This is a genomic window from Streptomyces sp. NPDC002680, assembly GCF_042889145.1.
Taxonomy (GTDB): domain Bacteria; phylum Actinomycetota; class Actinomycetes; order Streptomycetales; family Streptomycetaceae; genus Streptomyces; species Streptomyces adonidis.
In genome coordinates this window covers 1,373,120-1,430,790 of the sequence record NZ_JBIAQP010000001.1, presented here as the reverse complement: position 1 = coordinate 1,430,790, position 57,671 = coordinate 1,373,120, and the positions used below count along the sequence as shown (strand labels likewise).

Here is a 57,671-nt window from a genome sequence, read left to right as displayed (position 1 = left end):
GGGTGCGTCGATGTGGGTGCCGGTGTGGGCGCCGATGCGCCAGCGGCTCACGTTGGACGGGTCACCGGCGGTGCGGGACTCCACGATCTCCATCTCGGGGCGGCGGCCCCAGTGCAGCATTCCGGGGTGGATCGGGACGGACACGTCGATGGCCTTGGCGAAATCCAGGATCATGTTCATGCTGTGCTCCTATTGGATGCGGATATCATGGAAGTGGATCCAATAAGTGATGGCTGTGGATGCCCTCGGGTGCATGGGAAACTGCTCCACCACCGCGCACCCTCCGACCGACCCCGAGAAGGGCTTGACCGACTCCGATGACGCCCCACACAGACGAGGGCCCCCTCGTCGACGACATCGCGGCCCGCATCCGCGCGCGGATCATGAACGGCGAACTGGCGATCGGCAAACCGCTGCGCCAAGCGGCACTGGCCGCCGAGTTCGGGGTCAGCCGCACTCCCGTGCGCGAGGCGCTGCGTCAGCTGCAGAACGGCGGCCTGATCGAGATGCAGCCCCACCGTGGCGCGGTGGTCCGGGTACCCGCGCCCTGGGAGGTGCGCCAGGCCTACGAGGTGCGCGCCGAGCTGGAGGGCCTGGCCGCCCGGCGTGCCGCCACCCGCATCACCGAGCGCCAGCTCGCCGAACTGCGCGAGCACAACGCCGTCCTGCACGAGGCCGCCGAGCGCGAGGCCGGTGGCAGCCCCGCCACCACCGCCGCCAACGACTGCTTCCACACCGTTGTCTGCGTGGCGGCCGACAACCCCTGGCTGAGCCGGATGATCGACCGCATAAACGAGAGCTTCCCGCGCAACGTCTCCTCGCTCGCCCTCGCCGGTGACGAACGCCACCGGCTGGAGAACATCCGCCAGCACGAGGCGATCATCGAAGCCCTGACCGTCCGCGACCCCGATCGTGCCGACGACGCCATGCGCGACCACATCGTCAGCTCGGGCGAGCATCTGACGGCCTGGTACGAGCGGCGCTCCCAGACCGTGTTCCACGGCTGAGACAACCGTGGGGCCCGTCATCGGGCCCCACCCGTCAACAGCCGTGCGGGGGCGAGGAATTCAAGGTCCGGACGGGCGGTCCCGCACACGAGGTCGGCCAGTGCCTCGCCGATCGCCGGCCCGAACTTGAACCCGTGCCCCGAGCAGGCCGACGCCACCAACACCTGCGGTACGCCCGGCACTTCGCCGACGAGGAAGCGACGGTCCGCCGTCATCGTGTAGAGGCAGGTCAGACTCTCGGTCACCGGTCCGGCCCCGGGCAGCACCTGCGCCACCGCCTCGGCGAGCAGGGCGAGTTCGTCCGCGCTCGCCGGAGGACGGGGTGCGTCCGGATCCCAGGCCGGTCCGCTGTCCAGTCCCGCCTTCAGGCCACGACCGTCCGCGGCGGGGAACCCGTACAGCAGGCCCTGCGGCAGATCCACCGAGAAGCTGCCCAGACCGGACCTGCCCAGTGGGCCCTCGGAGTCGGCCGCGAAGTAGGCGTTCACGATCCGAGTGACCGTCAGATGTGGGGCGAGGGAAGGGACTTGGGTTGCCGTCCAGGGTCCCGTGCAGAGCACCAGGCGGCGCGTGCGCAGTTCGCGGCTGTCGGCGGTGCGTACGACGACCTCGTCGCCGTCCGGCTCCCAGCCGAGGACCGGCGTACGGTCCAGCACCGTCGCGCCCGACCGTTCGGCCAGGGCGAGTTGGGCCCGCAGTGTCTCCCGTGCGTCGATGATTCCGGCCCTCGGGTCGTGCACCGCGCCGAATCCGGCGGGCAGTCGCAGCCCCGGGAAGATCCGCGCCGCCTCCTCGGAGCCGACCTGTCGACAGCCGGGGCCGCGCAGCGGATCGGGCCGGTCCAGCGGCGCCGCGTACAAACCCCCGGTGATGTCGAGGAGTTGGGTCTTCGCGGCCTCCTCCAGCTCCGCCCAGGCCTGGTAGGCGGTGTCCACCAGGCCGTCCCAGTCGGGGTGCGGATAGGCGCGCCGGATCATCCGGGTCGCGCCGTGCGAGGAACCCAGCTCGTGGCCCGACGCGTACTGCTCCAGGCCTAGGACGTCGAGCCCGCGCGCGGCCAGCCGGTGCAGGGCGGCGCTGCCGTGGACGCCGAGACCGACGACGATCGCGTCGTGGCAGCGGGGCATCGCTCGGGGTGTGGGGGCGGTAGTGACACTGGGCGCCAGCATCTCCGCGCCGGGCGTCTGCCCAGCCCGTACGTCCAGCGCGTGCCCGTGTACGACTTCCCGCATCTCCGCGTCGGGCGTCCGCCCGGCCTGTACGTCCACCCCATGCCCGTGTACGACATCCCGCATCTCCACGCCGGGCCTCCGCCCGGCCTGTACGTCCACCTCGTACCCCTGTACGACCTCCCGCGCCCCCGCATCAGGCCTCCGCCCGGGCCGTACGACTGCCCCGCGCCCCCGCGCGATCTCCCGTACCGCCTCCACCAGCGCGTCCAGGTCGGACTGGTCGTTGTAGACGTGCACCGAGGCCCGGACGACCTTGGTCAGACCCCGGGGGTCCATGTCCCAGCGACCGTGCCCGGCCGGTACCGCGATGAGATGGACCCGGCGTTCGGCGAGTTCGCGCTGTACGTCGGAGGCGTCCAGGCCGTCGACCACGAAGGTGACGATGGCGCCGCCGGCGGCCGGGGGGTCGGTGATGTGCACGCCGGGCAGTTCCGCGAGGCGCTCCCGCAGACCCGTGGCGAGCTTCGCCAGGTGTCCGGCGACGACGTCCACGCCCAGGGAGTCGAGGGCGGCCAGTGCGGCACCCAGACCCAGCCGCAGGGCGTGCGCGGCCTCCCACAGTTCGAACCGCTTGGCGTCCGGGACCAGTTCCCAGCTGCGCTCGGCGGTCCAGTGGGCGCCCCGGACGTCGGGGGCCTCGGGGGCGAGCCGTTCCAGGAGCGGGCGGCGGACCGCGAGCAGGCCCGTGCCGCGCGGGGCGCGCAGGAACTTGCGGCCGGTTCCGATGAGGAGGTCGCAGCCGATGGCGCCCATGTCCACGGGCAGTTGGCCGAGCGACTGGGTGGCGTCCAGGAGGAACGGCACGCCGTGGGCCCTCGCCAACGCGCCGATTTCAGCGGCGGGTTCGACCAGGCCCGAGGAGGTCGGCACATGGGCCGCGGTGACGAGTGCGGCGGGACCCGCGCGCAGTGCCGCCTCCAGAGACTCCAACTCCACTGCCCCGTCAGGGCTGTTGGGCAGCAGCTCGACCCGGACGCCGAGGTCGCGTTCGGCCGCCAGCAGGTGCAGGGCGCAACTGACGTAGCTGGAGCGGGCGGCGAGGACGCGGTCGCCGGGGCGCAGCCGCAGTGCCGACACCGCGCGCTGCCAGCCCGCCGTCGCGCTCTCGACGAGGGCGACCTCGTCCGGGCCGACGCCGAGGAGGCGGGCGGTGCGTGCGTAGACGGCGTCCAGGGCGGGGGCGGCGTGTTTGGCGGCCTCGTATCCGCCGGACAGGCTCTCGGCGCGGAGGTGGTCGATGACCGCGTCGACGGTGGCGTCGGCGAGGAGGGCCGCACCGGCGGCGTTGAAGTGGTGGCCGGTCGCGGAGCCGGGGGTCCGGGCGCGCTCGGCGGCGACGTCCGGTGTGCGGGTGGTCGGGGACGAGGGTGCGGCCGTGGTGCCGGTCGTCACGGGGGCGCTCACAGGGCGATCGTGATGCTCTTGAGCTCGGTGAACCCGTCGACTGCGGCGTCGCCGAGGTCCCTGCCGAGGCCGGACTGCTTCATCCCGCCGAAGGCCACGGCGGGGTCGAACTCGTTGTACGTGTTGACCCACACGGTGCCCGCCTCCAGTGCGGCGGCGGTGCGGTGGGCGCGCTGGAGACTGCCGGTCCACACGCCCGCGGCGAGCCCGTAGTCGCTGTCGTTGGCCAGCGCGATCGCCTCCTCCTCGGTGTCGAAGGGCATGACCGCGGCGACCGGGCCGAAGATCTCCTCGCGGGCGATCCGCATGTCGGGGGTGACGCTCGTAAACACCGTCGGCTTCACGAACCAGCCCGCGCCGGGCGCCGGTTCGCCGCCCACGGCCACCTCCGCGCCCTCCGCACGGCCCAGCTCGACATAGCCGGTGACACGGTCGTACTGCTCCTGCGACACCAGGGGACCGATGTTGATCCCGCCCGACAGCCCCGGACCGATCCGCAGGGCCTCCACCGCGGGCACCAGCAGGTCGAGGAACTCCTTGACGACCGTGCGCTCGACGAGGAGCCGGCTCCCGGCGGTGCACATCTGCCCGGAGTGCCCGAACACCGCACGCACGGCGGCCGGTACGGCGGCCTCCAGGTCGGCGTCCGCGAAGACGATGTTGGGCGACTTGCCGCCGAGTTCGAGGGTGAGCCGCTTCACCGTCGGCGCGGCGGCGGCCATGATCAGCCGCCCGACCTCGGTGGACCCGGTGAAGGAGACCTTGGCGACGTCCGGGTGGGCGACCAGCTCCGCCCCCGTACGGCCGTCACCCGTCACCACGTTGACCACCCCCTCGGGGACGCCCGCCTCCAGGCAGAGCGCGGCCAGTCGCAGCGCGGTGAGCGGGGTCTGCTCGGCCGGTTTGACCACGACCGTGCAGCCCGCCGCCAGCGCCGGGGCGATCTTCCAGGCGGCGATCATGAAGGGGAAGTTCCACGGCAACACGGCCGCGACCACGCCGACCGGTTCGCGCACGCTGTAGACGTGCCGGTCGGGCCCCGCCGCGTGCACGGTGCCGGTCAGCCGGGCCGGGGCGCCGGCGAAGTGCCGGATGGCCTGGAGACCGAGGTCCACGTCACCACGGGCACGCTCGATCGCCTTGCCGTTGTCGAGGGTGTCCAGGACCGCCAACTGTTCGGCGTCCCGTTCCACCAGGTCGGCGAGGCGCAGCAGCACGTCACGGCGCTGCCGGGGCGGGAGGCCACGCCAGCGCCGGTCGCGGTGCGCGGCGGACGCGGCGGCGACCGCTGCGGACACCTCGGCGGGGCCCGCCTGCGCGATGGTGGTGAGCTGCTCGCGGGTGGCGGGGTCGAGCACCGGGATCCGCTGCGGCGAGGTCCCCGTGGTCCAGTCGCCGCCGATGAGCATGGGCTCGCAGTCCGGCAGGTGGGGGAGGGTGGTGCTGGGGTCCAAGGTGTGCTCCTTCTGGGGCAAGGGGTCACGCAGGGGGCACGTCCGGGTCATGTACGGCTCTCACGTACCGCCCTCACGTACGTCCGCCGGGCCGGTGGGCCGGGTCGGGCCACGGCTCGCGCACCGCCGCCGACACGGCCCGGGCGGTGGTCAGGACGCAGCGGTCGAACTCCGCGGCCCCGTGCTTGGCGTCGGCGTCGGTCACGTCCCTGCCCCACACGCCGGTCTCGCTGACCTGGTCCATGCGGTAGTCCCAGAAGGAGTCGACGTCGACATGGGAGGTCGCCCGGTCCATCCGCACCAGTTCCGGGGCCAGATGCAACATGACCGAGGTCTCGAAGAAGTTGGCGTGCATCAGGGCTCGGCCGTAGGTGACGTGCCCGTCGACCTCGGGGCCTGGGTACATGGTCACGTACCCCAACGCCCGTACCCGGGCATCTCGATGACGGACCCTCAGTTTCTCGGCCGAGACGTCGAGCGCCCCGTTGTTCCAGATGTGCCCGTTCAGCAGGACGAACTGCCGTACCCCGGAGGCGTACAGCGAGTCGATGACGTCCTCGATGACGGCGATCATGGTCTCGGGACGCAGTGCCACCGTCCCGGCGAAGTCACCGTGGGACGCGGACACCCCGAAGCTCAGGGGCGGTAGGACAGGGACCCCCGTCAGGGCGGACACCCCGAGGGCGACGGCCTCGCAGATCCGGGTGTCCACGGCGAGGGGGAGGTGCGGGCCGTGCTGCTCGGTGGCGCCCACGGGGATGATGACGGCGTCCTGCGCGGCGGCGGTGGTCCCAGCTTCCGGCCAGGTCAGCTCCTCCCACAGCAAAGGGGCGCCGGTGCCGCCGAGTCGGTCGGCGAGGTCGGGGACGTCCAGTTCCGTTGGGACGGTCCGTCCGGACGGCCCGGTGATGAAGGTGGCCATGTCTCTCCTCAAGGTCATCAAGGTCATCAAGGTCGCCAAGGTCGTCGCGCGGTCGTGTTCACCACTGGCGCCGGCTCTTCTCGGGCAGCAGATCCAGCGCGCGCAGCGGAACCGGCTCGTCGCCGTCGACCGTGGTCACCCACACGGTGGCGTCCGGGCAGTAGTCGCTGATCAGCTCCCGGCACACCCCGCACGGCGCGATGATCCGGAACCGGCCCGCCGGTTTGATCTGCACCGACACCACAGCCGTGATGCCCAGCGGAACCCCGCCCGGCAGTGCGCCCCGCGCGGCCCCCATGGCCACTCCCTCGGCGCAGACCGAACTGCGCCGACAGGAACCCTCCATGTGCACGCCGGTATGGATACGGCCGTCTTCCGTCCGCAGCGCGGTCGCCACCTCGTGCCGCCCGTGCTGCCACACCCGAGCCAGCAACTCCTGTGCGGTGGAGAGGAGTTCGGCGTCGTCGACGCTCATCGACGCCGGGACGGAGACCGAGGCAACGCCGGCCGCGCTCATATCGACAGACCCAGCAGCCGGGCCATGTTCCCGCCCTCGATCAGCGCCCGGTCCTTCTCGTCCTCGATCGCCTTCGCGATCTTCATCCGCTCCAGGTCGAAGTCGGAGCCGGGCCATTCGCTGCCCATCAGGATCTTCTCCGGGCCCAGTCGCGCGTACGCCCGCCGCACGTCGCTCAGCAGCGTCGCGGAGGTCTCCAGGTACACGTGCGGCTGACGCTCGGCGACGATGATCGCCTCGGGTACGTTCCACACGGCGCCCATGTGGGCGATGATCGTGGGCACTTGGGGATGGTCGCGGGCGATCTCCTCGATCGCGAACGGCGCGCAGAACGCGTCGTCGAGCGCGTTGATGATCACCAGCAGCCCGCGCCGCGCACACGCCTCGAACACCGGGTCCAGCAGACCGTGGTCGGCGACGTGGTAGCCGTGCAGGCTCGGATGCAGCTTCAGTCCGACCAGGCCCGCGTCGGCCATCCGGTCGATCTCCTCGATCGCGTCGTCGGCCTGCGGCAGCACCTGCCCGAAGCCGAAGAAGCGGTCGGGGTACGAGGCGACCAGCGAGGCGATGAAGTCGTTCTCGATGCGCTGGGCGAGCGAGCACACCATCGCCATGTCCACCCCGGCGGCGTCCATCCGGTCGAGGATGCGCCGGGGATCGAAGGGCGTGTACGGCGGCGGGGCCTGGCCCTTGCGCGCGCCCGTGAGGTAGTCCGAGCGACCCCGGACGTCCTGCGTGGTGTTGTAGGCGTCGATGATCAAAGCGTTACGTCCTTAATCGCTGGGCTCGCGGAACCGCCGGAGTCGGCCAAGCCGAGGTCGCCGGAGATCAGGGGCAGATGACAGCGGACGCTTCTCCCCGGCGCGATCTCCCGCAGCTCGGGCATGCGTGTACGGCACTCCGCCGTGGCGATGGGGCACCGCGTCCGGAACAGACACCCCTCCGGCGGATTCGCCGGGTCGGGCAACTCGCCCTCCAGCACCTCCCGTTCGCGCGCCGGATCACCGCCGGGCCGCCGCAGCGCCGGTACGGAGGACAGCAGAGCCCGGCTGTAGGGGTGCGCGGGGCCGGTGAAGAAGGCGTCCCGGGAGGCGATCTCGATGATCTGGCCCAGGTACATGACGGCGATGCGGTCGGCGATGTGCCGTACGACGCCCAGGTCGTGCGAGATGAACAGCATCGTCAGTCCCCGGTCGCGGACCAGGTCCGACAGCAGGTTCAGCACCTGCGCCTGGATCGACACGTCCAGCGCCGACACCGCCTCGTCGGCCACCACGAACTGCGGCGAGGAGGCCAACGCCCGTGCGATGCCGATGCGTTGACGCTGGCCGCCGGAGAACTCGTGCGGCCTGCGCGCCCCGGCCTCCGCGCCCAGCCCGACCAGGTCGAGCAGCTCGGCCACCGCCATCGCAGCCTCTCCACGGGTCGCGCCACGCGCCCGCAGCAGCGGCTCGGCGACGATGTCGGCCACCTTGCGGCGCGGGTTGAGCGAGCCGAAGGGGTCCTGGAAGACCATCTGCAACTCGGCCCGGGTACGCCGAAGTTGACGCCCCCGCATACGGGTGAGGTCGGAGCCGGCGAACTCGATCCGGCCCGCCGAGGGTTCGATCACCCGCAGCAGTGCCCGGCCGAGCGTCGACTTCCCGCACCCCGACTCACCGACCAGGCCCAGCGTCTCGCCCTGGAGGATGTCGAGGTCGACGTCCCGCAGCGCCCTGACCCGGCCCCCTGCCCTTCCCGGGTACTCGACCCGCAGCCGACGGGCGGAGACGAGCGGCGCGCTCATTCGGCGCCCCCCTTGGTACGGGCCTCGGCGCGCTCGGCGCCGGGCAGTACGCAGGCATCCACATGCCCGTCCCCACCGTGCCGCCGCCGCAGTTCCGGACGTTCGGCGCAGGCGTCGTGCACGTACGGGCACCGGGGCGCGAAGGCGCAGCCGGACGGCCGCTCCACCCCGGTCAGCGGGCTCCCGGAGATCGCGGGCAGCCGTCGTAGCACCGGACCGTCGATCGGCGGAACGGAACCCAACAAGCCCATCGTGTAAGGGTGTTGAGGGCTGAACAGCACCTCGTCCCGCAGCCCCTGCTCCACGATCCGGCCCGCGTACATCACGGCCACCCGGTCGGCGACCTCGGCCACGACGCCCAGGTCGTGGGTGATGAGCAGCACAGAGGTGCCGTGGTCGCGCTGGACCCGCTTGAGGACCGACAGAACCTGGGCCTGGATGGTGACGTCCAGCGCGGTCGTGGGCTCATCGGCGATGAGTACGGCCGGGTCGTTCGCGAGGCCCATGGCGATCATCACGCGTTGGCGCATACCGCCGGACAGCTGGTGCGGGTAGGAGCGTGCCGCGCGGTCCGGGCCCGCGATGCCCACCTCGCCCAGCAGCTCCACCGCGCGGTCCCTCGCCTGTGCGCGCGGTACGTCACGGTGGGCGCGGATCATCTCGGAGACCTGGGCGCCCGCCCGGTGCAGCGGGTTGAGCGCGGCCAGCGCGTCCTGGAAGACGACCGCGATCTCCTTGCCCCGGACCGCGCGCAGTTCACGCTCCGAGGCGGTGACCAGGTCACGGCCGCCGAAGGACACCTCGCCGGTGATGTGGGTGCGCGGACCTCGGTTCAGGCCGACCAGGCTCATCGACAGGGCGGACTTGCCGGACCCCGACTCGCCCACCAGGGCCAGGACTTCACCCTGCCGGAGGGTCAGGTCGACGCCGTCCACCGCAGGGAGTCGCCCGGCCGGGACGTCGAACTGCACACGCAGGTCGCGGATTTCGAGTACGGGCTCGGACACGGCCTGGACCGGGGGGTGTTGGAGGGCGGCCGTCATGAGGCCGTGCCCACGGCCAGCGCGGCCGTGTGGATCATGTCGGCGACTCGCTGCGGCCACACGAGGGTCGTGTAGTGGCTGCCGGGCACGTGCTCGACCGTCGCCTTCATCCGCTCGGCCATGTCCCGCTGGATCTCGGGGCGCAGGGTGCGGTCGTCGTCGGCGACCATGTACCAGCTGGGCAGCGTGCGCCAGGCCGGGACGCCGGTCGCCTGCCTGAAGATCGCGTTCTCCGCCTTGCGCCCCTCCGCCTCGACGATGACCCGCTGCTCGGGGGAGAGGTCGGGCCCGATCTCGGCCCAGAACTCGGGGCTCGTCTCCGACTTCCACTCGCCGTTCGGGCCGCGCCGCATGTACTTGGAGATCTCGGCCTCCTCGTACCGTTCGACGATCTCGTTGACGGTCTCGCCCTCGTCGGGCCCGAACGCGCAGATGTACACCAGCCCCTTGACGCGTGGATCGCGGCCGACGTTGCTGATGACCGCGCCGCCGTAGGAGTGCCCGACGAGCAGTACGGGGCCCCAGGTGTCCGCCAGTACGGCGGAGGTGTGGGCGACGTCGTCCGCCAGCGAGGTCATCGGATTGGTGACGGTGAACAGCCGGTGGCCGAGGGCGGTGAGCAGGGGCTCCACCGCCGACCAGGTCGTCGGCCGTCCGCCGGCGCCGTGGACCAGCACGATGTCCATGCGGCTCATCCTTTCCGTATGCGGGGATCGAGGACCGTGTAGAGCAGGTCCACCGCGTGGTTGACGAGGGTGAAGAGGAGGGCGATGGCGAGCGCGGCGCCCTGAACGACGGGGTAGTCGCGCTGCAGGACGCCTTGCACGAGAAGGCGGCCGACACCGGCGTACGAGAAGACCGTCTCGGTGATCACCGAACCGCCAAGGAGCGAGCCGAACTGGAGTCCGAGGACGGTCACGATGGGCAGCCAGGCGTTGCGCAGCACATGGCGGCGGACCACCACGCCCTCGCCGAGGCCCTTCATCCGGGCCGTGCGTACGAAGTCGTCGTCGAGCACTTCCAGGACCGAGGCGCGCACGATGCGGGTGATGAACCCGGCCATCGACAGGGCCAGCGTCACGGCGGGCAGGATCAGATGCTGGATCCACGGCCACACCAGCTCGGGGCGGTTCTGGAGGATCGCGTCCAGCACTACGAAGTTGGTCGTGGGGTTGTAGTCGAGCGAGCTGGGAAGCCGCCCGAGTACCGGCAGCCAGCGCAGCCACACGCCGAACACGACGATGCCGAGCACCCCGAGCGCGAACCAGGGCAGCGAGAAGCTCACCGTGGCCACGACCCGCGTCGAGGTGTCGACCCAACTGCCCTTGCGCAGCGCGGCGATCACCCCGGTGACGACACCGAGCACGACCGCGATCGTCATCGCGGCGAGGGTCAGCTCGATCGTCGCCGGGAGGGCGTCCCCGAGCAGTCCGAGGACGCTGTTGGAGCCGAAGAAGGAGGTGCCCAGGCGCAGATGCACCAGGTCGTTGAGGAAGTGGCCGTACTGCGTGAGCAGCGGCTCGTCGAGGCCGAGCGCTTTGGTGACCCGCTCCTCGTTCGCCGACACCTCGACCGCGGACATGTCGCCCCGGCCCGCCGAGAGCGAGGTCGCGGGCGAGCCGGGCAGCAGACGGATCGCGAGGAACACCAGGCTGGCCAACGCGAACAGGACGACCGGGATGACCGCGAGCCGTCGTACGACCAACATGGCGGTCCCGGAAGCCCACTTGGGCAGGTGCACGCGAAGAGCGAGAGAAGGCGTGGACGCACTCATGCCGTCCCCCGGGGATCGAGGGCGTCACGCAGGTCGTCGCCGACGAAGTTGCAGGCGACGACGAACAGCAGGGTGAGCGTGGCCGGGAGGACGACCAGCCGGGGTGCGGAGTACAGGAACTCCTGTCCCGCCTGGACCATGTATCCCCAGTCGGGCTGCGGCGGTTGGATGCCGAGGCCGATGTACGACAGCCCGGCGGCGAAGCCCGCCGCGACCGACAGCGTCATGACGACCTGGGCGAGCATCGGGCCCGCGATGTTCGGCAGCAGTTCCCGTACGAGGATGCGCGGGGTGCTTGTGCCGCCGAGGCGGCAGGCGACGACGTAGTCGCGGGCCGCCTCGCGGGCCGTCAACGCCCGGGCCAGCCGGGCGAGTCCGGGCGCGAGCGAGACGCCGATGCCGACGATCAGGCTGACCGTGCCCGGCCCGGCCGCCGCCACCAGCAGGATGACGAGAAGGATGGAGGGGAAGGCGAGCGCGAGATCCACCAGGCGCATCAGGGCCTGTTCGACGACTCCGCCCGCGTACCCGGCGACGAGCCCGATCGCCGTGCCCACCACGGCGGCCAGCGCCGTTGCCGCGAACGACACCAGCAGCAGCGGGCGTGCCCCGTGCACCAGGCGGGCCAGTTCGTCGCGCCCCAGGTCGTCGGTGCCGAGCGGATGCCCGGCGGAGCCGAACGGCAGGAGCGCGGACGGGGTCTGGCGCAGTGGGTCGGCCTGGACGAGGAGCGGGCCGACGGCGGCGACGAGGAGTACGGCGGCCAGGACCAGCCACGACAGGACGGCCGGCCAGGACCGCGCGAGCCGACGCCCGCGCAGGGCGGCCACGACGGACGGCCTGCGCGTGACGGTGGCCACGGCCGCGTCAGACACTCGCTTTCTCCATGTAACACCGGTGGTTGGCGAGGGCGCTGGTGTTCATGTCCTTCACCTTCGAGCCGCTGACCACGAGGTTGGTGAAGCAGGCCAGCATCGACAGGACCATGTACTCCTCCGCCCAGCGCCGCTGGATCCTGCTGTAGGCGGCGGTGCGCTTCTTGCCGTCCGGGAGGTTCTTGGCCGCGAACAGGTCGTCGGCCAGGGAGTCGACGCCGTCGAGGGTGTCCATGCCGGTGATCTTGGAGCCGTAGATGCCGGTGGGGCTGGCCATGGCGCCGACCATGTCGTTGGCGTCGGGGACGTAGGTGTTGCGTTCCCAGATCATCAGGTCGTGGTACTCGTCGTCCGGGTCGAGGAGACGGCCGAAGTAGGTGGCCGGGTCGACGGAGGTGGTCTCGACCTTGAACCCGACGTCGGTGAGGTTCTGGGCGATGATCTGGGCGGCCTTCGGATGCCAGGAGTCGCTGGCCGCCATGATCCGGATCGTGCGGCCCCCGGCACCGGCCTCGGTGACGAGCCGCTTCGCCTGGGCGACGTTCTGGGTGCTCAGATCGGCGAGGGCGGTGTCGTAGCCGTTCTGGGCGGGCGGGATCGTGTAGCCCTTCGGCTCGCTGCCCATGCCGAAGAACGCCTGGCTGAGGATGGCCTTGCGGTCGACGGCGAGGTTGATCGCCTTGCGCACCTTGATCTCGGGGATGCGCCGGGCGTCGATCATCATGATCGCGTCGGCGCTGTGCGGGGTGTCGTAGACGGTGACCGAGTCGTCGCCGCGCAGCTGGTCGGCGGCCGAGTACGGGGTGAACTGGGTCGCCGACACATCGCCGCTGAGCAGCGAGCTGACGATGGCCGACGGGTCCTGGACCTGGCGCAGCACCAGCCGGTCGATGGGCGGTCTGCCGAGCCGGAAGCCGTCGAAGGCCTCCAGGGTGATTGCCTGGCCGGAGGTGGCGGAGGAGAAGGCGAAGGGGCCGGTGCCGACGAGGTGCTTGCCGATGTCGGCGCCGTACTTCTCCAGCGCGGCCTTGGAGATGATCCGGCCGCCGATGTCGGAGAGCCGGCCGAGCACCGTCCGGTCGGGCTGCTTGAGGACCATCTTCACGGTGAGGTCGTCCTCGGCGGTCAGCGAGGCGACGTTGGTGCCGAGGCTCGCCAGCGGCCGGGTGCCGCCCTTGGGGAGGGTCTTGTCGTTCTCGTCGAACTGCCGCCCAAGGCTGGCCAGTACGTCGGCCGAGGTCAGGGTGGTGCCGTCGTGGAACTTGACGCCCTCGCGCAGGGTGAAGGTGTACGTCAGCTGGTCGTCGGAGATCTTCCAGCTCTTGGCGAGGTCGGGCGTGGGCTCGTTGGTCTCGAACGAGATGAAGCTGAGCCCGCGACAGATGCAGTCGACGGCCATCCAGTCGCCCAACGAGGTGTAGAAGGCCGGGTCGTTGACGGCGCTCGTCGCGTCGATGGCGAGGGTCAGCGTGCCGCCCTTGCCGCTGCCCTCGGCGTCGTCGGCCGCCGCACCGCAGGCGCTCAGCAGGGCGGGGAGTCCGAAACCGACACCCACGCCGAGGAGGCCCGCACCCCTGAGCATGGTGCGGCGCGAGACCTCCGGCGTGGTGGAGCCGGGGGAGAGCGATCCATGTGAACGGTCCGGCATATGGGCCTCCTTGGGCACCGATCCTCGGAAACTGGATCTAATGTGTGCTGGATTGGATCCAAAATGAGCTTCACGGGTCACGAAATCCTCCTCGTGTCCCAGGTGTTAAAGGCGTGTGAACCGGCGCCGCATCAACTCCGGCCAGACGACGGGGTCGTGGCCGGGGATGAGCTCGTAGCCGCGCTCGGCGGCGATGCGCTTGAGCCGGCGGATCGGCTCCAGCGTCTGCTCCGGATCGACCCCGATGGAGGCGCCGATCGGACGCTCGTGCTCGATGTTCTCGGTGAGGTCGGCGGCGTCGAAGGCGAACACGAGCCCTCCGCCGTCCGCGAGGTCGACCACGAAACTCTGGTGGCCGGGTGTGTGCCCGGCGGTCAGTACGGCGGTCACCCCGGGGGCGATCTCGACATCGCCGTCGGCCTGCCGCCAGTCGATACGGGGATCGTCGAAGTCGACCCGGAAGATCGAGTGGCGCTCCACCTCGGGCCGCCCCGACAACCCGTAGGCCAGCTCGGCCCGCTGCACATGTACCGGCACCCGGCCCGCGAAGTGCTTCAGCCCGCCCGCGTGATCGGCGTGGAGATGGCTCACGGCCACCGCGTGGATCGCGTCCATCGCGATACCGGCCGCGTCCAGGGCCTCCTCCAGTGGTTCACCGGGGCCCGGCAGGATCGGACGGTAGTTGGGGGAGGAGTAGAAGCGGCGCCGGAGCGCGGGGTCGCGGATCAGGGCCGTGTTGAAGCCGGTGTCGAGCAGCAGCCAGCCGCCGTCGCACTCCAGCAGCACCGCGGGCACGGGCTCGCGCAGTCGCTCCTCGTACGGGGCGCCGTACACCGAGACCGACTTGGGGAGTTCCTCCCAGCCGAGCAGCAGCGGCACGATCCGCCGCACACCGTGTCGTGTCATGCTCGATCCGGGCCTCTCCGCCAGCCTGCAAGGATCCATACCATAGATATTTGGATCCAATGATGGGTTGCGGTGAAGTAAACAACCGGCAGGACCGGGCCCGTCGACAGTCGGCAGGCCGCCACCCGTCAATGGTCGGCAGGCCCGGACCCGTCAGTAGACGGACAGCCCGTAGGCGCTCAGTACTTCCTGGATGGGCTGGTAGTAGGTGCTCCCTCCCGTGGTGCAGTTCCCGGTGCCGCCGGAGAGGATGCCGATGACCTTGTCGCCGGCGTAGAGCGGGCCGCCGCTGTCGCCCGGCTCGGCGCAGATACTGGTCCGGATCAACCCGGAGACGATGGTGCCGCCCCCGTAGTTGACGGTCGCGTTCAGCGCGGTGACCACACCGCAGTGGACACCGGTGGTCGCTCCCCGACGGCAGACGCTCTGGCCGACATAGGCGGTCGCGGTTCCGGTGACGTCGACGGTTCCGATGGTGCCGGGGTGAGGTACGGCCTGGTTGGTGTACTGGACGACACCGAAGTCGTTGCCCGGGAAGCTGGTCCCCGTGGTGGGGCCGATCGCCGTGGTCATGGCGGAACTGGTGTACCAGGTGGACGCGCCCTCGGTGCAGTGGCCCGCGGTGACGAAGTAGTACGTGGAGCCGCTCTGCACGTTGACCCCTGCCGAGCAGCGCCAGCCGGAGGTGTAGATGGAGTCGCCGCCCGACAGGAGGGTGCGCAGTCGGCCGTCGAGCCGTTCGAGGGTCATGGCACCGGCGGAACGCGCGCTCGCCCGGCGGAGTCTGGCCAGGTCCGCGTCCGTGACCGTGGAGTCGGCGAACACCCGCAGCTTGCCGGTGCGCTCGTCGACGGCCCAGGTCGTTCCGGCGATTCCCAGGGACTCGACGGCCGAGGCGGTGGTTCGCGCGGGGCCGGGACCGGGTGCCGTGGCCGCGCTGGTGTCGGACACCGCGAGCGTGGTCACGACAAGCAGGCTCAACACCGAGGCGATCAGCCGCGGACGTCCGATGGTGGTACGGAGTGCTCTGATCACCGAGGTCTCCCCGAGGACGGTGGGCGGTGTGCGGTGACGAAGTGCAGTGTGCCCGGCCGCGCCCGGGGCGGGTAGGCGTCCTTCGGCCGAAGGGGTCGGCCGTAGGAGTCGGCTGGCGGGGACACACGGCCGACGGCTCGGTTCGGTGCGCGAAACGCGCGCGAAACGGACCTTTCCTAAGCTTCCGTATGTGCCTCTGACAGTTCTTGACGCCCCCACCGAGTGGAGCCGGTTCACCGACGGGTCCATCGAACGCCGGATGCTGCTCGCCCTCGAAGCCCGGCTCGGCATCGTGCTGCGCCCGAAGCCGCTCATGCTGCCCGACGGCAGTCGGGTCGAGGTCGAGGGGATCGACGCGGCCGGCCGGGTGCTCGTCCAGCTCGTCGGCAACCAGGGCGCCTACAAGCCCGCCTTCCGCAACAAGGTCATGGCGGACATGTTCAAGCTGCTCTGGCTGCGCGACTCGCTGCCGACCACCGAGCGGACCGTGCTCCTCGTCACCGAGGTGATCGTGCCGGCGCTCGGCGGATGGGTGGCGCGGGCCGCCGCCGATCTGGGGATCGAGGTCTATGTGTTCGGCGGCGACGAGGCCGTAACACCGCTCGGTGCCGCGTGACATCCAGGAAACAGAGCGGCGGGTCCTGACGAAACACAGGGCTTCTACCGTCGGGAGCACCTAAGCGGATTTCCGCGTGGCAGTTCTCGCACTCGCCACGCACGCTCTCCGACTTCCAGGATCGGGCTCTCGTGCCCGCGACATGGATGGGAGCGTGAAGGTGACTGGTACGCCAGCCCTCGAACTGCGGTCGGTGCACCGGACCTACGGGTTCGGACCAGCGGCGACGATCGCCCTCGACGATGTGGGGTTGACCGTCCCCGCGGGCCGTTTCGTCAGCCTCATCGGGCCCAGCGGCTGCGGCAAGTCGACGCTGCTCAGGATCGCCGCGGGCCTTGAGGAACCTGACCACGGCGAGGTCCGGGTGCACGGCGTCCCGCCGGCCCGGGCGTGCGCGGCGAAGATGATCGGGCTGGTACCCCAGAGCCCGGCCCTGCTGCCCTGGCTGTCGGTGCTGAAGAACGTCACCCTGCCGCACCGGATCAACAAGCGGGCGGCACGGCGGCGGGAGCGGATCACCGGCTCGGGCGAGCGGGCGACGAGCGCGCCCGACATGCGGGAACTCCTCGTCAAAGCCGGTCTCGGGGAGGCCATGGACAAGCTTCCCGCCGAGCTGTCCGGCGGAATGCGGCAGCGGGCCGCGATCGTCCGGGCCTTCGGTCTGCGACCCGACGTACTCGTGATGGACGAGCCCTTCTCGGCGCTGGACGAGTTCACCCGGGAGAGCCTCCAGGACCAACTCCTCGATCTCTGGGACGAGTTGAAGACGACCGTGCTGTTCGTCACCCACTCCGTGTCCGAGGCCGTACGGCTGTCCGACACCGTGGTCGTGATGGCCCCGAAGCCCGGCCGGATCGTCGACACCATCGAGATCGACCTCCCCCGGCCGCGCAAGGACCGGCTCTTCGCGGAGCGCCGCTTCCACGAGTACGAGGACCTGGTCCGCGACCGGCTGCACAGCGCGTGGCACCGGGAAGCGGCATGAGCGGGGTGGACGAGATGACGGTGGTCGAGGAACGCACCGGACGCACCGGGGACGGCCGGCCGCCCGTGGAACCGTCCCGCTTCAGCCTTCGCCATCCACGGTCCCGTATCGCGTGGGTCCGGCCCTCCGTATGGGCACCGTTCGTGCTGATGGTGGCGGTGCTCGCGGTCCTGTGGCACTGGGGCGCCGAGAAACTTCCCTATCTGCTGCCGCCGCTGTCCGACATCGGCCACTCGCTCAGCTCGGACCTCGGCTACTACACCGGGAACGCCATGGTCACCCTCGGGGAGGCAACGGCCGGTCTGGCGATGGGGTTCGCCGCCGCGTTCGTCCTCGCCGTGCTGACCAGTGAACTCCCGCCGCTGCGGCGGGCCGTGATGCCGATCGCGGTCGTCCTCAATGTGACCCCGCTGGTGGCCATCGCGCCCGCCCTGGTCGTGGCCTTCGGTTTCGGCCCGACGCCCAAGCTGGTCATCGCGGCGCTGATCTGCTTCTTCCCGATCTTCATCAACGTCTCGGCCGGACTGCGGTCCGTACCCCAGCAGGTGCTCCAGGTGTACCGGACGATCGACGCGAGCCGGCTGGAACTGCTCTGGCACGTCCGCGTTCCCAACGCGCTGCCCTATCTGTTCGCGGCGCTGCGGATCGTCTTCCCGCTGTCCATCGTCGGTGCGGTGGTGGCCGAGATGTCGGCCTCGGGCTCGGCGCGCGGCCTGGGCACCGCGATCAGCGTGGCCTCCTCGATGAACCAACTACCGGTCGTATACGCCTCGATCCTCGTCCTGGCGGTCATGGGCGTACTGCTCCTGCTCGTCGTGACCCTGGTCGAACGCCGCGTCCTGCACTGGCACGACAGCGCGCACGACTGACCGGTCCGCTCACCGCGTACACAGCTCACCGCGCACACGGCTGACGCACGCAGCCGACCGATTCCCACCACACCCTCACCCGGCGGCCACCGCCAGTCTGGAGTCACCCATGCCTTCCCGCCTCAGCATCAGAGCGTCCCTCGCCTGTGTCGCCGCCCTCGCCATGACCGCCGGGGTCGCCGGCTGCGGTTCCGGCTCCGACAGCGCTTCCTCGAAGGGCTCCGAGGGGTCCGCGATCTCCGCCGATCGCTGCGCCGAGAACAAGGCCGCCGGCAAGATCACCTACCTGTCGGGCTACCAGTACCAGTCGTCGGTGTCGATCCTGGAGTACATCGCCGCGAGCAAGCTCGGCTACTTCAAGGACCTCTGCCTCGATGTCACCCTCAAGCCCGGCACCGGCGACACCGCGCAGAACACCAAGCTCCTCGCCAGCGGCCAGGCGACCGTCAGCCCGATCTCCGAGCAGGACGTGATCCAGTCCCGGGCCAACGGGATCGACATCACCGGCATCTCCTCGTACTCGAACTCCGGCCTGGACATCCTGATGACCAACAAGGACATCACCAAGCTGACCCAGCTCGACGGCAAGGTCGTCGGCCACAAGGGCTACATGCCCGCCACCGTCCGGGCGATGCTGGTCAAGGCCGGGGTGAAGTACGACTCGCTGAAGCTGGTCAAGCAGGGTTACGACCCCTCCGTACTGCCCCGCAGGCAGGGCGGCCTCGCCGCGCTCACCGGGTTCGTCTCCAACGAGCCCAACCAGCTCAAGGCGGCGGGCAAGCCGGTCACCGTGTGGCAGCCGTCCGACCTCGGTGTCCCCGGCTCGCTCGGCGCGATGGCCGTCAGCCCGGCGTTCGCCAAGAAGCACCCGCACGCCGTCGAGGACATTCTGCGCGCCGCGCTGCACGCCTACGACTACTGCACGGCCGACGCCACGAAGACCGCCGAGTGTGTCGGCTACGCGGCCGACCTGTCCGGGCCGACGTACGACAAGAAGCTGAACACGACCATCTGGAACACCGAGACGCAGATCGTCAAGGACAGCCCGACCCCCGGGGTGCCGCGCGGCGGCATCGACACCGCCAACGTCAAGGGGATCGTGGAGATGCTGCGGCAGTTCGACATCGTCTCCGGCGAGGTGACCCCGGCCGGCGCCGAGGAATGGTTCGACGGGTCCTTCGTGAAGAACATCCACGACGGGGACAAGCTGGTCTGGCCCGCCCCGTAGCCGCCGTCGTCCCGCACCGCCCACGAAAGGCCCGCAACGTGCCCACGAAAGAGTACGGAATCTTCCTCCCCATCGGGAACGGTGGCTGGATGCTGTCCACGACCGCGCCCCACCCCGAGGCGAACTACGCCTGGAACAGGCGTGCCGCGGTGCACGCCGAGAACATCGGCCTCGACTTCGTCATGTCGATGGCGAAGTGGCGCGGCTTCGGCGGCAGCACCGACCACTGGGGGCGCTCCCTGGAGTCGATGACGATGATGGCGGCGCTCGCCGAGGCGACCAGCCGGGTCAAGATCTGGGCGACCCTGCACGCCAACGTCCACAACCCGGCCGTCGCGGCGAAGATGTTCGCCACCCTCCAGGACATCTCCGGCGGCCGGGCCGGACTGAACATCGTCAACGGCTCCTACGCGGAGGAGTTCGAGCAGTTCGGCGAGTGGGACCCGAAGCTCACCCACGCGGACCGCTACCGGATGACGGAACTGTGGACGGAGGCGGTCACCCGCCTGTGGACCCAGGACTCCGTCACCCTGCGCACCCCGTACTTCGACCTGGTCGACTGCGAGTCCCGGCCGCGCCCCCAGGTCCGCCCCACCGTCATCAGCGCCGGCCGCTCCGAGGACGCCCGCCGCTTCCAGGCCAAGTACGCCGACGGAGCGTTCCTGGCCGCCGAGAGCCTGGAGGAGATGCGCGAGCTCTCGGCGGACGTCCACGAGCGGGCGCGGGCGGCCGGGCGGGTCTGCAAGACCTACTCGATGCTCACGGTCGTCCAGGACGACACCGACGAACTCGCGGCGCAGAAGGTGCGGGAGTGGGGCGCGGGCCTGGACAGGGAGGCGCTGGTCCACATGCGGCGCGCCTGGGGCATCCCCGAGGAGCAGGCCCGCGCCTGGGCCGACGGGGCGGACGGCGAGGCGGCGTTCCAGACCCCGTACGTCGCAGGGTCGGCGCGCACGGTCACCGACCACATCGAGTACATCGTGCGGGAGGCGGACCTGGACGGGCTGATGCTGATCTTCCCCGAGTACGACGAGGACATGGTGCTGTTCGGCAAGACCGTACTGCCCGAACTGCGCGCCCGCGACGGGGTGACGGCCTGATGCCCGGCACCGACCTGCGGGCACGGCAGTTCGCCCACCTCTCCCGCCCCGGCAGCGCGCCCGCCCTGCTCGTGGTCGACGTACAACGCGACTTCGCCGATCCGGACCGGCTGACGGAGTACGGCCTGACGGACACCGCCCTGACCGCCCTCGACCAAGCTGTCACCCGCATCGGACACCTCGTGGACGCCGCACGCGCGGCCCAAGTGCCCGTAGTCTGGGTGGAGTTGGGGAGCGATCCGGCACGGCCCTGGCGGGCCAGCAACTGGCTGCGCGGCGGGGACTACGACGCCCCCATGAGCCCCGACGAGCCCTGCCGTATCGGCACGGACGGCGCCGAGTGGGTTCGGATGCGGCCCGCCGAGGGCGAGGAGCGCGTCGTGAAGAGGGGCTACAGCGGGTTCCTCGGCACCGGTCTCGACGCACGGCTGCGCGCCGCCGGCTGCGGCTGGCTGACCGTGGTGGGGCTGACCAGCGAGTGCTGTGTGTACGCCACCGCCCAGGACGCCGTACAGCTGGACTGGCCGGTCGTGGTCCCCACCGACGCCACGGCCGCGTACGACCTCGACGTCAACGCGGCGGCCCTCCAGCAGCTCGCGCTGAATGTGGCCGTGCTCGCCGACGCCGACGAGGTCACCGCACTGTGGGAGAGGAACTCGCGATGAGCGGCATGCACATAGGTTTCGACCTCTCCTTCACCCACACCGAGGGAGCCTGGGCCCGCCCGGGCTCCTGGGTGGGGCTGGACTTCCCCGACGTACGCATGTTCATGGAACTGGCGCGGACGGCCGAACGCGCCGGGGTGGGCCTGCTGTTCTTCGGTGACGGCAGCGGCATCCCGAGCACCTGGCGTGGCGGTATCGAGCCCGCTGTGGAGTGGGGCATCCAGTGGCCGCGCCACGACATGGCGCCCGTGATCGCGGCGATGGCCACGGTGACGGAGCGGATCGGCTTCGGGCTGACGTACTCCTCGACGTTCATGCACCCGTTCTACGTCGCCCGGCTGCTGAACTCCCTCGACCATGTCACCGGCGGGCGCATCGCGTTCAACGTGGTCGCCTCGACCCGGGGCGCGGACGCGGCGAACTACGGCTTCGGCGAGCTGATGGACCACGATCTGCGCTACGAGCGGATGGAGGAGTTCGTCGAGGTCTGCCGTGCGCTGTGGGACTCCGTGGCACCCGACGCCATCGTGCGCGACCGGGAGACGGGCCGTTTCGCCGATCCGGCCAAGGTGCACCCGATCGACCACAAGGGCCGCTTCTTCGACGTGAAAGGACCGCTCGCCTCCGTACCCGGCCCACAGATCCACCCGCTCATCGTCCAGGCGGGCAACTCGCCCCGTGGCATCGCCGCGTCGGCCCGCTTCGCCGACCTGATCTTCGGCTTCGGCGGCAACCTCGCCTCCCAGCTGCGGCACCGCCGACTCCTCGACGAGGCCCTCCTCGCCGAGCGACGGGACCCGGCCGACACGGGCATCCTCTGGGCCACCCAGGTCATCGTCGGCCGGACGGCCGCCGAGGCACGGGCGCGCCGCGACGAGGTGCACGCCTTCTGGAACGAGGAGACCGTCGCCATCCACCTCTCGCACAACATGGGCTACGACCTGTCGACGCTCCCGGAGACCTTCCGGCTGGGCGAGCTGCGCGACGAACTCGTCGCGGCCAACGCGTCCCCCGCGGGGCTCGTGGGCTCGCTCATCGCGGAGTTCGGGGAGGAGTCGACGATGAGCCGCGACGAGTTCTTCGACCACGGCCGGGGCCGGGCCACCGGCCTCGACCACAGCATCGTCGGGGACGCCGAGTCGGTCGCCGACGAACTGCAGGAGAACTTCGCGGCGACCGGGTCACGCGGCGGCTACATGCTCTCCAGCCCGCTCGCCATGCCCTCCGGTCTTGCCGACATCAGCGAACTGCTCCTGCCGGAACTGCGCCGCCGAGGCGCCCTCGCCTCCCCGGCCGCCGGCGCCACATTGCGCGAGAACCTGGCGGTGTGACATGACCGCTGGGAGCGAGCGACGGGACTGGCTCGCCCTCGCCAGCCTGTGCACGGGGTTCTTCATGCTGCTGCTCGACAGCACCGTCACCTCGGTCGCCCTGCCCGCGCTGATCGACGGGCTGCACACCGGCGAGGCCCGCGCGATGTGGGTCAACAGCGGGTATCTCATCGCCTACGCGGTCCCCCTGGTCATCGCGGGGCGGTTGGGCGACCGCTACGGGCATCGGCGCGTCCATCTCGTCGGACTGGCGGTCTTCACCCTCGGGTCGCTGCTGTGCGCCCTCGCCACGAGCATCGAGGGCCTCATCGTGTGGCGGGTCGCGCAGGGCGTCGGCGCCGCGCTGATGACCCCGCAGTGCCTCACCCTCATCAAGGCCCTGTTCAGGCCGCCGCGCCTGGCCGTCGCCCTCGGTGTCTGGGGCGCGGTCGGCGGGGCCGCGGTGGCCGCCGGGCCGTTGGTCGGCGGGTTCCTCGTCGCCGTCGGTGGCTGGCCCGCGGTGTTCTGGGTGAACGTCCCGGTCGGCGTCGCCGCGATGGCCGCCGTGTCGGTGTTCGTCCCCGCCCTGCCGCGCCAGGCGGCGGCCATCCCGGTCTGGGCGATCTGCGCCAACGCGGCCGGGGCCGGGGCACTCGTCCTCGGCGTCCAGGGCACCGACGCGACCGGCACGGACGTGTGGGGAGTGCCCCGCTGGCTGCTGGCCGGCGTCGGCGCGCTGACCGTCGCCGCCGTCGTGTGGCTGCAACGCGGCCAAGGGACACGGGCCCTGGTGCCGATCTCCCTTCTCCGCACCCGGGGGTTCGTCACCGCGACCTGGGGCGCAGCCGCCGCGGCCTTCTGCTCCGGGTCCGCCATGATCCCGGTGATGCTGTACCTCCAGCGGGAGCGCGGACTCTCGCCCGGCGAGGCGGCACTCACCCTGATCCCGATGGGCCTGGTGTGTGTGCTCGGCGCTCCGGTGTCGGCCCGCCTCAACAACGGCGTCGGGACCCGTGCCGTCGCGGTCGTCGGCGCGTGCGCGCTTGTCCTGTCCGTCGGCGCGTCCGCCGCGCTCGTCGCCGCCGATGCCCCGGTCGCCGCCCTGACCTCGGCCTTCGCGCTGTACGGGGTCGCCAACGCGTTCGTCTGGTCGCCCCTGTCCATCGCGGCGGTGACCACCGTCGCCCCGGACGAGGTGGGCGCGGCCTCGGGCGCCTTCAACGCCATGAAGCAACTCGGCGCGGTCCTGGGCAGCGCGGTCTGTGCCGTGCTGCTGACCGCGTACGGCTATGCCGCCGCCCTCTGCTCGCTCGCCGCCGTCGGGCTGCTCAGCCTGCTCTCCGCCCTGCTGCTGCGCGTCGACCCGCCCAAGGCGGCACCACCCGCACCGGACACGGCGGCCACCGCCGCGTCCGAACTACCCACAGGAGTCGCCTGATGAAGGCCATAGCCGTCGTCGGAAACCCCAAGGCCGCCTCGCGCACCCGTGACGCCGCCGAACGTCTGGCCGCCGCTCTCGGGTTGGACTGCGATGTCCTCGAAGTCACCGAACTGGGGGCGGGGTTGCTCGCCTGGGACGACCCCGAGGTCAGCGCGGCCGTGGAGCGAGTACGCGCCGCCGATGTGGTGATCGCCGCGTCGCCCACGTACAAGGGCACCTACACCGGGCTGCTGAAACTGTTCCTCGATCGGTTCCCCACTGACACCGGGCTCGCCGGGCAGGTGGCGGTGCCCCTGATGCTCGGCGCGGGACCCGCGCACGCGCTCGCCCCCGAACTCACCCTCAAACCCGTCCTGGTGGAACTCGGCGCGATCTGCCCCGCCCAGGGTCTCTACCAACTCGACTCCACCTACACGACGGACGACTCACTGGCCCGCTGGACCGGGCGCTGGGGCCGGACCGTGCTCGACGCGGCGAAGGCGAGGACGGCACGATGACCGCGCTCGAAGGCCTCACCTCGGACCCCGACGAGGTGCGCGAGGCGTTCGGTGGATTCCCGTCGGGGGTGGCCGCCGTCTCGGCCCGGGTCGACGGCGAGCCGACCGTCATGATCGTCTCGTCGTTCACCGTCGGCGTCTCCTACCAGCCGCCCATGGTCTCTCTCGCCGTCCAACACACCTCCACCACCTGGCCGTTGCTGGCCGGCGCCGACACGCTCGGGGTCTCTGTCCTGGGCGAGGAGCACAGCGCCAAGACCCGCCAACTGGCGTCCAGGAGCAAGGAGGACCGCTTCGTCGGCCTCGGCACCCAGGAGGCGGCGTCCGGTGCGATCTTCCTGGAGGGCGCGCCGATCTGGCTGGAGTGCGCGATCGAGCACACCTATCCGGCGGGCGACCACGACATCATCGTGCTGCGGGTGCTCGCCATGAGGGCCGACGACGACCGCAGCCCGGTCGTCTGGCACCGCCGACGGCTCAAGACCTTGGCCGGCTGACCGAATCGCATCACCCGCGAACCGCCGGAGTGAACAGTCACTTCACAGGAATCGTGTTTCTTTTATTGACAACAGAAAAGAATGAACCGTACGTTCCGGGCCATGCGCTCGACGCCGCCTGCCGAGGCGTTCCCGGCCCACACGCCCGCTGCCGCCCAGATCTTCACCATCGTGCTCTCCCACGGCCCGGTCACCCGGGCGGAGATCGCGCGGCGGGCCGCCCTGTCGCCAGCGGCGGTGACCAAGGCTGTCCGGCCCCTGATCGAGACGGGCTACCTGCTGGAAGACGTCGACGAGGAGCACCGGCGGGCGCTCGGCCGGCCCGCCAACCCGGTGCGGGTCCACGGCGGTCGTGCGCTGTTCCTCGGGGTCAAGGTGACGGGCGACGAGATCATCGCGGTACTGACGGATCTGTGCTGCCGTATCAGGGTCGCCCGGCACATCCCGCTCGACGACCGGCGGCCCGGGGGCGTTCTCGCCACCTTGAGCGGTCTCGCCCTTGAACTGCTCGCCGACGCCGAGGAGTTGGGGGCGCGGGTCAGGGGTGTGGGCATCGCCGTCTCCGGCGATGTGGACCGCACGGAGGGCATGGTGCGGTACTCCCCGTTCCTCGAGTGGCGGGACGTTCCGCTCGCGCACCTCGCCGCCATGACCATCGGTCTGCCGGTCACCGTCGACAACGACGTCCGCGCGCTGACCGTCGCCGAGCAGTGGTTCGGCGCGGGGGTGGGCCTGTCCGACTTCGCGCTGGTGACGGTGGGCGCCGGGATCGGCTGCGGGCTCGTCGTGGGCGGCCGGGTGGTCTCCGGCGCGCACGGTGTCGCCGGTGAGATCGGGCATCTCTCCTTCGATCCGGCGGGCCCGCGGTGCCACTGCGGCAACCGGGGCTGTGTGGAGGCCGTCGCCTCGGAGTCGGCGATCGTGCGGGACGTACGGGCGGAGACCGGGATCGACGTGGCGGACGCGGCCGAGGCCCTGGAACTCGCCCATCGCGGCGACCCGGGAGCCCGTGAGGTGTACGCGCGTGCGGGCGCGGTCATCGGACGGGCCGTCGGGTCCGTGGTCAATCTGCTCGGGCCCGAACGCGTGATCATCTCCGGCGAAGGGCTCGCCGCCTACGACCTGTTCGCCGAGCGGATCAGGGAGACCTTCGCCGCCTCCGCCTTCGGTGCCGCCGCGCGCTGCGATGTCACCACGCGTCCGCTGCCCTTCGAGGAGTGGGCGCGTGGAGCGGCGGCCACCGCCATCCAGTCCTTCATCCGATCGGACACGCCCAAGGGAACAGGGGTGACGCCGTAGAGCCGTATCGCGTGGAGGTCCGACCACGCATTCCGTATGTCATGCGCATGCCATGATCATCCTTCAGTCATCCGGAGGTAACCCCCCATGCGGTTGTCCCCCCACCGTGCCCGCCGCACCGGCAGCACCCTGCTCGTCCTCGCCCTGACCACGGGCCTCACGGCGTTCACCCCTGCCGCCACGGCCACCGACTCCCCGGCCACGGAGGCCGTTTCATCGCCTACGGCGGCCAAGCCGTACATGGGCTGGACCAGTTGGAGCATGCAGTCCTCCAAGTACCCGGGCCTCAACCCGGACGGGGACTACAGCTATCTGACCGAGAAGAACGTCCTCAAGCAGGCCGACGCCCTCGCCGCCAAGCTCAAGCCGTACGGCTACGAGTACGTCAACATCGACGCCGGCTGGTGGATGGACATGGACTGGAAGCCCCGCTTCGACGAGTTCGGCAGACAGGCCGCCGACCCCGGGCGCTTCCCGCGCGGGATGAAAGCCGTCGCCGACGACCTCCACGCCAAGGGGCTGAAGCCCGGCATCTACCTCCCGGTCGGGCTGCAGAAGGAGGCGTACGGCGAGGGCAGGGTCCCTGTCTGGAACACCGAGGGCTGCACGACCGCCGACATCGTCTACGGCGACCTGCGCACCACCAACGGCTGGGACAGCTCGTACAAGATCGACTTCTCGCGGCCCTGCGCCCAGAAGTACATCGACTCCCAGGCCCGGATGTTCGCCGACTGGGGCTACGACTTCCTCAAGCTGGACGGTGTCGGGCCCGGCTCGTTCAAGAGCGGCGAGAACTACGACAACGTTGCCGACATCGCCGCCTGGCAGAAGGCGATCGCGGCCAACGGACGGCCGATCCACCTCGAACTGTCCTGGTCCCTCGACATCGGCCATGTCGCCGACTGGCAGCGGTACTCCAACGGCTGGCGCATCGACACCGACGTCGAGTGCTACTGCAACACCCTGGTCACCTGGGAGAACTCCGTCGAGGACCGCTGGGACGACACCCCCGCCTGGACCCGCCACGCAGGCCCCGGCGGCTGGAACGACCTGGACTCCCTCAACGTCGGCAACGGCGAGATGGACGGCCTCACCAAGGCCGAGTGGCAGAGTTACGCCACCCTGTGGGCCATCGCCAAGACGCCCCTCTACACCGGCGACGACCTGACCCGCCTCGACTCCTACGGGCTCTCCCTGCTCACCAACAGGGAGGTCATCGCGGTCAACCAGGGCGACACCCCGCCCGCCAGGCCCGTCACCCCCTCCGACGACCAGCAGGTCTGGGCGGCGAAGAACCCCGACGGGAGCTTCACGGTCGCCCTGTTCAACCTCGGCGGGGCCCCTGCCTCCGTGACCGCCGACTGGGCCGCCCTCGGCTTCTCCGGCAAGGCGAAGGTCCGCGACCTGTGGAACCGCGGGAACCTCGGCACCTACCGGGACAAGGTCACGCAGGCGCTGCCCGCGCACGGCTCACGGCTGTTCACCGTCACGCCTCAAGGCTCAGCCCTGACGAAGACCGCCTACGAGGCCGAGGCGGCGGCCAACACCCTCACCGGCAACGCCTCGGTGGCCGACTGCGGCGCCTGCTCCGGAGCGAGGAAGGTCGGCAACCTCTACCTCGGCGGCAAGCTCACTGTGAACGGCGTCAACGTCGCGAAGGCCGGACGGTACGTCGTCGACATCGCCTACGTCAGCGGTGACGCCCGGTCGGTGCGGATCTCCGCCAACGGCGGCGGCGCCACCGGCCACAAGTTCCCCTCCACGGGCGACTGGGGGACCGTCGAGACCGTGAGCGTGCCGCTCGATCTGAAGGCCGGCGCCAACACCATCACCCTCGACAGCGGTGACGGCTACGCCCCGGACATCGACCGGATCGACGTACCGAACCCGTCCTGACGGCCGACCCCCACAGGAGCGCATCCATGGACACCCCACGCCCCGATTCGCCCGAATCCCGCCCCAGCAGGCGCGGTCTGCTCTCGTTCGCCGCAGCGGGCGGAGCCCTGGCCGCCCTCGGCGGACTGCCCGCCTTCACCGCCTCCGCCGCACCTCGACGACCCACCGACTCCCCGATGCTCGCGGAGGGCGAGGGGACCAGCACCCAACTGTGGTGGCAGGCGCCCGCCGACGACGGCTCGATGATCACCCAGGGCCTCCCGGTCGGCAACGGCCGCCTCGGCGCGCTCGTGGGCAACGACCCCGGCCGGGAGCGGCTGTTCCTCACCGACGCCACCATGTGGACCGGCGACCTCAACTCCACCCTCGACGCCGACGGCCAATTCCCCTACGCCCGCGAGAACTTCGGGTCCTTCACCCTGCTGGGCAAGCTGACCGTCGACATTCCCGACCACGACCTCTCGGCCGTCTCCGGCTACCGCCGCGCCCTCGACCTCCGCCAGGGCCTGGTCACCGCCTCGTACGTCCGCTCCGGCGTGACCTACCGGCGGCAGGTCTTCGCCAGCGCACCCGACGACGTCGTCGTCCTGCACTTCACCCAGGACGGCGGCGGTCGCTACACCGGCACCATCAGCCTGGACGGCACCCACGGCGAGACCACCACGGGAACCCGATCGGGCGGCCAATACGCCTCCTTCAGCGGGGAGTTCGCGAACCGGCTTCGGTACGGGGCCGCCGTCACCGCGTACGGCAGCGGCGGGACCGTCGCTGTCGACGGGGCGCGGATCTCCTTCCGGGACTGTCGGAGCCTGACGGTGATCGTCGCCGGTGGGACCAACTACGCGCCCGACGCCGCCACCGGCTACCGCGCCCCCTCACTCGACCCGCGCAGACTCGCCCGTACGAAAGTCCTTGACGCCGCCGAGCACTCCGCGACCACCCTGCTGCACACCCATGTCGCCGACCACCGCGCGCTGTTCGAGCGCATGGACGTGTCGCTCGGCACGTCCACCGCGCTGCAACGCGGCATGGACACCTGGGAGCGGATCCGCGCGCGGTACACCGACGGCACTCCCGATCCCGAACTCGAAGCGGGATACCTGCAGTTCGGGCGCTACCTCATGATCGCCGGGTCGCGCGGCAGTCTGCCGCTGAACCTCCAGGGACTGTGGCTCGACGGCAACGACCCGGACTGGATGGGCGATTACCACACCGACATCAACCTCCAGATGAACTACTGGCTGGCCGACCGCGCCGCCCTCTCCGACTGCTTCGACGCCTTCACCGACTACTGCCTGGCCCAGCTGCCCTCCTGGACCGAACTCACCCGCACCCACTTCAACGACCCCCGCAACCGCTACCGCAACTCCACCGGGAAGCTGGCGGGTTGGACCGTCGCCATCTCCACCAACATCCACGGCGGCATGGGCTGGTGGTGGCACCCGGCGGGCAACGCCTGGCTGTGCAACTCCCTCTACGAGCACTACGAGTTCACCCAGGACCGCACCCATCTCGCCCGTATCCACCCGATGCTCAAGGGAGCCTGCGAGTTCTGGGAGGCGCGGCTGCTCACGACGACGGTCACGGACCCGGTGACCGGCGAGAAGCGGGACGTCCTCGTCGCCGACAGCGACTGGTCGCCCGAGCACGGCCCGCTCGACGCCAAGGGCATCACGTACGCCCAGGAGCTGGTCCGGTCCCTGTTCGCCAACTACCGCACGGCATGCGAGGTGTTGGGCAAGGACACCGCGTACGCCCGGACCGTCGGCGATCTCCAACGCCAGCTCCATCTGCCGGGGGTGAGCCCGAAGACCGGCTGGCTGGAGGAGTGGATGTCCCCCGACAACCTGGGGGAGACCACCCACCGGCATCTCTCCCCGCTCGTCCAGCTGTTCCCCGGCGACCGCATCCGCCCGGACGGTTCCACGCCTGAGGCCATCCTCGAGGGCGCGACCGCCCTGCTCACCGCACGCGGCATGGAGAGCTTCGGCTGGGCGAACGCCTGGCGCGCCCTGTGCTGGGCCCGCCTGAAGAACGCCGACAACGCCTACCAACTCGTCGTGAACAACCTGCGGCCCTCCGCCGACGGCAGCAACGGCACCGCGCCCAACCTGTTCGACATCTACGAGGTCGGGCAGGGCCGGGGCATCTTCCAGATCGACGGCAACTTCGGCACGCCCGCCGCGATGATCGAGATGCTGGTGTACTCCCGCCCCGGCCATGTCGAGCTGCTGCCCGCGCTGCCCGATGCCTGGGCCGCGTCCGGATCGATCACGGGTGTGGGCGTACGCGGCGGCTTCACCGTGGATCTGAGTTGGCAGGGCGGCAGGCCGACCGAGGTCACGGTGACGAGCGTCGGCGGTCGTACGACCACGGTGGCGTACGGGGAGAAGTCCCGGAAGGTCACCCTGTCGCCCGGCCGGTCCGTGACGCTGCGCGATCTGGGGCGGTGAGCGATGCGTCTTCTGAGGCGACTCGCCCTGTCGGGCGTCGCGTTGACCCTCGCCGCGCAGTGGCTGACCTCGTCGGCGACGGCGGCCCCTGCCGCGACCACGCACGAGATCGTCACCTGGGGCGCGAGCGCCGACCGTATGGGCGAGGCCGCCTCGAACCGCGGTTACCGGCTCGTCGTACGGACCAGCGCCGGAGGAACCCAGCTGCGCGTCCGCCTGTCCAACGCCTTCGGCGACCGGCCCCTGACCTTCGGCCGGGCCTACGCGGGCGTGCAGAAGGAGGGTGCCGCCCTGGTCCGGGGCAGCAACCGGCCGCTGTCGTTCGGCGGGGAGCGGTCCGTCACCGTACCCGCCGGTGAGACCGTGCTCAGCGATCCGCTGCCCGGACGGCTGCCGGCCGCGACTTCGCTGGTGGTCAGCCTGTACGTGGCCGACGCGGGCGGCCCGGCGACTGGGCACGGCATGGCCATGCAGACGTCCTACACCAGCACCGGCGACCACACGGCGGAGGAAGGCCCCGCCAACTGGACCGGAACCACCGGCTCATGGCTCTACCTGGACGCCGTCACCGTACGGACGGACTCGGACGTCGGTGCGGTCGTCGCGCTGGGCGACTCCATCACCGACGGCTGGCAGTCCAGCACCGACAAGAACCGCCGCTGGCCCGACTACCTGGCCCGCCGTCTCCAGGCAGCCCCCGAAACGGACATCAAGGGCGTGGCCAACGAAGGGATCTCCGGCAACAAGGTCCTCGCGGACGGAGCCGGGCAGAGCGCCCTCAACAGACTGCACCGGGACGTGCTTTCCCACCCCGGCGTCCGAACGGTCCTCCTCTTCGAGGGCGTCAACGACATCAAGGCCCACACCGGCGTCACGGCAGGGGAGTTGATCGACGGCTACCGCCGGATCATCGACCGGGCGCACGCGGCCGGGCTGTGCGTCGTCGGGGCCACGGTCGGGCCGTTCAAGGGCTGGTCCGAGTGGGACGCGCCCGCCGAGGCCGTACGGCGGGAGGTCAATGAATTCGTCCGCGCCGGCGGCGAGTTCGATGCCGTGGTGGACTTCGACCGCATCCTGCGCAGCCCCTACGACCACGAGCGGATCCTGCCGTTCTTCGACAACGGCGATCACCTGCACCCCAACGACACCGGCATGCAGGCGATGGCCGACGCGGTCCGGCTGGACGACCTCGACTGCGATCGCTCCGCCCCCTGAACCCGACGAGCGTCTACGACGTCTACAGCGGCGCCGGTGAGGAAGCCCCCGTGATCAGCAGGCGGGGGCTGCCCTTGCCGTTCGCGGGCACGCTCCACAGGTCGCTGCTGCCGACCTTGCCGTTGGTGGGGAGGGCGTAGGCGAGGGTGTCGTTGTCGAGCCAGGTGGCCTGGTCGTCGACGCTGTGGCGTTCGGCCAGTGCCGTCTCCTTCAGGGTCTTCAGATCGAGGACGTACTCGTGCCAGAGGGCGGTACGGGACAGGACCCGCTTCTTGAAGGCGACGCGGGTTCCGTCCGGGGAGAGCGACGGGCACTCCACGTTCTCGATCAGGGTGGTGACCGTCTGCTTGGAGATGGAACCCAGGACCAGATACGTCTTGTTGGCGGTGTTGAGGGTGGCGTAGAACGTGTCGTCGTCGGAGGCGAAGGTGACGCCCCAGAAGTTGACGTCCGAGGCGCGGTAGGACTTGCCGTCCAGGGTGATCGAGAACGTCTCCAGGCTGGGGATCAGCCGCATCGTGCGGGTGTCCAGGATGGAGGTCCGGGTCGAGAAGAAGGCCGACGCGTAGGACTCGCCGGAGACGAAGACCGTCCAGGCGGCGAAGCGGCCGCTGGGCGAGACCCGGGCGCGGCTGGGGGTGCCCGCGAGCGCGTAGGTGTGCACGGTGCGGAGATCGGCGTCCAGGAGCAGGGCACGGTTGCTCTGCTTGAGGACCCCGGGGACCGACTGGAGGCAGACGCCGGTGCCGGCCGCCGCGTAGAAGCGCACGCACTTCAGGTCCGAGGCGGTCCGGCCCGCGCCGGGGTCGGTGGACGGGACCGAGGCGACCGCCGTGCGGTGCGGGCCCGCGGCCGCGTTGACGAAGGTCAGGCGGCTCTTCTGGTCGAGCGTCAGCTTGCCCGTGCTGACGGCGGGGCCGCCCGGCTGCGGCTTGTTCGCCTGCTCCGCGCGGTCGGCGGCGTGCAGGACCACGCCGGTTGCCAGGCCCGCGAGGAGCAGCACCCCCGTGACGAGTATGAGCAGACGGCCGCGCAGCGATGTCATCCGGATCCTTGGGGCGTTGAAGCTGTGGTGTCTGTGGTGTCTGTGGTGGTCATCGGGTCCCTCGGGCGCAGCACGATGCCCGCGACGGCCGCGCAGCACAGCAGGCCGACCGCCGATCCGGCCAGCGCCGCGCTGTCGCCCCACAGCGTCCAGGCGGCGCCGAAGGACAGCGAGCAGCAGAACCGGGCCAGCGCCTGGCTGGTGCCGACGATCGCCAGGCCGGTGGCGCGAAGTCGCTCGGGCACGATGTCGGCGAGGGCGGCCGGGAGCACGCCGTCGGTGGCCGCGTAGAACATGCCGTGCAGGGCGAGGACGAGGAAGGGCAGGGCCGGGGTGGCCGGGGCCCAGAGCAGGAGGCTGTAGGCGGTGAGCAGACCCAGGTGCCCGGTGAGGAACACGGCGCGCCGCCCGACCCGGTCGGCCAGCGAGCCGACGGGCACGGCCAGGAGAAGGAACACCGCGGCGGTGCCCAGCGGCAGCAGCGGGAACCACTCGTCGGCGATTCCCGCGCGCCTTTGCAGCAGCAGATAGACGAAGGCGTCCGAGACCGTGGTGAGGCCCAGCAGCGCGGCGCAGCCGGCGAGCGCGCGGAGCCGTGGCAGGCGCAGCAGGGCCAGCGCGTCCCGTACGCGGACGGGCGGTGCGCTGCTCGCCGAACCCGCTTCGTCGCTCGGCTTGTTACCTGCTTCGTTCGTACGGGTTACCTGCCCTCTGGCGGGTACGAACAGCACCAGTACGAGCACGCCGAGCACGGCGACGCACGCGCTCACCCCGAACACGGCGTCGTAGCCGTCGGCCGCCGCGCGCAGGATGAGGAAGGCCGCCAGCGGGCCGAGCATCGCGCCCGTGGTGTCCATCGCCCGGTGCACGCCGAAGGCGCGGCCCTGTTTCTCGGACGGCGTGGACAGGGAGATCATCGCGTCGCGCGGGGCGGTGCGCAGGCCCTTGCCGGTGCGGTCGAGGGCGAGGACCGTGCCGAGCGTGCCGATGCTGCTCGCGAGCAGGAGCAGCGGTTTGCACAGCGCCGACAGGCCGTACCCGAGCCCGGCCATCAGCTTGTGGTTGCGCACCCGGTCGGCGAGATGGCCGCCGGTGAGCTGCACCAGCGCGCTGACGCCGTTGTAGACGCCGTCGAGGGTGCCGAACGCCAGCGGAGTGAAGGCGAGCGTGGTGACGAGGTAGAGCGGCAGAACGGCGGTGACCATCTCCGAGGAGATGTCGGTTATCAGGCTGACCGTCCCCAGCACGAACACGACCGGGGCGACCTTGCGCCCCGGGGCGCGTCTTCGGCCCTGTTCGGTGTCCGTCTGCGCGGGGGCGGAGCGGTCGGTGAGATACATGATCGAGACTCCAGGTGCGGTGCGATCAGTTCTGCCGGCTGCTCTCGTCCCGTAGCCAGGTACCGAAGTCCTGTGCCCGGACGGCCTTTCTGGCTCCCCGCCGGGCGGCGACCGCCGCCGCGAGGAAGACTACGACACTGGTCACGAGCCTGGGATCCCGGCGGACCATGGTCTTGAGGTCCGCGACACTCGTGCGCGCCGAGGCCTCTTCCGGGCCCTGATGCTGCTCGACCTGGGCGGTGGACACCGCGGCCCGGATCCGCCGTTTCATCAAGTCCGGCCAGGTGCGCGGCGGATGGACCACGACGCTCGCTCCGCCGACCACGAGTCGCTCGTGCGGGGCGAACGCCAGGGACGCGGCCAGGTCGTCCGCCATCAGCGGTGGCAGCGCGGCGATCCGGGTGTGCCCGGCCTTGGAGACCGCGATGACACCCCGGCCGAACAACCCTTCGCGTACGGCGGGCAGACGCTGCCACACCCGGTAGTAGGCGCGCACCCGCCAGGCGCAGCCGGTCAGCGGAATATGCCGTTCGGGGGCGGTCGCGAGAACGTCCGAGGTGTCGTCGTTCAGGGGTTCGATCAGTGCTCGTACGTCGGCGCCCGCGAGGACGACGTCCGCGTCCACGTAGAGCCGGGGGAAGCCGCGGGCGTGGTCGTCCCCCGCGCGCAGGGCGGCGTGTTTGGAGGGCGTGGGTATCTCCACCACCCGGACGCGGGGGCCGCGATCGGACGCGATCCGCGCGGTGTCGTCCGTACAGCCGTTGCATACAACCACGATGTCGGTCTCGTCCTCGGCGGAGCCGGCCAGCAGCGAATCGAGGAGTCGTCCGATGACTCGGGCCTCGTTGTGGGCCGGGATCACGATGCTCGTCACGTGGGCAGTATGCCGTCAGTGTCACTAATGCGATGTGTGTTTCGTTCAACCGTTCCCGTGACTGCGTTCGGTGGTCTAGATTGAGTGCCGCCGGACCGGTTTGGGTGGGGAACTTGTCCTTGACTGCACGTCATGGTTCGGCTTTGTGCATGGATTTGAGCATTTCAGTACGGGCATGCTGGGGGGCATGAGGCGGTTGGGGAACCGCCGACGCTCCCTCGCTTTCCAGTGCCGCTGTGTGGAGGGCACTTCGGACGGGGGGTAGCCGCGCATGTGGTGGGGGGAGCATGACCATTGAGGTCACGCATGAGCAAGTGGTTGTGGAACGCACCAGTCCGGAAGCCCGCCGAAGACGGTGGGAACAGAAGTATCGATTCACCTTGTTGGTCGCGGACGGTTTCGCAGCCGTTGTCGCGGCCTTCTTGATCCACGCGGCCTACGACCGCTGGACGGTCGCCCTGGTGCTTCCCCCGACGTGGATCGCGACCATGCTCGTCCATCGCACCTATGACCGCAGGGCGTTGGGCGTTGGCGTCGAGGAGTACCGACGGGTGCTCCGCGGAGCCGTCGCACTGCCGGCGCTCGCCATGGGTGTTCACTACGTGTTCACCCACGATGCGGGACTTCTTCATGACATGGTCATGGCTACGATACCCGCTGTCGCGATCGCCCTGCCGGGCCGTTACGCACTGCGCCGCCGGCTCCACCGAAGATGGGCCCGGGGCCGGGACCAGAGCACGACGCTCCTGGTCGGGCCGTCCCACGGCATCGTGGATCTGGTCGCCGTGCTGCGGCGCGGCGGCGAACAGGAACTCCACATCGCCGGGGTGTGCCTGAGCGATCCGCGGAACCGCACGGAGATCCGCAAGCTGGGGCTCCCCGTCCTCGGCGGCGTCGGTGACATGGAGAACGTCGTCCGGGCCATGGGTATCGGCACCGTGGTGGTCGTACCGGTACCCGGTTCCGACGCCTCCGTCCTGCGCCGGATGTCCTGGACGGCGGCCGTACAGGGCGTCGACTTCCTGCTGGCCCCCGTACTGACCGACGTGTCCGCCGCGCGGCTCGCGGTACGGCCCACCAACGGGGTGCCGCTGATGCGGATCCAGGCACCGAACCTCGCCCCGACCTCCCGGCTGCCCAAGGAACTCCTCGACCGGTCGCTCGCGGCACTGCTCCTGGCGGTCCTCGCGCTGCCGATGATGGTGATCGCCCTGATCGTCCGCCTGGACAGCGCAGGACCGACCCTGTTCCGGCAGCAGCGGGTCGGCCGCTACGGCGACCACTTCACCATGCTGAAGTTCCGCACCATGCGGCCCGACTCGGAGGACCTCCGGGCCGAGTTGAAACACCTGAACGAGAACAGCGACGGCCTGCTGTTCAAGGTGAAGCAGGACCCGCGGATCACCCGGTTCGGATCGTTCCTGCGCCGCAGCTCGCTGGACGAACTGCCGCAACTGCTCAACGTGGTCAAGGGACACATGTCGCTCGTCGGCCCCCGCCCTCCGCTGCCCGAGGAGGTCGAGGAGTACACGCCGGAGGTCAAGCGCCGACTGCTCGTCAAACCCGGCCTCACCGGGCTGTGGCAGGTCAGCGGACGCTCCGACCTGCCCTGGGACGAGGCGGTCCGGCTCGACCTCGGATACGTGGACAACTGGTCGATGGGCCTGGACCTGACCATCCTGGCGCGCACCGGCTCCGCCGTGGTGCGCGGAACGGGGGCCTACTGATGGACCGACTCGACCGACGGAAGAGGAACCAAGTGACGCAGGGCACGGAGCCGTTGAGTTCGGAGCCGTTGGGGGTCGCGGTCGTCGGGGCGGGCTACTGGGGCCCCAACCTCGTACGCAACTTCCAGGCCAGTGAGCGGTTCCGGCTGCGCTGGCTGTGCGACCTCGACGTGGATCGCGCCCAGCGCGTCCTCGGCGGCTACTCGACGGTCCGGGCCACCGCGGACTACGCGGCCGTCCTCGCCGACCCCACCGTCGATGCCGTCGCCGTGGCCACGCCCGCCGGCACGCACCTCGACATCGCCCTGGCCGCCCTGCGCGCCGGAAAGCACGTCCTCGTGGAGAAGCCGCTCGCGGCGACCTACGCCGACGGGATGCGTCTGGTGGCCGAGGCGGAGGAGCGCGGGCTCACGCTGATGTGCGACCACACCTACTGCTACACACCCGCCGTGGGCCGTATCCGGGAACTGGTCCGCTCCGGCGAACTCGGCGACATCCACTTCGTCGACTCGGTCCGGATCAACCTCGGGCTCGTCCAGAAGGACATCGACGTTCTGTGGGACCTGGCCCCGCACGATCTGTCGATCCTCGACTTCATTCTCCCCGACAACGTCGAGCCGGTCGCCGTCGCCGCCCACGGGGCCGACCCGATCGGCGCCGGACAGGCCTGTGTCGCCTATCTGACGCTCCAGCTCAACACGGGGGCCATCGCCCACGTGCACGTCAACTGGCTCTCGCCGACCAAGGTGCGGACCACCATGGTGGGCGGCGCCAAACGCACCCTGATCTGGGACGACCTCAACCCCGCCCAGCGCGTGGCGATCTTCGACCGGGGCGTGGACCTGGCCGCACCTCAGGAGATCGGCGACGACGAACGCCGGGACATGCTCATCTCCTACCGCTCCGGGGACATGGTCGCGCCCGCCATCGGCGAGAAGGAAGCGCTGCGCAGCATGGTCGACGAGTTCGGCGACGCGATCAGGGAACGCCGGGCACCCCTGACCGACGGCCGGGCGGGCCTCAGGGTGCTCGACATCCTTGAGGCGGCGTCCCGGAGTCTCGAATTCAAGGGCGCGGTCGTCGGCCTGCGCGCCGGGCACTGACAGTTCCACTTCACCGACAGTCCGATTGACCGAGAGGGCAGCGCAGTTGAGCAGCGTACGAGGCAAGAAGATCCTGGTCACCGGGGGAGCGGGCACCATCGGCTCCAACCTCGTCGACCTCCTGGCCGAGGGCGGCGCCCGCGAGATCGTCGTACTCGACAACTTCGTGCGCGGACGGCGGGCCAACCTCGCCCAGGCCCTGCCCAGCGGCGTCGTGGAGATCGTCGAGGGCGACATCCGGGACGCCGCCACCGTACGGAAGGTCACCGAGGGCGCCGACCTGGTGTTCCACCTCGCCGCGATACGCATCACCCAGTGCGCGGAGGAGCCCCGGCTCGCCAACGAGGTGCTGGTCGACGGCACCTTCAACGTCCTGGAGGCGGCGGCCGCGGCCGGCGTCGGCAAGGTGATCGCCTCGTCCTCGGCGTCCGTCTACGGCATGGCCGAGGTCTTCCCGACGACCGAGCGGCACCACCCGTACAACAACGACACCTTCTACGGCGCCGCGAAGGCCTTCAACGAAGGCATGCTGCGCAGCTTCCACGCCATGTCCGGACTGGACTACGTGGTGCTGCGCTACTTCAACGTCTACGGCCCCCGGATGGACATCCACGGCCTCTACACCGAGGTGCTCATCCGCTGGATGGAGCGCATCGAGGCGGGCGAGCCGCCGCTGATCCTCGGCGACGGCGCCCAGACCATGGACTTCGTCGACGTCCGGGACATCGCCAGGGCCAATGTCCTGGCCGCCGAGTCGGATCTCACCGACGAGGTGTTCAACGTGGCCAGCGGCACGGAGACCTCGCTGAAGGAACTCGCCCAGGGCCTCCTGGAGGCGATGGGCGCGTCCGGTCTGGAGCCCGAGCACGGGCCCGCCCGCGCGGTGAACGGGGTCACGCGGCGGCTCGCGGACACCTCGCAGGCCGCCGAACGGCTCGGGTTCCGGGCGGAGATCGACCTGCGCACGGGCCTCAAGGACCTGGTGCAGTGGTGGCGCGCAGAGCGGGAGGCGGCCAAGTGAGCACCGACCGCATCCCGGTGATGATCCCCTGGCTCGGCGAGGAGGAGGCCAAGGCCGCCTCCGACGCGGTGCTGTCCGGGTGGGTCGCCCAGGGCCCCCGCGTCGCCGCCTTCGAGAAGGCCTTCGCCGAACGGGTGGGCGCCGAGCACGGCATCGCCGTCAGCTCCTGCACGACCGGCCTGCACCTGTCGCTCGTCGCGCTCGGCGTGGGACCCGGCGACGAGGTCGTCGTGCCCTCGCTGTCGTTCATCGCCACCGCCAACGCGGTCCGTTACGTCGGTGCCGAACCGGTGTTCGCCGACGTCGACCCCGCCACCGGCAACCTGACCACGGCCACCGTGGACGCGGTCCGCACCCCTCGTACCAAGGCCGTTCTCGTCGTCCACCAGGGCGGCGTACCGGCCGATGTGCACTCCCTGCGCGCCGCCTGCGCCGAGTGGGACCTGCCCCTGGTCGAGGACGCGGCCTGCGCCATCGGCTCGACCGTCGGCGGCAAGCCCGTGGGGCACGGCGCGCTGATCGCCGCCTGGTCCTTCCACCCCCGCAAGGTCGTCACCACCGGCGAGGGCGGCATGATCACCACCGACGACGCCGAGTGGGCGGCCCGGCTGCGCCGACTGCGCGAGCACGGCATGAACGCCTCGGCCGCCGAACGCCATGCGAGCAACAAGCCGGTCCTGGAAAGCTACTTGGAGGTCGGCTTCAACTACCGGATGACCGACGTCCAGGCCGCGATCGGCCTGGTCCAGCTCGGCAAGCTCGACGCGATGATCGCCCGCCGCCGCGAACTGGCGGCCCGCTACGACGAGTTGCTGCGGGACGTCCCCGGCCTCACCCCCGTGACCGACCCCGCGCACGGGCAGAGCAACTTCCAGTCCTACTGGGTGCTGCTGGCCGAGGACTTCCCCGTCGGCCGCGACGACCTGCTCGCCGCGCTCGCCGAGGCCGGGGTCTCCGCCCGGCGCGGGATCATGGCCTCGCACCTCGAACCCGCCTACGCGGACCACCCGAGCGTGCCGCTCCCGGCCACCGAGCGGATCAGCCGCGACTCGCTGATCCTGCCGCTGTTCCACACGATGACCGAGGCCCAGCAGGACCGGGTCGTGGTGGCACTGCGCGAACAGGCCCGCGGATGAACGGACTTGTCGTCATCGGCGCGGGCGGTTTCGCCCGGGAGACCGCACAGGCCGTACGGGACGCGGGTGGCTTCGAGCTGCTCGGGCATCTCGACGACAACCCCGACCTGCACGGCGGGGAAGTCGACGGCGTGCCCGTGCTCGGCGGCTGCGACCTCGTCCACGCCCTGCCCGAGGCCCGGGTCGTGATCTGCGTGGGCAACCCGAGGGACTACGCGGCCCGCGCCCGTCTGGTCCGCAGGTTCGGCCTGCCCGTGGACCGCTATGCCACCGTGATCCATCCGACGGCGGCCGTGTCGGCGACCTCGGAGGTCGGGCCCGGCTCGGTGCTCCTCGCGCACTGTGTCCTGACCGCCGCCGTGCGGGTGGGCGCGCATGTCGCCGTGATGCCGCAGGCCGTCCTCACCCATGACGACGTGGTCGAGGACTTCGCCACGATCACCTCCGGCGTCCGCCTGGGCGGGGGCGTACGGCTGGAGCGGGGCGCCTATGTGGGCTCCGGGGCTCTGGTCAGGGAGGGCACGACGGTCGGCGCCTGGTCGCAGATCGGGATGGGGAGCAGCGTGCTCGGCGACGTCCCGCCGGGCGAGGTCTGGGTGGGGAGCCCGGCCCGGCGGCTGCGCGAGGCGGCGGCGCCCGCGCTCGACGAACTCGCGACAAGAACAACAGTGGGGGGACCGCTGAAATGAACCAGATACCGCTGGTGGACCTCAAGGCGGCACACGCCGAGGTCGCCGACGAGGTACGGGCCGGATTCGAACGGGTGCTGGCGAACACCGCGTTCATCGGCGGCGACGAGGTGGGAGCCTTCGAGCGCGAGTACGCCGGTTTCGGCGCCGTCGCGCACTGCGTGGGCGTCGCCAACGGCACCGACGCCGTCGAACTCGCCCTGCGGGCAAGCGGGGTGGGAGCGGGCGATGAGGTCGTGATCCCCGCCAACACCTTCATCGCCACCGCCGGTGCCGTGGCCCGGATCGGCGCCCGGCCGGTCCTCGCGGACTGCCTGCCCGACACCCATCTCCTCGACCCGCAGGCCGCGTCGGAGGCGGTCGGCCCCGCCACCCGCGCGGTCGTGCCGGTGCACCTGTACGGCCAGATGGCCGAGGTGACCGGGCTGGCCGGCCAACTGCCCGACCGCGTACGGGTCGTCGAGGACGCGGCCCAGTGCCAGGGCGCCACCCGTGACGGCCGGTCGCCGGGCAGCGGCGGGATCGCGGCCACCAGTTTCTACCCGGGCAAGAACCTCGGCGCCTACGGCGACGCGGGCGCGGTCCTGACCGACGACGAGGAACTGGCCGGTCTGGTGCGCGCGATCGCGAACCACGGCGGCGTCGCCAAGTACCGCCACGACGTGCCCGGGTTCAACAGCCGTCTGGACGGACTCCAGGCCGTCGTCCTGCGGGCGAAGCTGGCACGGCTCGCGGACGGCAACGCGGCCCGGCGGGCAGCGGCGGCCCGCTACGACGAGCTGCTCGCCGACCTGGAAGCCGCCGGGCGCGTGGTCCTCCCGACGACGGCGGACGGCAACGTCCACGTCTGGCACCTGTACGTCGTCCAGGTCGCCGGAACGGACCGCGACGACATCGTCGGCAAGCTCAACGCCGAGGGTATCGGCGCGGGCGTCCACTATCCCGCCCCCGTCCACCTCACCCCCGCGTACAGCCGACTCGGCCACGTCCGAGGCGACTTCCCCCACGCGGAGAGGGCGGCCGACCGCATCCTGTCGCTGCCGCTCTTCCCCCAGATAAGCCCCGATCAGCAGCAACGCGTCGTGGAGACGCTCACCAAGGCGCTCTGAAGCCGATCGGCCCCCACACTCCCGCTCCACCCCGGCCTCTCGGGCCGGCTCCGCACAGTGCACAGCACCGCTGAGAGGTACACATGAACAGATGGAGCAGACGGATCCGGGGCGGGCGCCTCGCCGTCGTAGCAGCGTTGATATGGGCGGTGCTCCCGCAGGCACTGCCCGCACAGGCAGCATCCGATCCGTGCGGCACGGCCTCGAACGAGATCGTGTGCGAGAACTCCAAGACGGGCAGCCCCATGTCCGACTGGTACTCGCCCAACTCCTACGGCGGCATCAAGGGGTTCTCCACCAAGGAGAGCGTCCAGGCCGGTGACACCGTCCAGTTCAAGATCCAGTCGCCGGTCACGTACCACGTGGAGATCTACCGCCTGGGCTGGTACGGCGGCGACGGCGCCCGTCTGATGTCGACGGCGGCGCAGGCGGCCGTGACCTACTCGGCCAACTACACGACCAACCCCGCCAGTTGCACCACCAAGAGCAGCACGGGCCTGGTCGACTGCGGCAACTGGCCCGTGACCGCGTCCTGGACGGTACCCAGCGACGCCGTGTCCGGCCTGTACATCGCGAACCTGACGCAGACGGACGGCGACGGCCTGATGCCGTACCCGTTCGTCGTCCGCAAGGACTCCAGCACCTCCGACATCGTCGTACAGACCAGTGACCAGACCTGGCAGGCGTACAACGACTACGGCGGCCAGGACTTCTACGGCGGCGCGGGACCCGCGCCCGACGGCCGTGCCTACGAGGTCAGCTACAACCGGCCGTTGGACATCGGCGGCGACAACGGCATCTACGGCTCCGAGTTCATGATGCTGTCGTGGCTGGAGCGCAACGGCTACGACGTCAGCTATCTGTCCGGTGTGGACGTGTCGACCAATGGCGCCACCCTGCTGAAGAACCACAAGGTGTACCTGTCCTCCGGCCACGACGAGTACTGGACACAGAGCCAGTACTCCAACGTCCTGGCGGCCAGGAAGGCAGGTGTCCGGCAGGCCTTCTTCAGCGGCAACGAGGTCTTCTGGAAGACCCGGCTCGCCCCGAGCAACGACGGCACGAGCACGGCGAACCGGACCCTGGTCTGCTACAAGATGACCAAGATGGTGCAGGGCAACGGCGTCGCCGACCCCAGCGGCACCTGGACCGGCACCTGGATGGATCCGACCAGCACCCAGTACGGCACGGCCTACCAGCCGCCGAACATCCTCACCGGCTCCATGTTCCAGGTGAACGGCTACCGCGCCGACGCGATCACGGTCCCCGGCTCGTACGGCAAGAACCGGATCTGGCGCAACACCTCCATCGCGAACCTCACGTCGAGCCAGACGGCGACCTTCCCGGCCGGCACCCTCGGCTACGAGTGGGACAGTGACATCGTCAACAGCACCAGACCGGCCGGGGCGATCCATGTGTCGTCCACGACCGTGGACGTCGACGACGGCAAGTACCGCCTCGACTGGGGCAACATGTACGGCAACGGCACCGCGACGCACAATCTCGTAGAGTTCCGCGACCAGGACTCCGGGGCCCTGGTGTTCGGGGCGGGCACCGTGCAGTGGTCGTGGGGGCTGACCAACCTCCCGACGTACGACCCCGAGGACGTCGTGGTCACCGAGGACGTCCGCATGCAGCAGGCGACCGTGAACATCCTCGCGGACATGGGCGTCCAGCCGCTGAACCGGCAGAGCAACCTCTCCGCCGCGACGCAGTCCACCGACACCACCGGCCCGGCCATCACCGTGACCAGCCCGGCCTCCGGGGTCACTGTCCCGGCGCTGAAGCCGGTCACCATCAGCGGCACCGCCACCGACTCGGGCGGGGGAGTGGTGGCCCGCACCGAGGTGTCCACCGACGGCGGCACCACGTGGAACGCGGCCACCGGACTGACGTCCTGGACCTACAGCTGGACGCCGACGGCCCCGGGCACCGCCTCCATCAAGGTCCGCGCGGTCGACGACAGCGTCAACATCGGCGCCGTCACCACCATCCCGGTGACCGTCGGCCCCCAGGCCTGCCCCTGCACCATCTGGCCGGCCACGGCAGTCCCCGGCACGATCAACGCGGGCGACGCCGGCCCGCTGGAACTCGGCGTCAAGATCCGTACCACGGTGGCCGGTTCGATCACCGGTGTCCGCTTCTACAAGTCGCCCGCCAACACCGGCACCCACACCGGCAACCTGTGGAGTGCCTCCGGCACCCGCCTGGCCACCGGCACCTTCACCAACGAGACGGCCTCCGGCTGGCAGCAGCTCAACTTCGCCACCCCGGTGACCGTCAAGGCCAACACCACCTACGTCGCCTCGTACTTCGCCCCCAACGGCGGATACTCCTACGACGGCGGCTACTTCTCCGGCAGTTCGGCCGGCCTGGCCCCGCTCACCGCGCTCCAGTCCGGCACCGACGGCGGCAACGGCGTCTACCGTTACAGCTCGACCAGCGCCTTCCCGTCCTCGGCGTCCTCGGGCAGCAACTACTGGGTGGACGTGGTGCTGGACACCGCGACGGCCAGTACGACCCCGCCCGTCGTCACGTCGACCTCCCCGACCTCCGGGGCGACCGGCGCGGCGATCACGGCACCGGTGTCGGCGGTCTTCGACCACGCCATCGACGGTGACACCCTGGCGTTCACGCTGAAGGACCCGAACGGCAACACCGTCCCGGGCGCCAAGACGCTCCCCGCGTCGAACAAGGCGACCTTCACGCCGTCGACGGAACTGGAGCTGAACACCACGTACACCGCCTCGGTCCAGGCCGAGGACCTGTGGGGCAACGCCATGGCGGACCCGGTGACATGGAGCTTCACCACCAGCTCCACCCCGCCCGCGGTCACCTGCCCCTGCACGCTGTGGAACACCAGCACCGTGCCGGCCAGGACCGCTGTCACCGACGACCCCAACTCCCTCGAACTGGGCACCCGTTTCCAGTCCTCGGCGAGCGGCTGGGTCACCGGCGTCACCTTCTACAAGGGCGCCACCAACACCGGCACCCACACCGGCAGCCTCTGGTCCAACGACGGCACGCTCCTCGCCTCCGGGACCTTCACCACCGAGTCGGCCACCGGCTGGCAGACGATGACGTTCGCCACCCCGGTCGCGATCAGTGCCGACACCTCGTACGTGGTCTCCTACCACGCGCCGAACGGCAACTACGCGGTGGACGGCGGCTACTTCGCATCGGCGCACAAGTCCTATCCGCTGACCGCCACCGCCGACATCAGTACGGCCCACAACGGGCTCTACCGGTACGGCAGTGACGTGGCCTTCCCCAACGGCTCCTACGGGTCCGCGAACTACTGGGTCGGGCCGATCTTCACCGCCGACGACCCGTCGGCGTCTCTGGCGACGGTCGACATCTCGGAGGTGAGCGCCTCCTTGGTGGCGCGCACCGCCGATGCTTCCAGACCCCTCGTCACCACGCTGCCCAGCGCGACCAAGGTGGGTTCGGTCAAGGCGACGGTGACGGTCCTGCCGGGCGCGAAGGCAGCGGCCGCCAGGAAGCTCCACGTCAAGGCCTATGTCTCCTACGACCGGGCCACCCACAAGGTGTCCGTCCATCTGTCCACCCCGCTGCCGGACGGCACGCGGTTCAAGATCACGGTCACGGCCCGGGACAAGAAGAACCACACTGTGAAGTCCCATGTCTGGACCCTGACCAGCAAGACCGTCCGCAAGAAGAACTGACCGTCCACAACCCACCGTTGGTGGCCTCCCGCACATGCGCGGGAGGCCACCGCCGGGGATTGGCCTTCCCACCGATGAGCAGCGTCAGTGTTGTCATCCCCTGCTACAAGTACGGCCATTTCCTCGCCGACTGCGTGAGCAGCGTCCTGGACGAGCAGGACGGCGTTGACGTCCGGGTACTCATCATCGACGACGCCTCGCCCGACGACTCGGCGGAGATCGCGCACAAGCTGGCCGCCGCCGACCCGCGGATCGAGGTCCGAGTCCACGAGACCAACAAAGGCCACATCGCCACCTACAACGAGGGCCTCCTGGAGTGGGCCGACGGCGACTACGTCGCCCTCCTCTCCGCCGACGACCGACTGGTCCCCGGCGCACTCGTGCGGGCAGCCGCACTGCTGGACGCCCACCCGGAGGCGGGGTTCGCCTACGGCCGTCCCCTGCGCTTCCAGCACGGCGGCCCGCTACCCAAGGCCCGTACGCAGAGCACCGGTTCGGTGGTCTACCCCGGGCACTGGTGGCTGGAGCGCCGCTTCCGCGAGGGCACCGGCTGCATCACCTCGCCCGAGGTCGTCGTCCGCACCAGCCTCCAGCGCGAGGTCGGCGGCTACGACCCCGCACTGCCCCACGCCGGCGACATCGAGATGTGGATGCGGCTCGCCGCCCGCGCCGACGTCGGCTACATCAGCGGCGCCGACCAGGCCTTCTACCGCGTCCACGGCAACAACATGTCCACCACCGACTTCGGCGGGCAGCTCGACGACCTCCGTCAGCGCCTCGTCGCCTTCGACTCCGTGCTCGCCAAGTGCGCCGATCTGCTCCCGCAGGCCGAGCGGTTGGCCGACCTGGTGCACACCCGGCTCGCCCGCTACGCCCTGCGGCGCGCCTACCGCGCTTACGACCGGGGGCGTACCGACGTCGTCCCGGTCGACGACCTCGTCGCCTTCGCCGCCGAATGCCGCCCCGGGTTCACGTCCCTGCCCGAGTACCAGGCGCTGTACCGGCGGCAGCGCATCGGCGCCGGGCTGATGCCGTACCTCCAGCCGCTGGTGTGGTCGGCCTTCGTCGATCGCGGACGGGAGTGGCTGTGGTGGCGGTCCTGGAAGCGTCGCGGCATCTGATGCGCGAACGCTCCACGCGGTACGCGCTGTCGGTGCCCGGCTCAGTTGGCCACAGGCACCGCACCCGCGTAGGGACGCGGGTCCGGGGAGTCGCCCTTCCTGTTCCTGCGGCGCAGCGCGTACTGGTCGAACCACAGCGCGCTCAGGATCGCGGCGAACCCGCCCAGCAGAGCCGTACCGGCCAGGGCGCGGCTCTTGGTGCCCTGCACCGGGGCGGCGCTCGGCGCGACCAGCACGGAGGAACTGATCCGGCCTCCCGCCGAGATCCCCTGCGCGGCCTGGAGGTCCGACACATGCTCGGCGTAGACCTCGATGATCCGGCGGACCGCCGTATTGGCCTCGTCGGGGTTGCCCGCCCGTGCCTGGACCTGCAACGAGGGGATGAGATAGGCGGGCGTCGCGCTGGTGCCGCTGTTGCGGGGGATCAGGTGGTACGTCCCGTGGACCCCGGCGTACGTCAACTCCCTGCGCCCGGTCGGCGATTCGAGCTGCTGGATGACGCCGTACGAGAGGGTGGCGAGCGGCGGCTGGAGATTCGTCAGCTGGTTCGGCTGGTTGCCCGTCGCCGGCGGCTTGAGGACGACCACCGCGGAACTCAGGTACTGCGGGGCGGGGCGGATCACCGGATAGGCCCCGGCGGCCGTCAGCAGGAGCGCGAGCACCAGCACGTACCAGCGGCGGAGCAGCGCTTCGGCGACGTCACGAGGCGACACAGGGATTCCTTCCGTCGGCCCCGATCCTCGCAGGCCCCGCGGCAGTTCGCCACCACATCACGAGGCCTATGCTGTGCCCGAGCCCGGACCTCCGGTACCGCAGCACCGGGCCGGGGGGAGTACTCATGAGCCTTGGCGACCTCTGGGCGATCATGTGCAGGCGCTGGTACTTCATGGTGCCCCTCACCGTGCTCAGTCTGCTCACGGGCGGATACCTGTACCGGACCATCCCGGTGTCCTACCAGTCGCAGAGCTCCGTCACCCTGCTCGACTCCACGGCGGTCTCCGATCTGGCGCCGACCTTCGGCAACCCCATCTCGAACGCGGGCGGTTCACTGGTCGTCACGGCCGACGTGCTGATCAGGGCGCTCCAGTCGAGCGACTCGGCCAAGGAGCTGCACTCCCGGGGCGTCACGGACCGGTACACGGCCGGCTTCGCCCCGGAGGCCGACAGCCCGCTGCTCACCCTGAGCGTCACCGGCACCGACCGGGCGAAGGTGCTGCGGGAGACCACCACCCTCACCAGGTTCACCGCGGAGCAGCTCAAGGCCCTGCAGGCTGCCTCGAAGGTACCGGCGGACTACTTCGTACAGGCCACGCCAGTGGTTCTCCCGCAGACGCCGGTCTCGGAGTCGAAGGCCCGCTACCAGAACATCGCGGCCGTCCTCATCGTCGGGATGGTCAGCGCGTTCCTGCTGTCCATCCTCGCCGAGGGCGTCGCCGTGGTCCGCCGCCGGGGCCGTGCCCAGGCCGGCTACCTTCCCCGTCGCCATCGCGCCAAGCCCCCCGAGCGCGCCCCCAGAGGCCTGCTGACCCGGCGCCTGGACGCCACGACGATCCTCACCGGCTATCTGGTGCTGGCCTTCTTCGTCCCGTCGAACCTGACCCTGCCCGCGCTGGGCGGCGTCGGCACCCCGGCGAACGTCTTCGCCCTGCTGGGACTTCTCTGGTACCTCGCGACCTGGCTCGGCGGCCGCATCCGCCCGGCCGAGGGCACCAGGCTGCCGCGCATCACGATGTGCGTGCTCGCCGTGGCGGTACTCCTGTCGTACGTCGCGGACGCGACCCGCGACAGCACGCACGAGGAGATCCTCGGGGCCGACCGGGGCCTGATCGGGCTCGGGGTCTGGGTGGCCCTGGTGGTGCTGGCGTCGGCGGGCATCCAGGAGCGCAGCCGCCTGGAGACGCTGATGCGCAGGCTCGTCGTCCTGGGCACGGTGGTCGCCCTGATCGGCTACTACGACTTCTTCGCCGCGACCAACGTCGCCGACTCCATCCACATCCCCGGCCTCCAGTCGAGCACCGCCGGCATCAGCGCCATGGACCGCGGCTCGTTCACCCGGCCCCGCTCCACCACCTCCCACCCGCTGGAGTTCGGCGGGATGCTCGCCATCCTGGTCCCGTTCGCCGTCCACCAGGCGTTCGATCCGGTACGCCGTCACGCCGGCGCCCTGCGCCGCGGGGCCCCGGTGGCGATCATGGCGGGCGCGTTGCCGCTGACGGTGTCCAGGACGTCCATCATCGGCGCCTTCATCGTGATCCTGGTGATGGTGCCCCGCTGGCAGCCGCAGCGCCGCTGGGCCGCGATCGGGATCATCCTGGGGTCGGTGGCCGGCTTCAAGGTGATCATCCCCGGGCTGATCGGAACCATCACCAACCTGTTCGCCACCTTCCTGGCCGGCTCCGACAGCAGCACCCAGGCGCGCACCGTGAAGTACAGCGCGATCGTCCCCTACCTGGAGGAACGCCCCTGGTTCGGCCGGGGCTTCGGGACCTTCACCCCCGACCTGTACTTCTTCACGGACAACCAGTACATGCTGACCGCCGCCGAGATGGGCATCGTGGGCCTCGTCGCCCTGCTCGCCCTGTTCGTCACCGGGATCCACACCGGCGGCGCCATCCGCCGTCTCGCCCGCACGGACTCGGACCGGGAGCTGGGCCAGGCGTTCCTCGCCTCGGCACTGGTCGCCCTGGTCATCAGCGCCACCTTCGACGCGCTCAGCTTCCCCATGTACGCCGGAATGTTCTTCCTGACCCTGGGCGCGGGCGGCAGCTACCTGGGCTTCATCCGCAGAGAGGCGGCAGCGGCGGCGGTCGCCACCGAGGCGCCGGCCCCCGAAGACCGCAAGGCACCCGAAGCCAAGCTCCCCCAACTCGTGGAGTCCCGATGAGCCCCGTCGCCGTCATCGTCGTCACCTGGAACAGCGCCGCCGTACTCCCGGGCTTCCTGGCCGCACTCCCCGAGGGCATGGCAGGCCTGGACTGGCGGCTCGTCGTGGCGGACAACGCCTCCTCCGACGACACAGTGGAAGTACTCCGACAACTGGCCCCGGACGCCACGGTCGTCCAGACAGGCCGCAACGCCGGTTACGCGGCCGGGGTGAACGCGGCGCTGGGCGCGGCCGGCGAACACGGAACCGCCCTCATCTGCAACCCCGACATCCGCATGCGCGAGGGCTGCGCCAAACGCCTCGTCGACAGCCTCGGCGACGGCGTCGGAATCGCCGTACCCCTCCTGTACGAAGAGGGCAAGGACACGCCCCACCACTCACTGCGCCGCGAGTCGAGCGTGCTCCGGGCGCTGGGCGAGGCGGTGATCGGCAACACCAGGGCCGGCCGGTTCCCGGCCTTGAGCGAGCTGATCACCGACCCCACCGCATACCAGCGCCCCACGCGCGCGGACTGGGCGACGGGCGCGCTCATGGCGATATCGGGGGACTGCCTGACCACATGCGGTCCCTGGGACGAGTCCTTCTTCCTCTACTCGGAGGAGACCGAGTACTGCCTGCGCGCCCGCGACCACGGCTACGCCACCCAACTGGAGCCGACAGCCAAGGCCATACACCTGGGAGGCGACTCCCAGGTGTCCCCCCGCCTCTGGACCCTCCTCACCCTCAACAGAGTCCGCCTGTACAGCAAACGCCACGGCCCCGTCGCAACGACCGCGTTCCGCACGGCCGTCCTCCTCAGAGAAGCCTCACGAGCGGCGCTGGGCCGCCCGGCGGCCCGAGCGGCGGCAGCGACCTTGGCAAGACCGGGCGCCCTACGCAAAACACCGGGCCCGTGACGAGCCCTTAAGGGGCGCGGGGAACTGCGCGACCAGCCACAACGGCGCGAAAGCCGACCGACAACACCGCGCGGCACCCCCTTAGTCGGCACTCCGAGCCCGACACACCATCGCCACGAAATCGTGCCCCACATCAGCAAGCACCGAGTCCTCCGCAGCAAAGCACTTCTCCAGCAGCGCCAACGTATGAGGCTCCTGGTCAAGAAAGTTGTGCGCGATCCCAGAGAACGCGATATGCAACACCGTCCCCCCGTACGGCCGTTCCTCGACGACATCGAAATGCCGCCGCAACCCAGGCAACAGCGCCGCCGCATCAACCGCCTCGGACGGATCGTCCAGCACCATGGACAGCCTGCTGGGCCGAACGACACGCCGCTTGATCCGCCCGTCGGGCAACCGCCGCCGCTCCTCGGGCAACTGCGCCAACAACTCGTTCGCCGCAGCCAGTTGCCCATCGGTCCACTGGAACCGCGTAGGCCCGACGAACTCGTCGACGACGAACGTCCCACCGGGCGAGAGCAGCCCCGACAGTCGGGGCAACGTCTCGTCGAGGTTGTCGAAATGGTGCAGCGACTGCAACCCCAGCAGCACATCGAAGCGCTCGCCGTCGGCAGCCATCTGATTCACGTCGGTGACCCGGAACCGCAGCACATCGCTGAGGCCGTTCTCGGCGGCGGCCCGCGTCGCGAAGTCGATCCGCTGCTGCGCCACATCCACGCCCTCCAGCAGACCGAACGCACCGGTCCTCGCCCAGAGCAGCTCGTTCCCGCCGGTACCGCACCCCAGCGACAGACCACGCAGATCGGTGCGCGGCGCGAAATGCTTGGCGGCCACGTACTCGGGAAAGGAGGTGTCCGCGTCGCCGGTCATCAGCAGGTTCCAGCGCTTCACGACCGCCGGTATCGCCCACCACTCGGTCAGCGACGGGTCCACCTGGGACCAGTGCTGCACCACCCGCGCACCGCCGCGCACCCGCAACTTGGCCAGTACCGGGTCGAGTTCGAGCCGTCGTACCTTGCGCAACAGGCGGTCCGCGTCGTGTCTGTTGATGAGGTTGTTCAGCATGCTGGCTCCGTTCTTACGGCTATGAGCGACTTCGGGGCGCCGAGCACCCGCTCGCTGAGAAGGGCCGATCCGGGGAACAGGTAGCGCATTTCCGTGCGGGTGAGCAGTTCGATGTTGATCACCGCGTCCATCGCCGACTCGGGGCTGTCGGGACGGCTGTGGACCAGCGGCCAACGCCGTACGAGACGTGCCCTGGCGGCCAGCGGCAGGAACTGGAAGCCGGGCGCCACGAAGTGCGGCTCGACGGGGAAGTAGCGGTACGGCGTCTGGATCCAGTGCAGCGGGGCCAGTTGCTCTACGGCGGCGACGAAGAGCCGCCGCTGACTGTGCCCACCCACGTGCTCGATGGTCGAGTTGGAGAACACCAGGTCGTACCCGCCCTTGGCGCTCAGCTCGGCGGCGACCTCCGTGTCGGTGACGTCGGCGACCTCAGCGGTGATCCAGTCGGGCAGTTCGGCGGGATGCTCTTCGAGGTTGATCAGGTGGACGTGCTTGGCGCGCACCGGTGCGCGCAGCCACATCTCGGCCGTGCCGCCCAGATCCACGACGCTCATGTTCTCGATGCCGGGGAAGCAGCGCCGGAACCGCTCCCAGCGGGCGAGGCGCATGCGTTCACCCAGTGAGCCGGGCGCGTCGACGAACTTGTTCCTGAGGGCGCGGGATCGGGTCACGGGATCAACCACCTGTGGTCGGAGCGGAAGCGGAAAGGGAGCGGGTCGGCCTCAACTGGGCTGTCGCCATTGGGTGTAGAAGCTGGCCGGGTTCATCAGGTACCGGACGGTGGGATACGGCAGATGCTGCACCCGGTACCGACGGCCGTACCGGCGGATCAGCTCCCAGTCCTCGCGGGGGAGCACCTCCGGTGTCCGGCGCAGCCGGCTGAAGTGCAGGGAGCGATTGCGGCGGGCGACAAAGGCGTTGGTGTCCAGGAAGGCCTCGCGGGCGGCGCGGCGCCGGTCGTAGGGCACCGACAGGACGTCCTCCTCGCTGCCGTCGGGCAGCACGCGGCGCAGCGCCGAGTAGACGCCGTCGGGCCCGCCGGGGGCGTCCAGGACAGCCAACGTACGTTCCAGATGGTCGGGTTCCCACAGATTGTCGTCGTCCAGGAACGCCACGTACCGAGAGCGGGTGAGCCGGATGCCCACGTTGCGCACGACGCCCGCCACGCCGGTGTTCTCTGCCAGCGAGACGGCGAACAGCCGTGGGTCGTCCGGGAGTTCGGGCAGTCCGGCGCCGTCGTCGACGACGATCACGACCTGGTCGCGGACGGTCTGGTCCAGGGCCGAGCGCACCGCCGCACGCAGCGCCTCAGGACGTCGGTGGGTGGCGATCACCGTGGCGACCAGCGCCGAGGGCGGCGACGACACGAGGAGGGCCAGCCGTCGGGTCTCGGCGTCCTCGAAGCGGCGCAGCCGCACCGCGCTCGGGGCCAGCAGAACCTTGTTCCTGGTCTCGAAGAGCACCAGCCAGCCGAACAACGCCTTCAGCAGCGTCCAGGGCGCCCGCGCGACCCGGCGCGTCACGACGCCGACACCGACGCCGCTCACGAGGCCGGCTCCGGCGTGACCAGACGGCCGTTGGACATCCGGTTGTTCCGCCACACGTTTCCGGCGCCCCCTTCGTTCCAGTGGGCGACCACGCCGTATCCACCGGAGGCGGGGTGGTACTCCGTGGAGAAGATGTTGTCGGTGACCCTGATCCCGGTCGCGCCGGTGCTGCCGCCGTACAGGGCGTACGCGCCCCCGGCGATCCAGTTGTCGTCCACCGTGACGTTGCGGACCACCCCGGTGTCCGCGAACAGGCCGATGCTGCCCGAGGCACCCTGCTTGAGGCTGGTCGGGTTGAGCAGGGTGTTGTGGCGGATGATCAGATGTCCGGTGTTGCCGCCGCCGCTGATCACCGTGTTGGTGTGCTGCCACTCGCCGCCCAGGTTGATGAACGGTTCGATGTCGTGCACGTAGTTGTCGTGCAGGTTTCCCTGCCCCATGGACAGGGCGTCGCCGAACACCGAGACGTCGCACCAGCCGACCTCGATGGAGCTGCCGCCCATGTTCGACACCGCGTAGTCCACACCGCCGTTGTCGGGACCCTTGCCGGGCACGGCCGTGATCTCCGAGTGCAGGACCTTCAGACCGCTGAATCCGGGGCGCAGGTTGATGCCCCACCAGTTGTCCGAGGTGATCTTGGTGTCGATGACGGTGACGTTGTTCGCGTAGATGTCGAGCGAGCCGGTGATGTCCTGGCCCCGGATGACGAGCCCGTCGGTACGGATGGCCCAGTACCCGGCCTTGTGGGGCTTGAGGGCAGTGGTTCGTGGGCCGGTGGTGTCGGCGTCGGGGAAGCCGCAGTCGCCGGGAGACGCGCAGTTGGTCCTGGCCGCCGGTGCGCCGGACGCACCGCCGGTGCCCGCCGTCGCGGTGGGCTTGGCAGTCGGGGTGGGCTTCTTCGTCGGGGACGGCGAGGCGGTGGGGCGGTCCGTCGCCTCGCTGGTCGCCGTCGACGGGCTTGCTGTCGTCGGCGGGCCGGTGCTCGGTGACGCCGGGGGCCCGCTCGTACGGCAGGTCGGCGCGTCGTCCGGGCAGTCCGCCGACGCGGACTCGTCCGACGAGCCCGAGCAGGCCACGCCCAGGACCGCCAGCAGGGCCGCGAGCAGCAGTCCGGCGAGCGAGTTCCGGCTGATGCGCAGTGACATCAGGTTCACCTCAAGTCCTGTTGGGTGGGCCGAACAGGTGCGGCGGACCCGGGCGGGCCGCCGTGGGGCCGGTCCCCGCGCCCGACACCGCGCAGGAAGTCACGGCTGGGCAGGACGCACAGCGCGTAGCCGGCCAGGGCGAGGGTGGTGATGGCGAGGAGAGCCAAGGTGCCGTCCCCGAACAGTTGCTTGAGGCCGACGATGATCACGGCCATCACGGCCCCGCCGAGGAAGGGCCACGCACAGGCCCGCGCGATCCTGCCGACCCCGATGCCGCCCCGCCTGAGGGCGAACAGGAACACGGGCACCACCAGACCGCCCGCGACCAGGACATGGGCCTGCGACGCCCCGACGATGCCGTTCATCCGGGCGCCGACGAGAAGCACCGGGATCAGCGCGACCAGCCACAGGCCCTGCACCAGGAAGAGCGACCGCCGCTGTCCGATCGCGACCAGACAGTCGTACGCGAGTTCGCTGCCGATCCGGATCAGGCCCAGGGCCATCAGCCAGGGCAGGGCCGCGGCGGCGGGCGCCCAGTCACTCCCGTAGATCAGCTGGACGGCTGGACCCGCGAGGCCGGCCAGCAGGACGCATGCCGGGACGGTGGCCGTGATCACCACGCCCAGGGCACGGCTGAAGCCCTGGGCGAGCGCCTGTGGTGACTCGGCCAGCCGGGAGAAGCCGGCGAAGGAGACCCGGCGGGCTGCCTCGGAGATGATCCGCACGGGCCAGCCGGAGATGTTGAAGGCGAGGACGTAGAAACCCAGGGCGACATTGCCCAGGGTCGCGCCCACCACCATCGTGTCGACGTTGACCACCGCGAGGGCCAGCATGCTCGCCCCCGCCAGCGGAAGCCCGAACCGGAGCAGCGCCCGGGCCTGTTCGGGGTTCCAGCCGAACTTCAGGGTGCCCGGCGCCGCCAGCGCGCAGCCGATCAGTGTCACGACGTTGCCCGCCACGGCACCCACGGCGAAGCTCATCGCGCCCCAGCCCTCGAAGGCCAGCAGCAGCGTCACCGACGTACTGAGCAGGAAGTTGAGCCCGTCGATGATCATCCGCTTGCCCTGCGCGAACTCCCGGGTGAGGAAGTTGGCGGGCACCTGCGCTATCCCGTCGATCACCACGCACAGGCACATCACCCGCAGTACGCCCGTGGCGTCGGGTGAGCCGAGCAGGCTCGCGACCGTCGGTGCCGCCGCGAACAGCGCCACGTACAGCAGACCGCTGGAAAGGACGCTGAGGGTCAGCACGGTCGGCGCGAACCGGCGTGCGTCGCCCTCCCAGCGCACGATGGCCAGGCCCACGCCCAGCTCGTTGGCGGACAGCAGGACCAGCAGCACGGTCTGCGCGATGCCGTACACGCCCCACTCCGCGGGGCCCAGGGCGAAGCGCGCCAGCACGATGCCGGTCGCGAAGTTGCCCAGGCGCATGACAACGGTGTTGATCAGGCTCCAGCGGGCCGCCGAACGGACCTTCCCGCCGAGGGAGACGGCGGCCGCGGGAGCGGGGGTGTCGCCCGGCTCAGCGGTCCCGCTGTCCGGTGTGCGAACGCTGTCCACTGGTCGGCTCCTCGTCGAGCGGCTCGGCGGCGGGTGCCACGGCCGTGGCGGACCGCCCGGCCTTCGGCTCCCCGGCAGACCTGGTCCCGGCGGACCGCGCCCAGGCGGGCGGTGTGCGCAGAGCGATCGTCTGTTCCGCGATCGACTCCTCGGACGCCGACCGGGTGGTGGCGACGGGGGCGTCGGTCGAATCGGTTGAATCGGCTGAACTGGCTGTATCGGTCGTGGACTCGGGGGCCTCGTCCGGCTCCGCGGGCTCTTCCGGTCGTGCCGACGGACGCGACCGGCGGCGCGCCTCCACATAGAAGACGGCGGTCAGGCTCAGCACCAGACCCAGGCCACCAGCCATGATCATGTACTGGAGTCGGGTCTTGGTCTGTGCCACCGGCGGCTGCGGGGCCACGATCGTCGTCAGCCGGATCATGGCCTGCGGGGCGACCGACTGCTGCTCCTGGAACTGTTCCAGCCGGTCCTTCGCGTACTCGGTCAGGATGCGGTCCGAGGCCAGGACGGTGGTCCTGTCGGTGCCGGTGACGGTGAGCCACATCAGCGGCCCCTGGGCGTTGTCGGCGAGCTTGGCCTCGAACGTACCGGTGGCACCACGGGACTTGAGCTCCCGGACGGAGACATCGGAGTTGAGATTGCGGGCCAGGCTGTCGGCCATGCCGGTGAGCGAGGTCTGGGTGCTGAGGAAGGGGTTGCCGTCGTAGGCGCGGGTGGCCTTCTCGGAGTTGAGAAGGACCACCGTGCTCTGCGACTGGTAGGTGACCGGGACCAACAGCACCACGGCGGCGATCAGACCGCCGGTCAGCAGCAGTCCGGGCAGCAGGACGTACCAGCGCCTGCGCATGACCCGGAAGATCTCAGCGAGATCCATGATGGTCCCCCCTTGCGACCAAACGTTCTGTGATCAAACGTTCGACGAGCGTGTATTTCAAGCGGATCATATGGGGAACGTTCGATCCTCGGGTCTCGGCTGGTCGGTCGGTCTCGGCCGGGTGCTCGCCGTGCCCCCCGCCAGCAGCACATCGGCGATACGGTCGCTCGCCCGGCCGTCCCACAGCTCGGGCCGACGCGGCGCGGGCGGATCGTCCAGCACCCGGTTCACGGTGGACACGATCCGCTCCGGATCCCGGCCGGCCAGCACGTTGGTGCCCTGCTCGACGGTGATCGGCCGCTCGGTGTTGTCCCGCAGCGTTACGCACGGCACCCCGAGCGCGGTGGTCTCCTCCTGGATGCCGCCGGAGTCGGTCAGCACGACCCTGGCGGAGTCCTGGAGGGCGATGAAGTCCAGGTATCCGGCGGGCGGTACGAGCCGGATACCGCCGGGGACACCGATCTCGGCCAGCTTGCCCGCAGCGCGCGGATGCACGGGCAGGACGAGCGGGAGGCGGCCGGCGATCTCGCCCAGGGCCTTCAGCAGCCCGGAGAGGACCTCGGGGTCGTCCACATTGGCGGGCCGGTGCAGGGTGACCAGGCCGTACTCACCCTTGGTCAGGCCGTGTTCGTCCAAGACGTCCGAGGCCCTGGCCCGCTCCAGGTTGGTCAGCAGCGTGTCGATCATGACGTTGCCGACCAGGTGGATCTGGTCCTCCCGGTAGCCCTCGGCGCGCAGGTTCTCCGCGGCGTCGGGCGAGGGGGCCAGCAGATAGTCGCTGACCCGGTCGGTGGCGACGCGGTTGACCTCCTCCGGCATGCCCCAGTCACGGCTGCGCAGCCCGGCCTCGACATGGGCCAGCAGCGGCCCCGCCTTGGCGGTGACCAGGGCGCAGGCCAGCGTGGAGTTGATGTCGCCGACCACGACGACGATGTCCGGGGCCACCTCGCCGAGCAGCGGCTCGAACGCGGTCATCACGCGTCCGGTCTGCTCGGCGTGGGAGCCGGAACCGACGCCGAGGAAGCGGTCGGGCGGACGGATGCCGAGGTCGGCGAAGAACACGTCGTTCATGGCCGGGTCGTAGTGCTGACCGGTGTGGACGAGGACCACCTCGGCGCCCCGGCTCTCCAGGGCGTCCATCACCGGCTTGATCTTCATGTAGTTGGGGCGGGC

The 57,671-nt window shown here is 70.4% G+C and carries 50 protein-coding genes (2 of these 50 running past the window's edge); 25 read left to right on the top strand and 25 right to left on the bottom strand.

Annotation, left to right across the window (positions count from 1 at the left end):
* Positions 1–180 carry the 5' portion of a cyclase family protein gene (locus tag ACFYXF_RS06440; RefSeq protein WP_389348397.1) on the bottom strand. The gene continues 480 nt to the left of window position 1, outside the view, so the window shows 180 of its 660 coding nt (coding positions 1–180); its start codon is at positions 178–180; the stop codon falls past the left edge of the window.
* A 137-nt stretch (positions 181–317) separates the two neighbouring features.
* Between ACFYXF_RS06440 and ACFYXF_RS06435 the strand changes: the two genes are divergently transcribed.
* Positions 318–1,007: a GntR family transcriptional regulator gene (locus ACFYXF_RS06435; protein ID WP_389348396.1), complete on the top strand. Its 690-nt coding sequence runs from the start codon at positions 318–320 to the stop codon at positions 1,005–1,007.
* 17 nt (positions 1,008–1,024) lie between these two features.
* Here the strand turns inward: ACFYXF_RS06435 and solA are convergent, their stop codons facing one another.
* The 13 genes from solA to ACFYXF_RS06370 all read right to left on the bottom strand — a co-directional run bounded on the left by solA (position 1,025) and on the right by ACFYXF_RS06370 (position 15,603).
* Complete coding sequence (gene solA, locus ACFYXF_RS06430) at positions 1,025–3,643, bottom strand: N-methyl-L-tryptophan oxidase (RefSeq protein WP_389348395.1); 2,619 nt, start codon at positions 3,641–3,643, stop codon at positions 1,025–1,027.
* Complete coding sequence (locus ACFYXF_RS06425) at positions 3,640–5,097, bottom strand: aldehyde dehydrogenase family protein (RefSeq protein WP_389348394.1); 1,458 nt, start codon at positions 5,095–5,097, stop codon at positions 3,640–3,642. Before ACFYXF_RS06425 ends, solA begins: the two co-directional genes overlap by 4 nt.
* Positions 5,098–5,170: 73 nt before the next feature.
* Positions 5,171–6,019 carry a creatininase family protein gene (locus tag ACFYXF_RS06420; RefSeq protein ID WP_389348393.1) on the bottom strand — a complete coding sequence of 283 codons (849 nt, stop codon included), beginning with the start codon at positions 6,017–6,019 and terminating at the stop codon, positions 5,171–5,173.
* 58 nt (positions 6,020–6,077) lie between these two features.
* On the bottom strand, positions 6,078–6,536 hold the full coding sequence (locus ACFYXF_RS06415; protein ID WP_389348392.1) for a cytidine deaminase: 459 nt from the start codon (positions 6,534–6,536) through the stop codon (positions 6,078–6,080).
* Positions 6,533–7,297, bottom strand: coding sequence for an amidohydrolase family protein (locus ACFYXF_RS06410; RefSeq protein WP_389348391.1), 765 nt, complete (start codon positions 7,295–7,297; stop codon positions 6,533–6,535). Before ACFYXF_RS06410 ends, ACFYXF_RS06415 begins: the two co-directional genes overlap by 4 nt.
* Positions 7,294–8,322, bottom strand: a complete 1,029-nt coding sequence (locus ACFYXF_RS06405) for an ABC transporter ATP-binding protein (RefSeq protein ID WP_389348390.1) — start codon at positions 8,320–8,322, stop codon at positions 7,294–7,296. Before ACFYXF_RS06405 ends, ACFYXF_RS06410 begins: the two co-directional genes overlap by 4 nt.
* Entirely contained in the window at positions 8,319–9,365 is a 1,047-nt protein-coding gene (locus ACFYXF_RS06400; RefSeq protein WP_389348389.1) for an ABC transporter ATP-binding protein, read from the bottom strand. The genes ACFYXF_RS06405 and ACFYXF_RS06400 overlap by 4 nt, the downstream gene beginning before the upstream one ends.
* Entirely contained in the window at positions 9,362–10,051 is a 690-nt protein-coding gene (locus ACFYXF_RS06395; protein ID WP_389348388.1) for an alpha/beta hydrolase, read from the bottom strand. The genes ACFYXF_RS06400 and ACFYXF_RS06395 overlap by 4 nt, the downstream gene beginning before the upstream one ends.
* 5 nt (positions 10,052–10,056) lie before the next feature.
* The gene (locus ACFYXF_RS06390) at positions 10,057–11,106 is read right to left on the bottom strand and encodes an ABC transporter permease (protein WP_389348387.1); all 1,050 of its coding nucleotides are present in this window, start codon (positions 11,104–11,106) and stop codon (positions 10,057–10,059) included.
* A 29-nt stretch (positions 11,107–11,135) separates the two neighbouring features.
* Positions 11,136–12,014, bottom strand: a complete 879-nt coding sequence (locus tag ACFYXF_RS06385) for an ABC transporter permease (RefSeq protein WP_389348386.1) — start codon at positions 12,012–12,014, stop codon at positions 11,136–11,138.
* The gene (locus ACFYXF_RS06380) at positions 12,007–13,662 is read right to left on the bottom strand and encodes an ABC transporter substrate-binding protein (protein WP_389348385.1); all 1,656 of its coding nucleotides are present in this window, start codon (positions 13,660–13,662) and stop codon (positions 12,007–12,009) included. The genes ACFYXF_RS06385 and ACFYXF_RS06380 overlap by 8 nt, the downstream gene beginning before the upstream one ends.
* Before the next feature lie 105 nt (positions 13,663–13,767).
* Entirely contained in the window at positions 13,768–14,568 is an 801-nt protein-coding gene (locus tag ACFYXF_RS06375) for an N-acyl homoserine lactonase family protein (RefSeq protein WP_389348384.1), read from the bottom strand.
* 153 nt (positions 14,569–14,721) lie between these two features.
* Positions 14,722–15,603: a S1 family peptidase gene (locus ACFYXF_RS06370; RefSeq protein ID WP_389348383.1), complete on the bottom strand. Its 882-nt coding sequence runs from the start codon at positions 15,601–15,603 to the stop codon at positions 14,722–14,724.
* A gap of 190 nt (positions 15,604–15,793) precedes the next feature.
* Between ACFYXF_RS06370 and ACFYXF_RS06365 the strand changes: the two genes are divergently transcribed.
* The 14 genes from ACFYXF_RS06365 (at position 15,794) to ACFYXF_RS06300 (ending at position 31,674) form a co-directional block, all read left to right on the top strand.
* Positions 15,794–16,219 carry a hypothetical protein gene (locus ACFYXF_RS06365; protein ID WP_389348382.1) on the top strand — a complete coding sequence of 142 codons (426 nt, stop codon included), beginning with the start codon at positions 15,794–15,796 and terminating at the stop codon, positions 16,217–16,219.
* Between the two features lie 160 nt (positions 16,220–16,379).
* Positions 16,380–17,204: an ABC transporter ATP-binding protein gene (locus ACFYXF_RS06360; protein WP_389348381.1), complete on the top strand. Its 825-nt coding sequence runs from the start codon at positions 16,380–16,382 to the stop codon at positions 17,202–17,204.
* Positions 17,201–18,073 (top strand): ABC transporter permease, encoded by an 873-nt coding sequence (locus ACFYXF_RS06355; RefSeq protein WP_389348380.1) that lies wholly within the window; start codon positions 17,201–17,203, stop codon positions 18,071–18,073. Before ACFYXF_RS06360 ends, ACFYXF_RS06355 begins: the two co-directional genes overlap by 4 nt.
* A gap of 109 nt (positions 18,074–18,182) precedes the next feature.
* A complete protein-coding gene (locus ACFYXF_RS06350) occupies positions 18,183–19,301 on the top strand; it encodes an ABC transporter substrate-binding protein (protein WP_389348379.1) in 1,119 nt (372 codons plus the stop codon).
* Between the two features lie 38 nt (positions 19,302–19,339).
* Positions 19,340–20,401 carry an LLM class flavin-dependent oxidoreductase gene (locus ACFYXF_RS06345; protein WP_389348378.1) on the top strand — a complete coding sequence of 354 codons (1,062 nt, stop codon included), beginning with the start codon at positions 19,340–19,342 and terminating at the stop codon, positions 20,399–20,401.
* A complete protein-coding gene (locus ACFYXF_RS06340; protein ID WP_389348377.1) occupies positions 20,401–21,066 on the top strand; it encodes a cysteine hydrolase family protein in 666 nt (221 codons plus the stop codon). The genes ACFYXF_RS06345 and ACFYXF_RS06340 overlap by 1 nt, the downstream gene beginning before the upstream one ends.
* Positions 21,063–22,397, top strand: a complete 1,335-nt coding sequence (locus ACFYXF_RS06335) for an NtaA/DmoA family FMN-dependent monooxygenase (RefSeq protein ID WP_389348376.1) — start codon at positions 21,063–21,065, stop codon at positions 22,395–22,397. Before ACFYXF_RS06340 ends, ACFYXF_RS06335 begins: the two co-directional genes overlap by 4 nt.
* Position 22,398: 1 nt before the next feature.
* Positions 22,399–23,814 (top strand): MFS transporter, encoded by a 1,416-nt coding sequence (locus ACFYXF_RS06330; protein WP_389348375.1) that lies wholly within the window; start codon positions 22,399–22,401, stop codon positions 23,812–23,814.
* Positions 23,814–24,314 carry an NAD(P)H-dependent oxidoreductase gene (locus ACFYXF_RS06325; RefSeq protein ID WP_389348374.1) on the top strand — a complete coding sequence of 167 codons (501 nt, stop codon included), beginning with the start codon at positions 23,814–23,816 and terminating at the stop codon, positions 24,312–24,314. The genes ACFYXF_RS06330 and ACFYXF_RS06325 overlap by 1 nt, the downstream gene beginning before the upstream one ends.
* Complete coding sequence (locus ACFYXF_RS06320; RefSeq protein ID WP_389348373.1) at positions 24,311–24,811, top strand: flavin reductase family protein; 501 nt, start codon at positions 24,311–24,313, stop codon at positions 24,809–24,811. Before ACFYXF_RS06325 ends, ACFYXF_RS06320 begins: the two co-directional genes overlap by 4 nt.
* 102 nt (positions 24,812–24,913) lie before the next feature.
* Positions 24,914–26,110 carry an ROK family protein gene (locus tag ACFYXF_RS06315; protein ID WP_389348372.1) on the top strand — a complete coding sequence of 399 codons (1,197 nt, stop codon included), beginning with the start codon at positions 24,914–24,916 and terminating at the stop codon, positions 26,108–26,110.
* Between the two features lie 87 nt (positions 26,111–26,197).
* Positions 26,198–28,006, top strand: coding sequence for an alpha-galactosidase D (locus tag ACFYXF_RS06310; RefSeq protein ID WP_389348371.1), 1,809 nt, complete (start codon positions 26,198–26,200; stop codon positions 28,004–28,006).
* 26 nt (positions 28,007–28,032) lie between these two features.
* Positions 28,033–30,459: a glycoside hydrolase N-terminal domain-containing protein gene (locus ACFYXF_RS06305; RefSeq protein WP_389348370.1), complete on the top strand. Its 2,427-nt coding sequence runs from the start codon at positions 28,033–28,035 to the stop codon at positions 30,457–30,459.
* A gap of 3 nt (positions 30,460–30,462) precedes the next feature.
* On the top strand, positions 30,463–31,674 hold the full coding sequence (locus ACFYXF_RS06300; protein ID WP_389348369.1) for an SGNH/GDSL hydrolase family protein: 1,212 nt from the start codon (positions 30,463–30,465) through the stop codon (positions 31,672–31,674).
* A gap of 22 nt (positions 31,675–31,696) precedes the next feature.
* Here ACFYXF_RS06300 and ACFYXF_RS06295 read toward each other — a convergent pair whose 3' ends face one another.
* Genes ACFYXF_RS06295 through ACFYXF_RS06285 form a run of 3 tightly spaced genes read right to left on the bottom strand, consistent with a single transcriptional unit; the run spans position 31,697 to position 34,933 of the window.
* Positions 31,697–32,719 carry a TolB family protein gene (locus tag ACFYXF_RS06295; protein WP_389348368.1) on the bottom strand — a complete coding sequence of 341 codons (1,023 nt, stop codon included), beginning with the start codon at positions 32,717–32,719 and terminating at the stop codon, positions 31,697–31,699.
* The gene (locus ACFYXF_RS06290) at positions 32,716–34,059 is read right to left on the bottom strand and encodes an MFS transporter (protein ID WP_389348367.1); all 1,344 of its coding nucleotides are present in this window, start codon (positions 34,057–34,059) and stop codon (positions 32,716–32,718) included. The genes ACFYXF_RS06295 and ACFYXF_RS06290 overlap by 4 nt, the downstream gene beginning before the upstream one ends.
* A gap of 25 nt (positions 34,060–34,084) precedes the next feature.
* Entirely contained in the window at positions 34,085–34,933 is an 849-nt protein-coding gene (locus ACFYXF_RS06285) for a glycosyltransferase (protein ID WP_389348366.1), read from the bottom strand.
* 380 nt (positions 34,934–35,313) lie between these two features.
* On the opposite strand from ACFYXF_RS06285, the gene ACFYXF_RS06280 reads away from it, so the two are divergent.
* The 8 genes from ACFYXF_RS06280 (at position 35,314) to ACFYXF_RS06245 (ending at position 46,525) form a co-directional block, all read left to right on the top strand.
* Positions 35,314–36,660, top strand: a complete 1,347-nt coding sequence (locus ACFYXF_RS06280) for a sugar transferase (protein WP_389348365.1) — start codon at positions 35,314–35,316, stop codon at positions 36,658–36,660.
* Positions 36,661–36,692: 32 nt separating this feature from the next.
* Entirely contained in the window at positions 36,693–37,763 is a 1,071-nt protein-coding gene (locus ACFYXF_RS06275; RefSeq protein WP_389348364.1) for a Gfo/Idh/MocA family protein, read from the top strand.
* 46 nt (positions 37,764–37,809) lie between these two features.
* The gene (locus tag ACFYXF_RS06270; protein ID WP_389348363.1) at positions 37,810–38,784 is read left to right on the top strand and encodes an NAD-dependent epimerase/dehydratase family protein; all 975 of its coding nucleotides are present in this window, start codon (positions 37,810–37,812) and stop codon (positions 38,782–38,784) included.
* Positions 38,781–39,920, top strand: a complete 1,140-nt coding sequence (locus ACFYXF_RS06265; protein ID WP_389348362.1) for a DegT/DnrJ/EryC1/StrS family aminotransferase — start codon at positions 38,781–38,783, stop codon at positions 39,918–39,920. Before ACFYXF_RS06270 ends, ACFYXF_RS06265 begins: the two co-directional genes overlap by 4 nt.
* The gene (locus ACFYXF_RS06260) at positions 39,917–40,609 is read left to right on the top strand and encodes an acetyltransferase (RefSeq protein ID WP_389348361.1); all 693 of its coding nucleotides are present in this window, start codon (positions 39,917–39,919) and stop codon (positions 40,607–40,609) included. The genes ACFYXF_RS06265 and ACFYXF_RS06260 overlap by 4 nt, the downstream gene beginning before the upstream one ends.
* Positions 40,606–41,718 carry a DegT/DnrJ/EryC1/StrS family aminotransferase gene (locus ACFYXF_RS06255; RefSeq protein ID WP_389348360.1) on the top strand — a complete coding sequence of 371 codons (1,113 nt, stop codon included), beginning with the start codon at positions 40,606–40,608 and terminating at the stop codon, positions 41,716–41,718. Before ACFYXF_RS06260 ends, ACFYXF_RS06255 begins: the two co-directional genes overlap by 4 nt.
* Positions 41,719–41,801: 83 nt before the next feature.
* Complete coding sequence (locus ACFYXF_RS06250; RefSeq protein ID WP_389348359.1) at positions 41,802–45,404, top strand: DUF4082 domain-containing protein; 3,603 nt, start codon at positions 41,802–41,804, stop codon at positions 45,402–45,404.
* A gap of 74 nt (positions 45,405–45,478) precedes the next feature.
* Positions 45,479–46,525 carry a glycosyltransferase family 2 protein gene (locus tag ACFYXF_RS06245; RefSeq protein ID WP_389348358.1) on the top strand — a complete coding sequence of 349 codons (1,047 nt, stop codon included), beginning with the start codon at positions 45,479–45,481 and terminating at the stop codon, positions 46,523–46,525.
* Positions 46,526–46,566: 41 nt separating this feature from the next.
* Here the strand turns inward: ACFYXF_RS06245 and ACFYXF_RS06240 are convergent, their stop codons facing one another.
* Positions 46,567–47,238, bottom strand: a complete 672-nt coding sequence (locus tag ACFYXF_RS06240; RefSeq protein WP_389348357.1) for a hypothetical protein — start codon at positions 47,236–47,238, stop codon at positions 46,567–46,569.
* A gap of 125 nt (positions 47,239–47,363) precedes the next feature.
* Between ACFYXF_RS06240 and ACFYXF_RS06235 the strand changes: the two genes are divergently transcribed.
* Together ACFYXF_RS06235 and ACFYXF_RS06230 are read left to right on the top strand one after the other, a co-directional pair.
* Complete coding sequence (locus tag ACFYXF_RS06235; RefSeq protein ID WP_389348356.1) at positions 47,364–49,409, top strand: O-antigen ligase family protein; 2,046 nt, start codon at positions 47,364–47,366, stop codon at positions 49,407–49,409.
* Positions 49,406–50,305 (top strand): glycosyltransferase family 2 protein, encoded by a 900-nt coding sequence (locus tag ACFYXF_RS06230; RefSeq protein ID WP_389348355.1) that lies wholly within the window; start codon positions 49,406–49,408, stop codon positions 50,303–50,305. Before ACFYXF_RS06235 ends, ACFYXF_RS06230 begins: the two co-directional genes overlap by 4 nt.
* 81 nt (positions 50,306–50,386) lie before the next feature.
* Here the strand turns inward: ACFYXF_RS06230 and ACFYXF_RS06225 are convergent, their stop codons facing one another.
* The 7 genes from ACFYXF_RS06225 to wecB all read right to left on the bottom strand — a co-directional run.
* Complete coding sequence (locus ACFYXF_RS06225; RefSeq protein ID WP_389348354.1) at positions 50,387–51,370, bottom strand: class I SAM-dependent methyltransferase; 984 nt, start codon at positions 51,368–51,370, stop codon at positions 50,387–50,389.
* Positions 51,364–52,041, bottom strand: a complete 678-nt coding sequence (locus ACFYXF_RS06220) for a class I SAM-dependent methyltransferase (protein ID WP_389348353.1) — start codon at positions 52,039–52,041, stop codon at positions 51,364–51,366. The genes ACFYXF_RS06225 and ACFYXF_RS06220 overlap by 7 nt, the downstream gene beginning before the upstream one ends.
* 51 nt (positions 52,042–52,092) lie before the next feature.
* Positions 52,093–52,917, bottom strand: a complete 825-nt coding sequence (locus tag ACFYXF_RS06215) for a glycosyltransferase family 2 protein (protein ID WP_389348352.1) — start codon at positions 52,915–52,917, stop codon at positions 52,093–52,095.
* Positions 52,914–54,062: a hypothetical protein gene (locus tag ACFYXF_RS06210; RefSeq protein WP_389348351.1), complete on the bottom strand. Its 1,149-nt coding sequence runs from the start codon at positions 54,060–54,062 to the stop codon at positions 52,914–52,916. Before ACFYXF_RS06210 ends, ACFYXF_RS06215 begins: the two co-directional genes overlap by 4 nt.
* Positions 54,063–54,067: 5 nt before the next feature.
* The gene (locus ACFYXF_RS06205; RefSeq protein ID WP_389348350.1) at positions 54,068–55,621 is read right to left on the bottom strand and encodes an oligosaccharide flippase family protein; all 1,554 of its coding nucleotides are present in this window, start codon (positions 55,619–55,621) and stop codon (positions 54,068–54,070) included.
* Positions 55,584–56,498 (bottom strand): chain length determinant protein, encoded by a 915-nt coding sequence (locus ACFYXF_RS06200; protein WP_389348349.1) that lies wholly within the window; start codon positions 56,496–56,498, stop codon positions 55,584–55,586. Before ACFYXF_RS06200 ends, ACFYXF_RS06205 begins: the two co-directional genes overlap by 38 nt.
* A gap of 66 nt (positions 56,499–56,564) precedes the next feature.
* A protein-coding gene (wecB, locus tag ACFYXF_RS06195) for a non-hydrolyzing UDP-N-acetylglucosamine 2-epimerase (protein WP_389348348.1) crosses the window boundary here: on the bottom strand, positions 56,565–57,671 show its 3' portion. Its footprint extends 24 nt past the window's final position; 1,107 of the gene's 1,131 nt are visible here — the last part of the coding sequence; its start codon lies beyond the right edge, outside the window; its stop codon occupies positions 56,565–56,567.

Coding starts and splice junctions, on each gene's coding strand:
- ACFYXF_RS06250 (WP_389348359.1), top strand. CDS start 41,802: ATGAACAGATGGAGCAGACGGATCCGGGGCGGGCGCCTCGCCGTCGTA.
- ACFYXF_RS06330 (WP_389348375.1), top strand. CDS start 22,399: ATGACCGCTGGGAGCGAGCGACGGGACTGGCTCGCCCTCGCCAGCCTG.
- ACFYXF_RS06255 (WP_389348360.1), top strand. CDS start 40,606: ATGAACCAGATACCGCTGGTGGACCTCAAGGCGGCACACGCCGAGGTC.
- ACFYXF_RS06325 (WP_389348374.1), top strand. CDS start 23,814: ATGAAGGCCATAGCCGTCGTCGGAAACCCCAAGGCCGCCTCGCGCACC.
- ACFYXF_RS06225 (WP_389348354.1), bottom strand. CDS start 51,370: ATGCTGAACAACCTCATCAACAGACACGACGCGGACCGCCTGTTGCGC.
- ACFYXF_RS06420 (WP_389348393.1), bottom strand. CDS start 6,019: ATGGCCACCTTCATCACCGGGCCGTCCGGACGGACCGTCCCAACGGAA.
- ACFYXF_RS06435 (WP_389348396.1), top strand. CDS start 318: ATGACGCCCCACACAGACGAGGGCCCCCTCGTCGACGACATCGCGGCC.
- ACFYXF_RS06235 (WP_389348356.1), top strand. CDS start 47,364: ATGAGCCTTGGCGACCTCTGGGCGATCATGTGCAGGCGCTGGTACTTC.
- ACFYXF_RS06400 (WP_389348389.1), bottom strand. CDS start 9,365: ATGACGGCCGCCCTCCAACACCCCCCGGTCCAGGCCGTGTCCGAGCCC.
- ACFYXF_RS06340 (WP_389348377.1), top strand. CDS start 20,401: ATGCCCGGCACCGACCTGCGGGCACGGCAGTTCGCCCACCTCTCCCGC.
- ACFYXF_RS06405 (WP_389348390.1), bottom strand. CDS start 8,322: ATGAGCGCGCCGCTCGTCTCCGCCCGTCGGCTGCGGGTCGAGTACCCG.
- ACFYXF_RS06210 (WP_389348351.1), bottom strand. CDS start 54,062: ATGTCACTGCGCATCAGCCGGAACTCGCTCGCCGGACTGCTGCTCGCG.
- ACFYXF_RS06295 (WP_389348368.1), bottom strand. CDS start 32,719: ATGACATCGCTGCGCGGCCGTCTGCTCATACTCGTCACGGGGGTGCTG.
- ACFYXF_RS06200 (WP_389348349.1), bottom strand. CDS start 56,498: ATGGATCTCGCTGAGATCTTCCGGGTCATGCGCAGGCGCTGGTACGTC.
- ACFYXF_RS06310 (WP_389348371.1), top strand. CDS start 26,198: ATGCGGTTGTCCCCCCACCGTGCCCGCCGCACCGGCAGCACCCTGCTC.
- ACFYXF_RS06305 (WP_389348370.1), top strand. CDS start 28,033: ATGGACACCCCACGCCCCGATTCGCCCGAATCCCGCCCCAGCAGGCGC.
- ACFYXF_RS06245 (WP_389348358.1), top strand. CDS start 45,479: ATGAGCAGCGTCAGTGTTGTCATCCCCTGCTACAAGTACGGCCATTTC.
- ACFYXF_RS06260 (WP_389348361.1), top strand. CDS start 39,917: ATGAACGGACTTGTCGTCATCGGCGCGGGCGGTTTCGCCCGGGAGACC.
- ACFYXF_RS06415 (WP_389348392.1), bottom strand. CDS start 6,536: ATGAGCGCGGCCGGCGTTGCCTCGGTCTCCGTCCCGGCGTCGATGAGC.
- ACFYXF_RS06355 (WP_389348380.1), top strand. CDS start 17,201: ATGAGCGGGGTGGACGAGATGACGGTGGTCGAGGAACGCACCGGACGC.
- ACFYXF_RS06300 (WP_389348369.1), top strand. CDS start 30,463: ATGCGTCTTCTGAGGCGACTCGCCCTGTCGGGCGTCGCGTTGACCCTC.
- ACFYXF_RS06335 (WP_389348376.1), top strand. CDS start 21,063: ATGAGCGGCATGCACATAGGTTTCGACCTCTCCTTCACCCACACCGAG.
- ACFYXF_RS06290 (WP_389348367.1), bottom strand. CDS start 34,059: ATGTATCTCACCGACCGCTCCGCCCCCGCGCAGACGGACACCGAACAG.
- ACFYXF_RS06375 (WP_389348384.1), bottom strand. CDS start 14,568: ATGACACGACACGGTGTGCGGCGGATCGTGCCGCTGCTGCTCGGCTGG.
- ACFYXF_RS06395 (WP_389348388.1), bottom strand. CDS start 10,051: ATGGACATCGTGCTGGTCCACGGCGCCGGCGGACGGCCGACGACCTGG.
- ACFYXF_RS06380 (WP_389348385.1), bottom strand. CDS start 13,662: ATGCCGGACCGTTCACATGGATCGCTCTCCCCCGGCTCCACCACGCCG.
- ACFYXF_RS06320 (WP_389348373.1), top strand. CDS start 24,311: ATGACCGCGCTCGAAGGCCTCACCTCGGACCCCGACGAGGTGCGCGAG.
- ACFYXF_RS06315 (WP_389348372.1), top strand. CDS start 24,914: ATGCGCTCGACGCCGCCTGCCGAGGCGTTCCCGGCCCACACGCCCGCT.
- ACFYXF_RS06350 (WP_389348379.1), top strand. CDS start 18,183: ATGCCTTCCCGCCTCAGCATCAGAGCGTCCCTCGCCTGTGTCGCCGCC.
- ACFYXF_RS06230 (WP_389348355.1), top strand. CDS start 49,406: ATGAGCCCCGTCGCCGTCATCGTCGTCACCTGGAACAGCGCCGCCGTA.